Source organism: Rhizobium sp. Rhizsp42 (genome assembly GCF_047304155.1).
In the GTDB taxonomy this organism is placed as follows: domain Bacteria; phylum Pseudomonadota; class Alphaproteobacteria; order Rhizobiales; family Rhizobiaceae; genus Rhizobium.
This window is the reverse complement of record NZ_JBGLYS010000013.1, coordinates 1-53,920: the sequence shown is the minus strand read 5'-3', so window position 1 is coordinate 53,920 and position 53,920 is coordinate 1. Positions and strand designations below refer to the sequence as shown.

At 61.4% G+C, this 53,920-nt stretch carries 63 protein-coding genes and 1 pseudogene (1 of these 64 cut by a window edge); 25 read left to right on the top strand and 39 right to left on the bottom strand.

Annotation, left to right across the window (positions count from 1 at the left end; genetic code table 11):
• A protein-coding gene (gene dapA / locus ACCD05_RS14610) for a 4-hydroxy-tetrahydrodipicolinate synthase (RefSeq protein ID WP_413393543.1) crosses the window boundary here: on the top strand, positions 1-22 show its 3' portion. It extends 863 nt beyond the left edge of the window; 22 of the gene's 885 nt are visible here — the last part of the coding sequence; its start codon lies beyond the left edge, outside the window; the stop codon is at positions 20-22.
• A 112-nt stretch (positions 23-134) separates the two neighbouring features.
• The gene (gene smpB, locus ACCD05_RS14605; protein WP_018898818.1) at positions 135-614 is read left to right on the top strand and encodes an SsrA-binding protein SmpB; all 480 of its coding nucleotides are present in this window, start codon (positions 135-137) and stop codon (positions 612-614) included.
• Positions 615-683: 69 nt separating this feature from the next.
• Here the strand turns inward: smpB and ACCD05_RS14600 are convergent, their stop codons facing one another.
• Complete coding sequence (locus tag ACCD05_RS14600) at positions 684-1,265, bottom strand: NYN domain-containing protein (RefSeq protein ID WP_018898817.1); 582 nt, start codon at positions 1,263-1,265, stop codon at positions 684-686.
• Positions 1,266-1,546: 281 nt separating this feature from the next.
• Between ACCD05_RS14600 and rpoZ the strand changes: the two genes are divergently transcribed.
• The 11 genes from rpoZ to recO all read left to right on the top strand — a co-directional run bounded on the left by rpoZ (position 1,547) and on the right by recO (position 10,578).
• Positions 1,547-1,945, top strand: a complete 399-nt coding sequence (gene rpoZ / locus ACCD05_RS14595; protein ID WP_018898816.1) for a DNA-directed RNA polymerase subunit omega — start codon at positions 1,547-1,549, stop codon at positions 1,943-1,945.
• 100 nt (positions 1,946-2,045) lie between these two features.
• Complete coding sequence (locus tag ACCD05_RS14590) at positions 2,046-4,292, top strand: RelA/SpoT family protein (protein ID WP_018898815.1); 2,247 nt, start codon at positions 2,046-2,048, stop codon at positions 4,290-4,292.
• A gap of 181 nt (positions 4,293-4,473) precedes the next feature.
• Complete coding sequence (locus ACCD05_RS14585) at positions 4,474-4,623, top strand: DUF3563 family protein (protein WP_018898814.1); 150 nt, start codon at positions 4,474-4,476, stop codon at positions 4,621-4,623.
• Positions 4,624-4,759: 136 nt separating this feature from the next.
• On the top strand, positions 4,760-5,350 hold the full coding sequence (locus ACCD05_RS14580) for a DUF2062 domain-containing protein (RefSeq protein WP_026283062.1): 591 nt from the start codon (positions 4,760-4,762) through the stop codon (positions 5,348-5,350).
• Positions 5,347-5,751 carry a holo-ACP synthase gene (acpS, locus tag ACCD05_RS14575; protein ID WP_413393539.1) on the top strand — a complete coding sequence of 135 codons (405 nt, stop codon included), beginning with the start codon at positions 5,347-5,349 and terminating at the stop codon, positions 5,749-5,751. The genes ACCD05_RS14580 and acpS overlap by 4 nt, the downstream gene beginning before the upstream one ends.
• Before the next feature lie 128 nt (positions 5,752-5,879).
• On the top strand, positions 5,880-6,623 hold the full coding sequence (gene lepB / locus ACCD05_RS14570; protein WP_047513477.1) for a signal peptidase I: 744 nt from the start codon (positions 5,880-5,882) through the stop codon (positions 6,621-6,623).
• Positions 6,620-7,339: a ribonuclease III gene (gene rnc, locus ACCD05_RS14565; protein WP_018898810.1), complete on the top strand. Its 720-nt coding sequence runs from the start codon at positions 6,620-6,622 to the stop codon at positions 7,337-7,339. The genes lepB and rnc overlap by 4 nt, the downstream gene beginning before the upstream one ends.
• A gap of 8 nt (positions 7,340-7,347) precedes the next feature.
• Entirely contained in the window at positions 7,348-8,289 is a 942-nt protein-coding gene (gene era / locus ACCD05_RS14560; protein ID WP_018898809.1) for a GTPase Era, read from the top strand.
• Between the two features lie 137 nt (positions 8,290-8,426).
• The gene (locus ACCD05_RS14555; protein WP_413393536.1) at positions 8,427-9,179 is read left to right on the top strand and encodes a Crp/Fnr family transcriptional regulator; all 753 of its coding nucleotides are present in this window, start codon (positions 8,427-8,429) and stop codon (positions 9,177-9,179) included.
• A 232-nt stretch (positions 9,180-9,411) separates the two neighbouring features.
• Entirely contained in the window at positions 9,412-9,774 is a 363-nt protein-coding gene (locus ACCD05_RS14550) for a response regulator (RefSeq protein ID WP_018898807.1), read from the top strand.
• A 63-nt stretch (positions 9,775-9,837) separates the two neighbouring features.
• Complete coding sequence (gene recO, locus ACCD05_RS14545) at positions 9,838-10,578, top strand: DNA repair protein RecO (protein ID WP_413393534.1); 741 nt, start codon at positions 9,838-9,840, stop codon at positions 10,576-10,578.
• A gap of 8 nt (positions 10,579-10,586) precedes the next feature.
• Here recO and ACCD05_RS14540 read toward each other — a convergent pair whose 3' ends face one another.
• The 3 genes from ACCD05_RS14540 to ACCD05_RS14530 all read right to left on the bottom strand — a co-directional run bounded on the left by ACCD05_RS14540 (position 10,587) and on the right by ACCD05_RS14530 (position 14,036).
• Positions 10,587-11,441, bottom strand: coding sequence for an MOSC domain-containing protein (locus tag ACCD05_RS14540; protein ID WP_413393532.1), 855 nt, complete (start codon positions 11,439-11,441; stop codon positions 10,587-10,589).
• Between the two features lie 10 nt (positions 11,442-11,451).
• Positions 11,452-12,096, bottom strand: coding sequence for an HD domain-containing protein (locus ACCD05_RS14535; RefSeq protein ID WP_413393530.1), 645 nt, complete (start codon positions 12,094-12,096; stop codon positions 11,452-11,454).
• Positions 12,097-12,161: 65 nt separating this feature from the next.
• A complete protein-coding gene (locus ACCD05_RS14530; RefSeq protein ID WP_413393528.1) occupies positions 12,162-14,036 on the bottom strand; it encodes a putative bifunctional diguanylate cyclase/phosphodiesterase in 1,875 nt (624 codons plus the stop codon).
• A 441-nt stretch (positions 14,037-14,477) separates the two neighbouring features.
• Here ACCD05_RS14530 and ACCD05_RS14525 point away from each other — a divergent pair, with 441 nt between their 5' ends.
• Both ACCD05_RS14525 and ACCD05_RS14520 read left to right on the top strand, forming a co-directional pair.
• Positions 14,478-14,789 carry a hypothetical protein gene (locus ACCD05_RS14525; RefSeq protein WP_413393526.1) on the top strand — a complete coding sequence of 104 codons (312 nt, stop codon included), beginning with the start codon at positions 14,478-14,480 and terminating at the stop codon, positions 14,787-14,789.
• Between the two features lie 126 nt (positions 14,790-14,915).
• Positions 14,916-15,431: a superoxide dismutase family protein gene (locus tag ACCD05_RS14520; RefSeq protein ID WP_026283059.1), complete on the top strand. Its 516-nt coding sequence runs from the start codon at positions 14,916-14,918 to the stop codon at positions 15,429-15,431.
• 53 nt (positions 15,432-15,484) lie between these two features.
• On the opposite strand, the gene ACCD05_RS14515 is transcribed toward ACCD05_RS14520, so the two are convergent.
• The 8 genes from ACCD05_RS14515 to ACCD05_RS14480 form a co-directional block, all read right to left on the bottom strand.
• A complete protein-coding gene (locus ACCD05_RS14515) occupies positions 15,485-16,294 on the bottom strand; it encodes a mechanosensitive ion channel family protein (RefSeq protein WP_413393524.1) in 810 nt (269 codons plus the stop codon).
• An 82-nt stretch (positions 16,295-16,376) separates the two neighbouring features.
• Positions 16,377-16,898: a tyrosine phosphatase family protein gene (locus ACCD05_RS14510; RefSeq protein ID WP_413393522.1), complete on the bottom strand. Its 522-nt coding sequence runs from the start codon at positions 16,896-16,898 to the stop codon at positions 16,377-16,379.
• A complete protein-coding gene (locus tag ACCD05_RS14505) occupies positions 16,895-17,464 on the bottom strand; it encodes a YfbR-like 5'-deoxynucleotidase (RefSeq protein ID WP_413393657.1) in 570 nt (189 codons plus the stop codon). Before ACCD05_RS14505 ends, ACCD05_RS14510 begins: the two co-directional genes overlap by 4 nt.
• A gap of 29 nt (positions 17,465-17,493) precedes the next feature.
• The gene (locus tag ACCD05_RS14500) at positions 17,494-18,330 is read right to left on the bottom strand and encodes a YgfZ/GcvT domain-containing protein (RefSeq protein WP_413393520.1); all 837 of its coding nucleotides are present in this window, start codon (positions 18,328-18,330) and stop codon (positions 17,494-17,496) included.
• 61 nt (positions 18,331-18,391) lie between these two features.
• Entirely contained in the window at positions 18,392-19,129 is a 738-nt protein-coding gene (locus ACCD05_RS14495) for a hypothetical protein (protein ID WP_413393518.1), read from the bottom strand.
• Between the two features lie 13 nt (positions 19,130-19,142).
• Positions 19,143-19,400: a hypothetical protein gene (locus ACCD05_RS14490; protein WP_018898795.1), complete on the bottom strand. Its 258-nt coding sequence runs from the start codon at positions 19,398-19,400 to the stop codon at positions 19,143-19,145.
• Between the two features lie 100 nt (positions 19,401-19,500).
• Complete coding sequence (locus tag ACCD05_RS14485; RefSeq protein ID WP_413393655.1) at positions 19,501-19,956, bottom strand: TIGR02301 family protein; 456 nt, start codon at positions 19,954-19,956, stop codon at positions 19,501-19,503.
• 49 nt (positions 19,957-20,005) lie between these two features.
• Positions 20,006-20,425 (bottom strand): NUDIX hydrolase, encoded by a 420-nt coding sequence (locus ACCD05_RS14480; protein ID WP_413393516.1) that lies wholly within the window; start codon positions 20,423-20,425, stop codon positions 20,006-20,008.
• Positions 20,426-20,519: 94 nt separating this feature from the next.
• On the opposite strand from ACCD05_RS14480, the gene ACCD05_RS14475 reads away from it, so the two are divergent.
• From ACCD05_RS14475 to ACCD05_RS14465, 3 genes are all read left to right on the top strand, one after another.
• Positions 20,520-20,840: a YnfA family protein gene (locus ACCD05_RS14475; protein ID WP_018898792.1), complete on the top strand. Its 321-nt coding sequence runs from the start codon at positions 20,520-20,522 to the stop codon at positions 20,838-20,840.
• A 64-nt stretch (positions 20,841-20,904) separates the two neighbouring features.
• Positions 20,905-21,669 (top strand): SOS response-associated peptidase, encoded by a 765-nt coding sequence (locus tag ACCD05_RS14470; RefSeq protein ID WP_413393514.1) that lies wholly within the window; start codon positions 20,905-20,907, stop codon positions 21,667-21,669.
• 37 nt (positions 21,670-21,706) lie between these two features.
• A complete protein-coding gene (locus ACCD05_RS14465; protein ID WP_047513429.1) occupies positions 21,707-22,327 on the top strand; it encodes a LysE/ArgO family amino acid transporter in 621 nt (206 codons plus the stop codon).
• Here the strand turns inward: ACCD05_RS14465 and ACCD05_RS14460 are convergent, their stop codons facing one another.
• The 5 genes from ACCD05_RS14460 to ACCD05_RS14440 all read right to left on the bottom strand — a co-directional run bounded on the left by ACCD05_RS14460 (position 22,328) and on the right by ACCD05_RS14440 (position 28,384).
• Complete coding sequence (locus ACCD05_RS14460) at positions 22,328-22,465, bottom strand: hypothetical protein (RefSeq protein ID WP_183794685.1); 138 nt, start codon at positions 22,463-22,465, stop codon at positions 22,328-22,330.
• A 159-nt stretch (positions 22,466-22,624) separates the two neighbouring features.
• On the bottom strand, positions 22,625-23,473 hold the full coding sequence (pssA, locus tag ACCD05_RS14455) for a CDP-diacylglycerol--serine O-phosphatidyltransferase (protein ID WP_018898788.1): 849 nt from the start codon (positions 23,471-23,473) through the stop codon (positions 22,625-22,627).
• Positions 23,474-23,493: 20 nt separating this feature from the next.
• Positions 23,494-24,270 carry a phosphatidylserine decarboxylase gene (locus ACCD05_RS14450; protein WP_413393511.1) on the bottom strand — a complete coding sequence of 259 codons (777 nt, stop codon included), beginning with the start codon at positions 24,268-24,270 and terminating at the stop codon, positions 23,494-23,496.
• 41 nt (positions 24,271-24,311) lie between these two features.
• Positions 24,312-26,189 carry an ABCB family ABC transporter ATP-binding protein/permease gene (locus ACCD05_RS14445; protein WP_413393509.1) on the bottom strand — a complete coding sequence of 626 codons (1,878 nt, stop codon included), beginning with the start codon at positions 26,187-26,189 and terminating at the stop codon, positions 24,312-24,314.
• A 212-nt stretch (positions 26,190-26,401) separates the two neighbouring features.
• Entirely contained in the window at positions 26,402-28,384 is a 1,983-nt protein-coding gene (locus ACCD05_RS14440) for an Ig-like domain-containing protein (RefSeq protein WP_413393507.1), read from the bottom strand.
• Between the two features lie 155 nt (positions 28,385-28,539).
• On the opposite strand from ACCD05_RS14440, the gene ACCD05_RS14435 reads away from it, so the two are divergent.
• Positions 28,540-29,163 carry a TIGR00730 family Rossman fold protein gene (locus ACCD05_RS14435; RefSeq protein WP_026283057.1) on the top strand — a complete coding sequence of 208 codons (624 nt, stop codon included), beginning with the start codon at positions 28,540-28,542 and terminating at the stop codon, positions 29,161-29,163.
• Between the two features lie 11 nt (positions 29,164-29,174).
• Here the strand turns inward: ACCD05_RS14435 and rarD are convergent, their stop codons facing one another.
• A complete protein-coding gene (gene rarD / locus ACCD05_RS14430; protein ID WP_413393505.1) occupies positions 29,175-30,089 on the bottom strand; it encodes an EamA family transporter RarD in 915 nt (304 codons plus the stop codon).
• 114 nt (positions 30,090-30,203) lie between these two features.
• Between rarD and ACCD05_RS14425 the strand changes: the two genes are divergently transcribed.
• The gene (locus tag ACCD05_RS14425; RefSeq protein WP_413393503.1) at positions 30,204-31,079 is read left to right on the top strand and encodes a protein-L-isoaspartate O-methyltransferase family protein; all 876 of its coding nucleotides are present in this window, start codon (positions 30,204-30,206) and stop codon (positions 31,077-31,079) included.
• A 6-nt stretch (positions 31,080-31,085) separates the two neighbouring features.
• Here ACCD05_RS14425 and cimA read toward each other — a convergent pair whose 3' ends face one another.
• From cimA to cysS, 7 genes are all read right to left on the bottom strand, one after another.
• The gene (gene cimA / locus ACCD05_RS14420; RefSeq protein WP_413393501.1) at positions 31,086-32,699 is read right to left on the bottom strand and encodes a citramalate synthase; all 1,614 of its coding nucleotides are present in this window, start codon (positions 32,697-32,699) and stop codon (positions 31,086-31,088) included.
• 197 nt (positions 32,700-32,896) lie between these two features.
• Entirely contained in the window at positions 32,897-33,853 is a 957-nt protein-coding gene (gene pip, locus ACCD05_RS14415) for a prolyl aminopeptidase (protein ID WP_413393499.1), read from the bottom strand.
• Positions 33,850-34,326, bottom strand: a complete 477-nt coding sequence (locus ACCD05_RS14410) for a GFA family protein (RefSeq protein WP_018898779.1) — start codon at positions 34,324-34,326, stop codon at positions 33,850-33,852. The genes pip and ACCD05_RS14410 overlap by 4 nt, the downstream gene beginning before the upstream one ends.
• A complete protein-coding gene (locus tag ACCD05_RS14405) occupies positions 34,323-34,793 on the bottom strand; it encodes a GFA family protein (RefSeq protein ID WP_413393653.1) in 471 nt (156 codons plus the stop codon). The genes ACCD05_RS14410 and ACCD05_RS14405 overlap by 4 nt, the downstream gene beginning before the upstream one ends.
• 14 nt (positions 34,794-34,807) lie before the next feature.
• Positions 34,808-35,287, bottom strand: a complete 480-nt coding sequence (locus ACCD05_RS14400) for a GFA family protein (protein WP_413393497.1) — start codon at positions 35,285-35,287, stop codon at positions 34,808-34,810.
• Positions 35,284-35,652 (bottom strand): endonuclease domain-containing protein, encoded by a 369-nt coding sequence (locus tag ACCD05_RS14395; RefSeq protein WP_413393495.1) that lies wholly within the window; start codon positions 35,650-35,652, stop codon positions 35,284-35,286. Before ACCD05_RS14395 ends, ACCD05_RS14400 begins: the two co-directional genes overlap by 4 nt.
• A gap of 233 nt (positions 35,653-35,885) precedes the next feature.
• Positions 35,886-37,292 (bottom strand): cysteine--tRNA ligase, encoded by a 1,407-nt coding sequence (cysS, locus tag ACCD05_RS14390; protein ID WP_413393493.1) that lies wholly within the window; start codon positions 37,290-37,292, stop codon positions 35,886-35,888.
• Between the two features lie 432 nt (positions 37,293-37,724).
• Here cysS and ACCD05_RS14385 point away from each other — a divergent pair, with 432 nt between their 5' ends.
• Positions 37,725-38,396, top strand: coding sequence for a GH25 family lysozyme (locus ACCD05_RS14385; RefSeq protein ID WP_413393651.1), 672 nt, complete (start codon positions 37,725-37,727; stop codon positions 38,394-38,396).
• A 10-nt stretch (positions 38,397-38,406) separates the two neighbouring features.
• On the opposite strand, the gene ACCD05_RS14380 is transcribed toward ACCD05_RS14385, so the two are convergent.
• From ACCD05_RS14380 to ACCD05_RS14335, 10 genes are all read right to left on the bottom strand, one after another.
• On the bottom strand, positions 38,407-39,147 hold the full coding sequence (locus tag ACCD05_RS14380) for an SDR family NAD(P)-dependent oxidoreductase (protein ID WP_413393491.1): 741 nt from the start codon (positions 39,145-39,147) through the stop codon (positions 38,407-38,409).
• Between the two features lie 70 nt (positions 39,148-39,217).
• Entirely contained in the window at positions 39,218-40,708 is a 1,491-nt protein-coding gene (purF, locus tag ACCD05_RS14375; RefSeq protein ID WP_413393489.1) for an amidophosphoribosyltransferase, read from the bottom strand.
• 146 nt (positions 40,709-40,854) lie between these two features.
• Entirely contained in the window at positions 40,855-41,478 is a 624-nt protein-coding gene (locus ACCD05_RS14370; protein ID WP_047513382.1) for a CvpA family protein, read from the bottom strand.
• Positions 41,479-41,571: 93 nt separating this feature from the next.
• The gene (gene radA / locus ACCD05_RS14365) at positions 41,572-42,975 is read right to left on the bottom strand and encodes a DNA repair protein RadA (protein WP_018898771.1); all 1,404 of its coding nucleotides are present in this window, start codon (positions 42,973-42,975) and stop codon (positions 41,572-41,574) included.
• A 9-nt stretch (positions 42,976-42,984) separates the two neighbouring features.
• Positions 42,985-43,308 carry a type II toxin-antitoxin system RelE/ParE family toxin gene (locus ACCD05_RS14360; RefSeq protein ID WP_413393486.1) on the bottom strand — a complete coding sequence of 108 codons (324 nt, stop codon included), beginning with the start codon at positions 43,306-43,308 and terminating at the stop codon, positions 42,985-42,987.
• Positions 43,265-43,561, bottom strand: coding sequence for a type II toxin-antitoxin system ParD family antitoxin (locus ACCD05_RS14355; protein WP_413393484.1), 297 nt, complete (start codon positions 43,559-43,561; stop codon positions 43,265-43,267). The genes ACCD05_RS14360 and ACCD05_RS14355 overlap by 44 nt, the downstream gene beginning before the upstream one ends.
• 73 nt (positions 43,562-43,634) lie before the next feature.
• A complete protein-coding gene (gene alr, locus ACCD05_RS14350) occupies positions 43,635-44,804 on the bottom strand; it encodes an alanine racemase (RefSeq protein ID WP_413393482.1) in 1,170 nt (389 codons plus the stop codon).
• Positions 44,805-44,887: 83 nt separating this feature from the next.
• Positions 44,888-45,250: a transcriptional regulator gene (locus ACCD05_RS14345; RefSeq protein ID WP_413393480.1), complete on the bottom strand. Its 363-nt coding sequence runs from the start codon at positions 45,248-45,250 to the stop codon at positions 44,888-44,890.
• On the bottom strand, positions 45,247-45,537 hold the full coding sequence (locus tag ACCD05_RS14340; protein ID WP_413393478.1) for a DUF6516 family protein: 291 nt from the start codon (positions 45,535-45,537) through the stop codon (positions 45,247-45,249). The genes ACCD05_RS14345 and ACCD05_RS14340 overlap by 4 nt, the downstream gene beginning before the upstream one ends.
• A gap of 50 nt (positions 45,538-45,587) precedes the next feature.
• Positions 45,588-47,081 (bottom strand): replicative DNA helicase, encoded by a 1,494-nt coding sequence (locus ACCD05_RS14335; protein ID WP_018898765.1) that lies wholly within the window; start codon positions 47,079-47,081, stop codon positions 45,588-45,590.
• 329 nt (positions 47,082-47,410) lie between these two features.
• Here ACCD05_RS14335 and ACCD05_RS14330 point away from each other — a divergent pair, with 329 nt between their 5' ends.
• Genes ACCD05_RS14330 through ACCD05_RS14320 form a run of 3 tightly spaced genes read left to right on the top strand, consistent with a single transcriptional unit; the run spans position 47,411 to position 50,622 of the window.
• Complete coding sequence (locus tag ACCD05_RS14330; RefSeq protein WP_047513361.1) at positions 47,411-47,854, top strand: MarR family winged helix-turn-helix transcriptional regulator; 444 nt, start codon at positions 47,411-47,413, stop codon at positions 47,852-47,854.
• Between the two features lie 11 nt (positions 47,855-47,865).
• Positions 47,866-49,542 (top strand): MFS transporter, encoded by a 1,677-nt coding sequence (locus ACCD05_RS14325; RefSeq protein WP_413393475.1) that lies wholly within the window; start codon positions 47,866-47,868, stop codon positions 49,540-49,542.
• Between the two features lie 15 nt (positions 49,543-49,557).
• Positions 49,558-50,622, top strand: coding sequence for an HlyD family secretion protein (locus ACCD05_RS14320; protein WP_112980275.1), 1,065 nt, complete (start codon positions 49,558-49,560; stop codon positions 50,620-50,622).
• 77 nt (positions 50,623-50,699) lie between these two features.
• Here ACCD05_RS14320 and rplI read toward each other — a convergent pair whose 3' ends face one another.
• From rplI to rpsF, 4 genes are all read right to left on the bottom strand, one after another.
• Positions 50,700-51,275 (bottom strand): 50S ribosomal protein L9, encoded by a 576-nt coding sequence (gene rplI, locus ACCD05_RS14315; RefSeq protein WP_018898761.1) that lies wholly within the window; start codon positions 51,273-51,275, stop codon positions 50,700-50,702.
• 21 nt (positions 51,276-51,296) lie between these two features.
• The gene (locus tag ACCD05_RS14310; RefSeq protein WP_413393473.1) at positions 51,297-52,283 is read right to left on the bottom strand and encodes a DUF2232 domain-containing protein; all 987 of its coding nucleotides are present in this window, start codon (positions 52,281-52,283) and stop codon (positions 51,297-51,299) included.
• A gap of 156 nt (positions 52,284-52,439) precedes the next feature.
• Positions 52,440-52,688 carry a 30S ribosomal protein S18 gene (gene rpsR / locus ACCD05_RS14305; RefSeq protein ID WP_007531286.1) on the bottom strand — a complete coding sequence of 83 codons (249 nt, stop codon included), beginning with the start codon at positions 52,686-52,688 and terminating at the stop codon, positions 52,440-52,442.
• A 12-nt stretch (positions 52,689-52,700) separates the two neighbouring features.
• Positions 52,701-53,159, bottom strand: a complete 459-nt coding sequence (rpsF, locus tag ACCD05_RS14300; RefSeq protein WP_018898759.1) for a 30S ribosomal protein S6 — start codon at positions 53,157-53,159, stop codon at positions 52,701-52,703.
• A 388-nt stretch (positions 53,160-53,547) separates the two neighbouring features.
• Here rpsF and ACCD05_RS14295 point away from each other — a divergent pair.
• Positions 53,548-53,920, top strand: a pseudogene (locus tag ACCD05_RS14295) (hypothetical protein); the annotation flags it as partial.

The window sequence follows — 53,920 nt, the reverse complement described above, 5'->3', positions numbered from 1 at the left end:
CCACGCCGGCTTGCTGAACTGATAGCCTGCTGAACCGATGAAACGCGCGGCCTTCACAAAGATGGGCCGCGCCTCTACATAAAGCCGAGAAGTGCGGGCGCGGATATCGCGCCCCCGAGAAATTGGAATTTGTCATGGCCCCCAAAGGCAGCCAGCGCGTCGTCAAGAAGATCGTCGCCGAAAACCGCAAGGCGCGCTACAACTACGAGATCGTCGATACCTACGAGGCTGGCTTGGTGCTGATGGGCACCGAGGTTAAGTCGCTGCGCGAGGGCAAGGCCAATATCGCCGAATCCTACGCATCGGACGAGGGTGGCGAGATCTGGCTGATCAATTCCTATCTGCCGGAATATCTGCAGGCCAACCGCTTCAACCACGAGCCGCGCCGCCGCCGCAAGCTGCTGCTGTCGGGACGCGAGATCAACCGTCTGCGCGCCGGCATCAATCGCGAAGGCATGACGCTCATCCCGTTGAAGATCTATTTCAACGATCGCGGCCGCGCGAAGATGGAGCTGGCGCTCGCCAAGGGCAAGAAGCTACACGACAAGCGCGAGTCTGAAAAAGAGCGCGATTGGAACCGGCAGAAGAGCCGGCTTCTCAAGGACAATGGCTGATCAAATAGCCGCCTGAATCAAAACCGCGGCAATTGCCGCGGTTTTCTTTTTGAGCATTGTTTGCTCGCCTCAGCTTTCGAAGTCGCTGGATGCCGCAGGCTCGACCGGACGGGCAGGGCGCTCGGACGGGTCGCGGCCGATTTCGCTCTTCAGGGACAGGAGGTCGATGAAGTGATCCGCCTGGCGACGCAGGTCGTCGGCGATCATCGGCGGCTGGGTCGCCATCGTCGAGATGATCGACACCTTCCGGCCCTTGCGCTGCAGCGCCTCGACCAGCGTCGTGAAATCGCCGTCGCCGGAGAAGATCACCAGATGATCGACGGTTTCGGATTGCTCCATGGCATCGATTGCGAGCTCGATATCCATGTTGCCCTTGATCTTGCGGCGGCCCATGGAGTCGGTGAATTCCTTGGCCGGCTTGGTCACGACCTTGTAGCCGTTGTAATCCAGCCAGTCGATCAGCGGGCGGATCGAGGAGTATTCCTGATCCTCGATCAGGGCCGTGTAATAATAGGCGCGCAGCAGATAACCGCGCTTCTGGAAGGCTTTCAGAAGTTTTCTGTAGTCGATATCAAAGCCCAGACTCTTGGACGCCGCGTAGAGATTGGCGCCATCAATGAAAAGTGCAATTTTTTCTCGCGGGTCGAACATCGCGTACCAATCCACTTTGAGTAATCTAATATGCGGCTGCAGATAGCCCACGAAAACAATGGGTTATCTGAAAAATTCAGAACAATTCTTACTTTATGAACTATTCATATAAGTCAGATTTAGGGCAGGATTCGGCATATTCCAAGCAACTTTTAGTGGAAACCTCTAAAATTAGAAAGTTCCCACAGGCTCGAACGGCTCCTTCACTAAAAACTTGAATTCGCCTGCTTTTAATTGTATCGCCGTGCTAATCCCGAGATCCCGACCGTAAAGGACAGGCAATGGCCCGTGTCACAGTAGAAGATTGCATTGACAAAGTTGAGAACCGCTTCGAGCTGGTTCTGCTTGCCAGCCACCGTGCCCGGCTGATTTCCCAGGGCGCCTCGATCACCATCGATCGCGACAACGACAAGAACCCGGTCGTCGCCCTTCGCGAGATCGCCGACGAGATGCTTTCTCCCGACGACCTGAAGGAAGACCTGATCCATTCGCTGCAGAAGCATGTCGAAGTCGACGAGCCCGAGCCCGATCCGGCAAGCCTCATCACCACCGCGGCTGCTGCCGATGGCGAAGAGCAGGAAGACGCTCCGGAGACGATCACCTTCGACCAGATGTCGGAAGAAGAGCTTCTGGCCGGTATCGAAGGCCTCGTGCCGCCGGAAAAGAGCGACGATTACTAATCGTCAATCTTGCGCCATTATTGCTTCGGCATATGATTGAGTATCACGTGCGCCAATCTGTGATTGGCGCGCTTTTCTTTTGTGATGGAGTGGTTTCGGCATGATGCGGCAGTACGAGCTCGTGGAGCGGGTTCAGAAATACAAGCCCGACGCCAACGAAGCCCTGCTCAACAAAGCCTATGTCTATGCCATGCAGAAGCATGGGCAGCAGAAGCGGGCAAGCGGCGATCCCTATATCTCGCACCCGCTCGAAGTCGCCGCCATCCTCACCGACATGCATCTCGACGAGTCGACGATTGCCGTTGCGCTGCTGCACGACACGATCGAGGACACGACGGCCACCCGCGCCGAGATCGATGAGCTCTTCGGCGAAGACATCGGCCGCCTAGTCGAGGGTCTCACGAAGATCAAGAAGCTCGATCTCGTCACCAAGAAGGCCAAGCAGGCCGAAAACCTGCGCAAGCTGCTGCTTGCGATCTCCGACGACGTCCGCGTCCTGCTGGTCAAGCTGGCCGACCGTCTGCACAACATGCGCACCCTCGACCATATGTCGCCGGAAAAGCGCGCCCGCATTTCCGAAGAGACGATGGATATCTACGCGCCGCTTGCCGGCCGCATGGGTATGCAGGATATGCGCGAGGAGCTGGAGGACCTGTCCTTCCGGCACATCAATCCGGAGGCCTACGATACGGTCACCAAGCGGCTAGAGGAGCTGTCGCGGCGCAATGAAGGCCTGGTCAAGAAGATCGAGACCGAGTTGCGCGACCTGCTGGTCGCCAACGGCCTGACCAATGCCTACGTCAAGGGTCGCCAGAAGAAGCCTTACTCCGTTTTCCGCAAGATGCAGTCGAAGTCGCTCTCCTTCGAGCAGCTGTCGGATGTCTATGGCTTCCGCATCATCGTCGACGACATCCCGTCCTGCTATCGCGGCCTGGGTATCGTCCACACCCGCTGGCGCGTCGTCCCCGGCCGCTTCAAGGATTACATCTCTACGCCGAAGCAGAACGATTATCGTTCGCTGCACACCACCATCGTCGGCCCGTCGAGCCAGCGCATCGAGCTGCAGATCCGCACCAAGCGCATGCACGAGATCGCCGAGTTCGGTATCGCCGCCCATACGCTCTACAAGGACGGCGCCACCAATGCCGATGGCGACATCCTCTCGCGTGAATCCAACGCCTATTCCTGGCTTCGCCACACGATCGAGGCGCTGGCCGAAGGTGATAGCCCGGAAGAGTTTCTGGAGCACACCAAGCTCGAACTGTTCCAGGACCAGGTCTTCTGTTTCACGCCGAAGGGCAAGCTGATTGCGCTTCCGCGCGGCGCGACCCCGATCGACTTCGCCTATGCCGTTCACACCAACATCGGCGACACCACTGTTGGCGCCAAGATCAACGGCCGCATCATGCCGCTCGTCACCCGCCTTGCGAATGGCGACGAGGTCGAGATCATCCGCTCCGGCGTACAGGTGCCGCCGGCGGCCTGGGAAGAGATCGTCGTCACCGGCAAGGCCCGCGCCGCCATTCGCCGCGCCACCCGCATGGCCATCCGCAAGCAATATGCCGGCCTCGGCCACCGCATTCTCGAGCGCACCTTCGATCGCGCCGGCAAGGTCTTCTCCCGCGAGGCGATGAAGCCGGCGCTGCACCGTCTCGGCCAGAAGGATGTCGAGGACGCGATTGCTTCGGTCGGTCGCGGCGAGATGTCGTCGCTGGACGTCTTGCGCGCCGTCTATCCCGATCACCAGGAAGAGCGCATCACCTCGAAGCCCTCGGGTGATGATGGCTGGTTCAACGTACGCAGCGCCACCGGCATGATCTTCAAGATCCCGGATAAGGGCAAGGCAACCGAGCATGCGCCGAATGGACTTGAGGCGCTCGGCGATGCCGAGGCCGTGCCGATCCGTGGCATCTCGAGCAATATCGATGTGCAGTTCGCCCCGACCGGCGCTGTGCCCGGCGACCGCATCGTCGGTATCACCAACACGACCGAAAACGCCAAGGGCATCACGATCTATCCGATCCAGTCGCCCGTGCTGCAGCGCTTCGACGAACAGCCCGATCGCTGGATCGATGTGCGCTGGGATCTGGACGAGGCCAACAAGTCGCGCTTCATGGCCCGCATTCTGGTCAATGCGCTGAACGAGCCCGGTACGCTCGCCAAGCTTGCCCGCACCGTGGCCGATGTCGACGTCAACATCCGCGTCTTCAACACGGTTCGCGTCGCCACCGACTTCACGGAGATGGCGCTCGATGTGGAAGTTTGGGATCTTCGCCAGTTGAATCAATTGCTTGCGCAGCTGAATGAGCTGGATTGCGTTGCGACCGTGCGCCGGCTTTACGAGTAAAGCGGGCGCAACTGCACCCAGTTTGCACAATATGTGATCGTTTTATGGTCAAATTGTCGCAGATGAGAGGCTAGATATGCGTTTGGCGCATGGCTGACTGAGTATTAGAGCGTTGGTAAAAAGGCGCGGCCCCGCCTATCTTCTGGTCATCAACAAGTGACCGAAAGAAAGAAGCATCCAAATGTTTACACCGATCAAGAAGTTCGCTCGTGCCCTGCGCGCTCCGAGCGCTGAAGAACGCGAAACCGCATACCTGAACGGCTCGTTCGACCGTATAGATCTCGAATACCGCCAGCGTCAGGTCGACCGTGGTCTGTTCCGTAGCCGTTAATCGGTTACTGGATTTGCAAGTGGGAAGGGGCGTTTGAGTTACGCCCCGGTAGATACTCAGTCGGCGCACATCAAATAGCGACTGAGGAGGTCTGGCGCTCTTGTCAGGCCTGTGCGGCATGCACTACATACGCGCCATGTTATTTCGTCGTCGGAAACCCGCTGGATTTCGTGAAAAGCTGCGTGAGCTGCTTTGGCCACGAAAGGGATTCTTGAGGCCCCCGCGCTATCTCGTGATGCGCGTGCTTCGCCTGAGGGCATCGCCACATGCGGTTGCCGTTGGCGTCGCGGCCGGGATCTTCGTGTCCTGGACCCCGTTCATCGGCGTCCATTTCATCATGGCCTTCGTCATCACCTATCTGTTGTCAGGGAATATGGTGGCCGCCGCTCTCGGCTGCGCGGCCTTCGGCAATCCGCTGACCTATCCCTTCATCTGGGGAACGACCTGGGAAATCGGACATCTGCTTCTGAGCCGCAAGGATACGATGCAGGGCAATGCAGTCGATCTTCCCGCACTCTTCCACGAACTGCACTTCAGCGAACTTTGGCGCCCAGTCCTTGAGCCGATGCTGATCGGTTCGCTGCCGCCGGCAGCCGTCACCGCTGTGGCCATCTACTTCGCGACATTCTACACGGTGAGGGGCTTCCAGGGTCGCCGCCGTGCCCGCTTGCTGGAGCGTGCGCGCCTCCGCGTCGCTGAGCCCGTTTCGCTTGAGGAAACAGTATGATCATCGGTATCGGCAGCGATCTCATCGATATCAGGCGCGTGGAGAAGTCGCTGGAGCGATTTGGCGAGCGCTTCACCAATCGCTGTTTCACCGAGATCGAACAGCAGAAATCCGACCGCCGCGCCAACCGCGCCGCCTCCTATGCCAAGCGCTTCGCCGCCAAGGAGGCCTGCTCCAAGGCTTTGGGTACGGGTATCGCCCAGGGTGTCTTCTGGAAAGACATGGGCGTCGTCAATCTCCCGAGCGGCAAGCCGACGATGAAACTGACAGGCGGCGCCGGCGAGATTTTGCAGAAGATGTTGCCCTCAGGGCACCGCGCCGCCATCCATTTGACAATTACAGATGATTATCCCTTGGCCCAGGCCTTCGTCATCATCGAGGCCCTGCCGCCGAGCGACTGACTGCAGAGCAACAGACTGTTACATGTCCCGCTTTTAATGTTGGCGGCATTGCCGCAATCAGCCGAAGCCGCTACACAGAACCGATTAAAGACTTGCGCCGTTTTGGCGCTCTGAAGGAATAGAACTGCGTGTCCGAAAAAGTTCAAGCCAAGCCGAACGCCCTCTGGGAGAACATCAAGGTCATCGTCCAGGCACTGGTCTTGGCGATGGTCATCCGCACGGTTCTGTTCCAGCCATTCACCATTCCCTCGGGCTCGATGATGCCGACGCTTCTCGTCGGCGACTATATCTTCGTCAACAAGTTCGCTTACGGCTATTCGAAATACTCGCTGCCGTTCTCGCCGAACCTGTTCAGCGGCCGTATCTTCGCCAGCGAGCCGAAGCGCGGCGACGTCGTCGTCTTCCGTTTCCCGCCGAATCCTGAGGTCGATTACATCAAGCGTCTCGTCGGTCTCCCGGGCGACCACATCCAGGTGACCGATGGCGTGCTTTACGTGAACGGCAAGGCTGTTCCGAAGGTGCCGGACGGTACGTTCAACTCCGATTACGCGCAGGACCCGGGCCAGGACGTTCCGGTATTCCGCGAAACGCTGGATAACGGCGTAACCTACGACACGCTCGACCAGTCTCCGGTATCGCGCGGCGACAACACCCGCGAGTTCATCGTTCCCGAAGGTCACTACTTCATGATGGGCGACAACCGCGACAACTCGCTCGACAGCCGCTTCGACGTCGGTTTCGTCCCGGCCGAAAATCTGGTTGGCCGCGCCAGCGTCATCTTCTTCTCGCTCGGCAACGACACCTCCTTCCGCGAAATCTGGAAGTGGCCTTCCAACATGCGTTGGGATCGACTGTTCAAGGGCGTTGAATGACCAAGTCGCCGACGCTTTCGGCGGCTGACCGAACAAAGCTCGAGGCGCTGATCGGCCATGTCTTCGCCGAGAAGGAGCGCCTCGATCGTGCACTGACGCATGCGAGCGCCCGCACCCAGAAGGGTGCGAACTACGAACGGCTTGAGTTTCTTGGCGACCGGGTCCTTGGCCTGTGTGTCGCCGAGATGCTTTTCAGGACCTTCGGCACCGCCACGGAAGGCGAGCTGTCTGTCCGTCTGAACCAGCTGGTCAGCGCCGATACCTGCGCCGAAGTGGCCGACGAGCTCGGCCTGCATCTCTACATCCGCACCGGTGCCGATGTGAAAAAGCTCACCGGCAAGCGCATGATGAATGTTCGCGCCGACGTCGTCGAAAGCCTGATCGCCGCTATCTATCTCGACGCCGGCCTCGAGGTCGCGCGCCACTTCATCGTGAAGTATTGGGAAAAGCGGGCGGTTCGCGCCGATGGCGCGAGGCGCGACGCCAAGACGGAATTGCAGGAATGGTCGCATGCCAAATTCGGCGTGACGCCAAACTACCGGGTTGAAGAACGCACCGGACCGGATCATGATCCGCGCTTCACGGTGACGGTCGAAGTCGCCGGCGTGAAGCCGGAAACGGGCGTCGAGCGCTCCAAGCGTGCCGCCGAGCAGGTGGCAGCAACCAAGATGCTCGAACGCGAAGGCATTTGGCAGAAATCGTCTGCCGGAAATTGACGGGAACAATGACCGAAGAACACGACATCGCGGATAGCGCCGCTGAACCCGCTGGCCCGACGCATTCCGGCTTCGTCGCCCTGATCGGGCCGACCAATGCCGGCAAGTCGACCTTGCTGAACCGCCTGGTTGGCGCCAAGGTCTCGATCGTCAGCCACAAGGTGCAGACGACGCGCGCGGTCATCCGCGGCATCGCCACCCATGACAACGCCCAGATCGTCTTCATGGACACGCCAGGTATCTTCAAGCCGCGCCGCCGGCTCGATCGCGCCATGGTGACTTCCGCCTGGGGCGGCGCCAAGGATGCCGATATCATCATGCTCCTGATCGACAGCGAGCGTGGCCTGCGCGGCGATGCCGAGAAGATCCTTGAGAGCCTGAAGGACGTGCCGCAGCGCAAGATCCTCGCGCTCAACAAGATCGACCGCGTCAAGCGTGAAGATCTGCTGGCGCTGGCCTCGGCCGCCAACGAATACGTCGCTTTCGACCAGACCTTCATGATCTCGGCCGAAAACGGGTCGGGCTGCGACGACGTCATGGACTATCTCGCCAAGACGCTGCCCGAGGGGCCGTGGTATTATCCGGAAGACCAGATTTCCGATCTGCCGATGCGCCAGCTGGCGGCCGAAATCACCCGCGAGAAGCTGTTCCTGCGCCTGCATCAGGAGCTTCCCTATGCCTCGCATGTCGAGACGGAAAAGTGGGAAGAGCGCAAGGACGGATCCGTTCGCATCGAACAGGTGATCTACGTCGAGCGCGACAGCCAGAAGAAGATCGCTCTCGGCAAGAACGGCGAAGCGATCAAGGCGATTTCCACCGCGTCGCGCAAGGAGCTGTCTGAGATCCTCGAGCAGACCGTACACCTCTTCCTCTTTGTGAAGGTGCGCGAGAACTGGGGCGACGATCCCGAGCGTTTCCGCGAAATGGGCCTGGAATTCCCGCGCCAGTAAGCGACGCGACGACCCCGCAAGTCCCTTGTTTCCTTGGAAAAATTCAAGGGTCGATGGAACAAAGTTGCAAGTGATGAGTTCTTTAAAAGCGGCGTCTCGATTTCGGGGCGCCGCTTTTTCTGGATTATGGGGAGCGCATGGCGACATTACGGCCGACGCATTCGTTCAAGACACCATGCGAACAGTGTCCCTTGCGGCCGCTGCCGCATTTCCGCGAGTTCACCGGCGACGAGCTGGGCTTCATTTCCAAATTCAAGAAGGGCGAGCTGGCGGCCGATGCAGGTGCCACGATCCTGGTCGAAGGCGCCCATAGCGCCCACCTCTTCACCGTGCTGACCGGCTGGGGTTTTCGCTACAAGACGCTGGAAGACGGCCGGCGTCAGATCCTGAACTACATCATGCCCGGCGATCTGATCGGCCTCCAAGGCACCATCATGGGCGAGATGCAGCACTCGATCGAGGCGCTGTCGCCCGTCTCGCTCTGCGTCTTCGAGCGCGACAAGCTGATGACGCTCTACAACAAGCATCCGTCGCTCGCCTTCGACATCACCTGGATGGCGGCGCAGGAGGAGCGGATACTCGACGAACACCTCCTGAGCATCGGTCGCCGCACGGCGCTGGAGCGCGCCGCCTACCTGATCGCCTTCCTCTACCAGCGCGGCAAGCAGCTCAACCTCTTCAACGGACACAGCGCCATTCCCATCACCCAGCAGCACATAGCCGACACGCTCGGCCTCTCGATCGTGCACACCAACAAGACCTTGAAAAAGCTCGCTTCGCGCAATCTGATCCGCTGGCAGGAGCGCGCCTGCGAGGTGCTGGATGGCGAAACGCTCGCCAAAATTGCTGCCTGGGATGGGCTCGACGAAAGGGTGCGCCCCTTCCTCTAAGGCGTTCTATCTATGTCTTTTTTAAATGCAAATTCCAGGGCCGGACCCTAATGTCCAGCACGAGCCATTCTTGTGTCGAGATTCGCTAATATCGACCGGGACTGAAAAAGCGGCTATGCAAGCATAGGCGGCGTGAAATTCTCGGCTGAGGCCGTGGGTTGTCAGGGGTAGAAATGCGATTTTGGGATACATGGTGCGTCGAGAGCGGCGCCCGGAAGAGGGCTTTCTGATCATGGTCGCGAGACGTGTTCTGGTTCTCGAGGATAGCTTGATCATCGCGATGGAGGCGGAAGACATTCTGCGTGCCGTCGGTGTCGAGACCATCGATATTTGCAACAGTGTCGAGCAGGCCAACGAGGCGATCCAGGCCGACAGCTATGATTTCGCCCTGCTTGACGTCAATCTCGGCGAGGTCATGAGCTTCGATTTCGCCCGCCGGCTGGTCGCCGCCGAAATCCCCTTCGGCTTCGTCAGCGGCTACTCCGACACGCTGGATTTTCCCGAAGACCTGCAAAACAGGCCGCTCCTCGTCAAGCCGTTCGACGAAGACGCAATGCGGGATTTCCTGCGCCGGCTTTTCCCCTCCGAGGCCTGAGGCTTTCATGACAGGACTTACGCCATGCGCTAGGATATCGCGTGGTCGGAAGGTCGATTTGTAATGCAGTGGCAAGGTCGTGCAATCATTCTAGGCGTTCGGCGCCATGGCGAGACAAGTGTCATCACCGAGGTGATGACGCCGGATCGCGGCCGTCACTTAGGCATGGTGCGATCCGGGCGTTCGCGCGCCATGCAGCCGGTGCTACAGCCCGGCAATGAGGTCGAGGTCACCTGGCGCGCCCGTCTCGATGAGCATATGGGCGAGTTCAAGATCGAGCCCCTCACGCTGCGCGCCGCCCGGCTGATGGAAACGGCGACCGCGGTTTATGGCGTGCAGGCCATGGGCGCCTTGCTCAGGCTTCTGCCCGAGCGCGATCCGCATCCGCATCTCTTCGAGGCGCTGGAAGTCATTCTCGACAATCTCGACAATCCAGCCGATGCGGGCGAGTTGTTCGTTCGCTTCGAACTCGCCGTGCTCAATGATCTCGGTTTCGGTCTCGACCTCAACGAATGCGCCGCAACCGGCACCCGCGCCGATCTGGCCTACGTCTCCCCAAAGTCGGGTCGCGCTGTCAGCCGCACAGCCGGCGCGCCCTGGGCCGACAGGATGTTCGCCTTGCCGGCGTTTCTATCCGTGGAAAAGCGGCAGGCCGCCGATTTCGACAGCCTGTCCGAGGCTTTTCGCCTGACGGCCTTCTTCCTGCATCGCCACGTCTACGAACCGCGCGGCCTTGAACCGTCGACGGCCCGCGAGGGCTTCGTGCAGGCCGCGCTCAAAGCGCTGAAGCCCGCCGCTGCTTAGCCCACCGTTCAGGCGCGCTTGCGCACCTTGAACGCCCATCCATCAGGCCGTTCGTCGAGCACCTTCACCGTATCGCCGATCGAAATCGCACCCGCCGCGCGTGGCGTGACGTTCCAGCCGAACAGCGGCCCGGGGACACGACGGTCTGCCGACATGCGGATGCGTCCCATCGCCGGCATCGGGTTCGCAACCTCGCGTGATCCCGTCTGCTGGTCTTGCGTGGTCATGATACAGCGCGCGCAGGGCTTCACCAGGTCGAAGCGGATGCCGCCGATTTCGATGGCCGCCCAGCGATCCTCCGGCCAGGCTTCATCGGTATCGATGACGATGTTCGGCCGGAACCGCTCCATCCCGACGCTGCCTTCGCCATGCGCCTCGATATCAGCGTTGAGCGCCTTCAGCGACCCTGTCGTGGTCACCAGGATCTGGTAGCCGTCAGCAAACGTCACCGGCGTGTCGTCGCCCGCCCATTCCGGGCTCGCGATGCGATTGGCGTCGTCGTCGAAGAACACGAACTTGAGCTCGCGACCGAACCAGCGGGAGAGAACCTGGTTGGAATGGTCGTCGGCGATCGCGGCGTTGACGATCGACTTCCAGATCGAGACATCGATGCGCTTGTTACCATCGGGCAGGGGGACGAACAGCTCTTCGCCGTTCATGCCGAGATGAAAGCCGGTGGCTTCCTGTCGAACGTCGAGCCGCGCCAGATCCGTCATTTCGCGCTGGGTAATGAAGCTCCCGTCCGGATTGATCAGCATCGCGCGCCGGTCGCCGGGCAGGCCGAAGGCGTTGATCTCGGTGCTTTTAAGCGCGATGCCACGGGCGCTCTTGAGCGGATAGATGAAGAGATCGCTGACGCGCATGTAAGTCCTCCTAGATTTCGTCCATGAAGGCGTCGAGAAAATCCCGCAGCCTCTTGTCGCGCTCCGCCGCGAGCGCCCGGCCAGCGGCTGTCTTGAACCCATCGGCCAGCTTGAACAGTTTGGTCTGGAAATGGTCGATGACATAACGCCGGTCGTCAAGCGGTCGATCGTTTCCAGCCGGGTCGAGCGGGTCGTAAAGCGACGACGCCATGCGCCCGCCGATATAGAAGCAGCGGCCCGCGCCGACCATGCCGATCGCATCCAGCCGGTCTGCATCCTGCAGGATCTTCGCTTCCAGCGTCTCGGGCTCGATGTTGGCCGAGAAGCTGTGCGTCAGGATCGCATGGGCGACGGCGGCGATATCGTCCTTCGACCATCCAAGCCCGGCCAGCACCCCAGAGGCTTTGTCCGCCGCAAGCGCGGATGCCTGGGCTCTGAGCGGCGAGCTCTTCTCCACGGCCACACAATCATGCAGCAGGACCGCGGCGGCAAGAAGCCGGCCATCTCCGCCTTCGCTCGCCTGGATGCGCATGGCGTTCTTGAAGACGCGCAGGATATGCGCGAGATCGTGCGACCCGTCGTCGCCCTCGTGCGAATGCGAAATGAGCGCTTCAGCGAGCGTTTCGTAGGGACGGAAGGCCTGAGCCTCTTTCATGTGCGCACCAGGAGTAGACGGAGATCGCCTCTCTTAGAGCGGGCGGTGACGAGTCGCAATGCGGCTCAAACAGCCTGGGCTTTGCCACTGCGTTGCGACCCCGCGAGCAACTGCGGCACGTCAAAGGCTGGGCGGGGCGAACTGATATGATAGCCCTGTATCTCGTCGCAGGCTTCCTGCGCCAGCAGGTCGTGCTGCTGCGCCGTCTCCACGCCTTCGACGGTAACCCGCATGCCGAGCGCGTTGCCGAGCAGGATGATGGCGCGCATGATCGCGAAGGCTTCCTTGTTGTCGACGATGTCGTTGACGAAGGACTTGTCGATCTTGATCTTGTCGAAGGGGAAGCTGCTCAGATAGCTCAGCGACGAGTAGCCAGTGCCGAAATCGTCCATGGAGATACGGATGCCGCGCTGGCGAAGCGCATGCAGGATCGGCAGCGCCTCGTCGCGGTTCTCCATAAGGACGCTCTCGGTGATCTCGATTTCCAGACGCTCGGGCGCAAGCTCGGAGGCTGCAAGCGCGGCCGAGACATCCTCCTCCAGATCACTGGAGATAAACTGGATGGCCGAGACGTTGACGGCGACCTTGATATCGGCGGGCCAGGTGGCAGCGTCCGTGCAAGCGCGCTTGAGCACCCACCGTCCGATGTCGACGATAAGCCCAACTTCTTCGGCCAACGGAATGAACTCCATCGGCGCGATCCGGCCACGGGTCGGGTGGCTCCAGCGGAGCAGGGCTTCGAAACCGCAGATGCGGCGTTCGGTCATGTCATAGAGCGGTTGATAGTGAAGCTCGAATTCTTCGTTGTGAACGGCCCTGCGCAGATCCGCCTCAAGGGCGTGGCGCGCCTCGAGCTGCGCTTCCATCTCCGAGCTGAAGAAGCGCTCGCCGCGTCTGCCGCCGCTCTTTGCGTGCGAAAGCGCCACGCCGGCATGCTTCAGAAGCAGTTCGGTCTCCGTGCCGTCCTTAGGGCAGACGGCGATGCCCATGGAAACACTGAGCTCGACCGCCTTTTCTCCGCGGAAGAAAGGTTCGGAGAGTTCGCGTCTGATCTGATCGGCAAGCGCCATGACATTCCACGGCTGCTCTCGCCCGCATTGCAGAATGGCGAACTCATCGGATCCCAGACGCGCGAGAATGTTGCTCTTGCCGGCAAGGGCGCGCAAACGATCGGCAACCTGCCGCAGGATCTTGTCGCCCGCCGAAACGCCAAGCGTATTGTTGACGGACTTGAAGCGGTCGAGGTTGAGGTGGATAAGCGCGATCTGATCGTCCGGCTTGCGCGCACCCAGCGCCGCATCCAGCTGTTCACGGAACCGGATGCGGTTGGGCAGGCCGGTGAGGGGATCGTGGTGCGCCAGAAACGCAATGCGCTCTGCCGCCTTTCGGTCATCGGTGATATCGGCATGAATGGAGATGTTGCTGCCGTCGGGAAGCACGGTAACGACGCTTTGAATGATGCGGCCGTCATTCATCTCCCATTCGCGGCGGCGGATGCGTCCACCGTCGGCACGGCTCTCGCGGGTGGCGGCTTTCACCTCCGGCTTTTCCAGGCCGTCAATCTTGGCAATCAGCGAGCTGATCGATGTTCCCGCTCGCGTGTCGTCCGCCTCCAGCCCGAACAGTTGCTGGAAGCGAATGTTCGAGACGATGAGCCGTTGCTCCGAATCGAAAATACACAGGCCGAGCGGCAGGTGATTGAGGACGATCTCAAGAAGGTGGCTTTGCTCAGTCAGGCTTCGGTTCGCCTGATTGAGGAGGACTTGCAGCGCCTCGTTTTCTTCAAGGGTCAGGTTGGCTTGGCGCTCGAGGCTGCGGATGCTGCCGGCTTGCTCGCGGTAGGTATCGATAACGAGTCTTACGAGCCGTTGTCCGTCGGTGGTGCCGTCTTCATTGAGGGACGCGGCACACTGGCGCCTGAACAGCGCTTCAGCTTCCATAGCCGCTGCTCTCCTCTCCGGTGCCTACAAGCATGTTGGAGCGGCGGGTTGATTGTCCGGCGGTTCGGATCCCGTATGGCATGGGCAACATGCGAAGGCATTCCTGAAGCGTTTGAAGCAAAATAAATGTGCAATCTAAGATTGTTTTTATGCTCTAAATTTGGCCGGCATAATCTCCTAGTCGCATTAATATTTGGTTGTTTCACAAAAAGATATATGGTTCCCGCTATATTTATCCATGCGTCGCTCAGGTGGAGTGACCAAAGGATCCGACGGTTCTGGCCGCGATCAGAGTGTCAGAATTTGTCAATCATGGTTAATGCGGCATTAACAACTTATTGACCGGCCTCGCAAATCAGTTTATCCACCGGCTTAGTTCTGATTTTTCCCTATTCGTATTGCGTACAAACATCATCGGTAATGCGGTGAACGGAGGTTTGTATGAACCGTATTTCGTCTGCAGTTGATACGTCCTACGCGTATCTCGGCACTCTTTCGAGATTGGATTCCAACAGTGACGGCGTGTTGAGCCGTAGTGAGCGTGCGGCTGATGAGAAGCCGGGAATCCTGTCCGTTGCAAGCCAGTCCCAGAGCACCCAGGAAGCACCCAAGCTGTCGAACGGCGTCCTTGCATTCATGATGGGCGCGCGCCAGTCCGGTGCTTTGAGCTCGACTTATGAAAGCCAGGCAAACTCGGCCAATGTTCTCTATCAGAACACCTATGGCCAGTATGATCTCGACATCGCGTCCTGATCGCTCGCTCACGAATTCATCAAAGAAGAAGCCGGCCGGTTGGTCGGCTTTTTCTTTGCGCTCTATGCTGGGAACACCGGCACGCCGCACGCGTTTCTGAAAGAGGGCTCACAGGAGGGAAACAGCATGAAACGGCTTCTATCTCTAGCATTCGCGACCGTCGCGGCCTTGGCGACTGTTGCTGTCGCGCAGGACAAGCAGACCGCGCAGGCCAATTTCGTCGGCGCCGACGGCAAGGATGATGGCCGCGCCACATTGACGGCGGCCGCCGCCGGTGGCGTCTTGATCGAGCTTGAAGTGTCCGGCCTTCCGGCCAACAAGTGGGTCGCCTTTCACGTCCACGAAACAGGCAAATGCGATGCCGCCAGCCATCACGAATCGGCCGGCAAGCACTTCAACCCGACCAAGGCCGAGCACGGCCTGCTCGCCGCCAAGGGGCCGCATGCTGGCGATATGCCGAACCAATATGTCGGGCAGGACGGTGTGCTGAGAGCGCAGGTCTTCGATGGAATGGTGACGCTCGATGGCAAGGAGAACGGCATCCGCGGCCGCGCCCTGATGATCCACGAGAATTCCGATGACTACCGCAGCCAGCCGGCCGGTGATGCCGGCGCTAGGCTTGCATGCGCCGTCATCAAGTAGCATTCGCCTTGCAATAGTAGGGATAAAGTGGCCGCCAGCCTGGCGGCCGCCTTTTAAAGGATAGGCAGGCCCTTCTCGTCGAAGCTGGCCTTCACGCGGCCGAGAATTTCGCGGCGGGCATCGTCCCATTCGCCGGTCTTCGCCCAATAGCGCAGAGTCAGCGTGATCTTGTCCGACGTCATCGCATCGATATAGGTCTTCGGCTGCGGCGACTTCTCCACCCGCGAATCGGCCTCGGCGATATCCGTCAGCGTCTTCATCGCCAGATCGACATCGTCTCCCGCCCGCACATTGATGGTGAGATCGTTCTTGCGCGTCTTCTCGCGGCTATAATTGGTGATCGGCGTATTCCAGAGCGTCGAGTTCGGCGCCAGCAGATAGAGCCCGTCGGCGGTGCGGAACTCGGTCGCGAACAGCCCGATCTCACGGACCGTGCCGGCGACGCTGCCCGTCGCGATATACTCTCCCACCCGGAACGGCCGTAAAATCAAAAGCATGATGCCCGCGGCGATATTCTGCAGCGTACCCTGCAACGCCAGACCAATGGCCAAGCCTGCAGCACCGAGAGCCGCGATGATCGAGGCCGTCTGTACCCCGAACTGCCCGAGCACGGTGATAAACACCAGAATTAGCAGCGCGTAGTGCAGGACATTGGTGAAGAAACGCGCCAGCGTCTCGTCGATCCCACGAACCCGTGAGATGCCCTCGAACGCCCAGCGGCTGACGAAGCTCGCCATCAACCAGCCTAGCACCAGCAGGATGAGCGCGCCGAGGATGGAGAATGAATATTGGACCGCAAGCGCGCTCGCCTGGCTCAGAGCCGTTCGGGTTGCCACGATTACGTCGGTTGCCTGTTGTTCCATGATCTCGCCAAATATCTGAAATGATTATCGGTTGACCTGCGTAGATGGGACAGAAGGCAGGCGCGTCAACCGTTTAAAACCGTCACGCTTCGTCAAGCGCAAGCACGAACGGCGCGTTTCCATCGGCATCGGCGCCACGACCGATCGCCTTGATCGCCTTTACCAGCCGTCCATCACGGCCAAGCAGTTGGTCGCCAATCTCGATGATCCGCATGTTCGGCGTGGCATAGGGGGATGCCGCACGCAGACGCTGCGCCAGCGCCTCCTCGTTCTGGTCCGGCCTCAGCGACAGAGCCGCGATCACCGCCGCAGCCGGCGAGCGCGATACGCCCATCCAGCAGTGAACGATGAGCGGCGCCGTCTGATCCCACCCCGCCGCAAAGTCGATAATCTCGCGGACATGCGTCTCATCGGGCGCCACGAGATTGCCCGTGCCCTTGAAGGCGATGTCGTTCATGTGGAGCAGCAGATGCCGGTGCGCCTGAATGACCGCCGGACGATGGAAGCTCTGCTCCTTCGCCATCAGGCTGATCATTTCGCGGGCGCGGTGGCGCACGGCCATTTCGGCGATGCGCGCAAGCGGGGTCACGACGATCGAGGTCATGGCCTGCCCCGCAGGCCGTCGATCACAGCGAAGCGCTCGCAGAACAGCCGCTGCGCCTCGATCGCCGGCAGCGGCGTCAGCAAGAGCATCTCCTTGGTGATTCCGCGCGGCTGGCCGAAAAGCTTCTGCGCCTCGCTGGCGCTGAAGCCGGCAAGCTGCGACGCCTCGAAATAGGCCGCGATCGTATCGGCCTTCTTGATGTTGTCCTTGAGTTCGCGGGACGCATGCGGCGGCAAGCCGAACCGCAGGTGGATCGCCGCCTCAAGCCGCTTCTCGACGGTCTTATAGCCGCCGCCGACCACGGATTTGAAAGGCGAGATCATGTCACCGATGACGTACTCGGGCGCATCGTGAAGCAGTGCCATCAGGCACTGGTCCGGCGTCGCCTCGTTCAGCCGCCGGAAGATGTCCTCGACCACAAGACTGTGCTGCGCGACCGAGAAGGCGTGATCGCCTGATGTTTGCCCGTTCCAGCGGGCAACGCGCGCCAGGCCATGGGCGATATCGCTTACCTCGACATCGAGAGGCGAGGGGTCGAGCAGATCGAGCCTGCGCCCGGAAAGCATGCGCTGCCAGGCGCGGGGAGCCTTCGTCGTCAAACGCTGGCCTCATCGGACGCGGCCGGAAAGACGAGTGCGGACCATGCAGGCAGCGCCACCGTCACGGCGACGTCGCCGGCAAGCAGCGGCGTGCCAGACGACATGGCCTCACCGGCGCGGTCGATTCGGACGATAGCCAGCCCGCTATGTGCCGAGACCGAGCCAAGCGTACCGACAGGCTTGCCGTTGGCGGTAATTTCGGTGCCGGAGGCGGGGAGCGGCTCGGTGCTGCTCACGGTCACGACGCGACGACGCGCCGTTCCCCGGTGCTGCATGCGCGAAACCACTTCCTGGCCGACATAGCAGCCTTTCTTGAACGAGAGCCCGCCATTCAGATCCATCAGCACGTCATGCGGAAAGGCGTCCTGAAGCGCGTAATCGGAGCCGGATACGGCAACGCCGTGGGTTGCGCGCAGGGCGTTGTAAGGCGCGACATCGTCACTGCCATGCTCGCCCGGGCGGCGGAAAACGTCGATTCCCGCCTTGGCGAATCGGCTGTCCTTGAAGCCTTCGGTCGAAGCGTCATCCCACGAGACGGTAACGCCATTGCTCTCAGCGGCAAGAGCCACGGCGGCGCGCAGCTTGTACATCGTCAGCCGCTTCGTCAGCGCCTCGCGCTGGCTTTCATCGGTCTCGATGATGAAGTCGTCGCCATCGCGCCAGATCATGAAGTCGAACAGGATCTTGCCCTGCGGCGTCAGCAAAGCGCCTGGGCGCGTCTCGGCTGCGTCCAGCGACACGATATCGGTGGTGATCAGGTTCTGCAGAAAGGACTGAGCTTCAGTGCCGCTCACCCGGATGAGCGCGCGGTCTTTCAGAAATACGGCTGGCATGGGCGCACCTGTCGCGTTGTTATCGCTCAGAAGTATGTCGTCGGAGCGGGGATCGCAAGCATCAGTCGCCGGCGGTGAAGAACTTCCATTTTCCATCGGCGGTGATGCCGAGGCGATAGAAATTGTAGCCGCCGAATTCCTGCATGTCGGCAAGATCGCCGGCGGTGACGATGCGCAACAGCTCAACGCGCTCGGGCGGCGTCAGCTTCTTCAGGTCTTTCTCAGCGAAGTAGGGCCAGACATACATTTCATCGGCTGTACCCTGTCCGACATGGACGAAGCCCGTCGAAATGATGTCGAGAATGATCGCCAGGATCTCGTCGCCATCGGGATCGCCGGAGAGATCCTTCAGCGCGCCGATCGGATCGTCGGTTGCCTCGCCGACGCTGACCTGAGTCTGCGTGGCGCCGGTGCCGAACAGCGGCCGCAGCCGCTCCAGATCGCCGGAGGCGGCGGCTTCGACGATCTGCTCGCGCATGTGGCGAACCGGTTCCGGCACCTTGCTGAGGTCGTAGAGAACCTCGACCGGCTTGGAGCTATCCTGCGCGCCAGGCGTCGTATCCGGGCTTTGGCCCGCGGGCTTGCTGATGACGGGGCCGGGCGCGGGCACGCCTGACGATGCGTCGGGCGCGCTCGGTGGTTTGTCTGTGGATGTGCCGTCGGAAGCGGTGGGGGTCTTTTGCAGCTCTGACAGCGCAAACGCCGATGGGGCGCTCATCAGGCTGCTGGCACCGAGACTGATTGCAAGCAAAAGCGGCGCGATCGCGGGCCGCGAAGCATTGTTCATATCGGTGCGCATGGAACTCTCTGTGTTATTGCAGGGTGCGGGTCGGAGAAAACTCACCGGCCAGCATGCGTTCTCGCAACGATTCCAGCAAGGCTTCCGCGTTCTTTTCGCCGTGCAGGCGAATGGTTTCGCGAAGCGCGTGAATGATCGCCGTGTCGGCGATGATCTCGGGTTCGATACCGTCGGCCATGCCGTCGGCCCAGGCTTCGTTATGGTACTCCAGCGCCGCCTGCATCTTTTCGTGGACGATCATGTCGTCGATGTCGTTGAGGCTCGGTTCCATTAGCTTTTCCTCGAACTGCATGCCTTACTGTCTGGTTAACAACACTATCAGCCTTTTCCCAAAACGACACGTCCCCCTGTAAAAAGAGGTTAATTTATCGTTAATTTCCAAAGCGTGACGTAATTTCCGTGGCGAGTGTTGCGCCTTCGTTACGGTAGCGTTCTTCTGCCATGATCGCCGCCGGTGTGCAATCGGTATAAACGGAGGCAAAGGCGCGGTATCCGCGATTGAAGGCCGCCGTCAATTTCTCTTTCCGTGCGGGCTCATCATTCGCTTCAGAATCAAGCAGTTGCTGCATTCGCACCCGCCATTCCTCGCCGTTCTGAGCCTTGCAGAGCGTTCTCAGATAATGCACCGACCCGAGCACCTCGGCCAACCGGCCAAGCTTGTCGTCATAGGGAACGGTGACATCCTTCGGCGCAACCTGTTCATCGGGCGCAACCGCTGTCGGCCCCTGCGCCGAGACAAATGTCGGTATCGCCGTGGAGACGCCAAGAACAAAACACAACAAAACGCGGCGAAGGGGAATCATGTGCGTATTGGACACCCTGAAGATGACGGGGACAAGGTGCGGGGTTGCCTTTCCCCTTGCTTATTCCCCTCCCTCATTTCCGGGCTGCTGCCAGCCGTTCGGCACATTCGAGCACGCTTTGCGGCGTCGGCAGCCGGCGAATCTCATCCACCGTGAACCAGCCGAGTGCCGCCGCATCGTCTGCCGCCACTGCAACCGAATCGGCATCGGCCTCGACGCGGAAAACCGAGAGATAAAAGTGGCTGGTCAGCCCTCCGTCCGCGCCATGCTGCTTCAGATCATAGGTGGCGAAGATCTCGGGGTTGCGGGCACGGATACCCGTCTCCTCCTCGAACTCGCGCAATGCGGTCTGATCGGGCGTTTCCCCAGGCTCCGCCCTGCCGCCCGGAAAGGCATACATGTCCGCCGATGGCGGATTGCGCCGGAGCACCAGCAGGAACCGCCCGTCGCGCTCGAGAATCGCGGAAGATGCAGCTGTCGGATTGGAAGTCATCAGAAATGCCGTTTGTTGCTTGCCGGTGATCGCCGTCGCGTGCCTATCTCACTCAGGAAAACAATCTGATCCAAGCGATTCGAAGGCACGTGCCGTGACTTATATCATCTACGCCGCCGCGGCCCTCTTCGAGATTGCCGGTTGCTTCGCTTTCTGGGCGTGGCTGCGCATGGCAAAGCCGATCTGGTGGCTTGCGCCGGGCATGGTGTCGCTGGCGCTGTTCGCATGGCTCCTGACGCTGGTGCCGAGCGAAGCGGCGGGCCGCACTTTCGCGGCCTATGGCGGCATCTATATCGTGGCGTCGCTGATCTGGCTCTGGCTTGTCGAGCACCGTGTGCCTGACAGGTGGGACATCAGCGGCGCTATTGTCTGCCTCGCGGGCACCGCGATCATTCTCTTCGCGCCAAGAGGCTGAACCGACGGTCGCCATGCTTGGCCGGTCCCTTGACCCTGAAAGGGCAGGGTGCAAATAGATTGGCATGTGTGGACGCTACGCCCTGACCATATCCCCTGAGGAGCTGAAGGAAGTTCTGGGTATCCTCGACCTTGAGGATTTCCCCGCGCGCTTCAACATCGCACCGACCCAGCCGATCCTGGTGGTTGTTTCAGGCGAGGGACAGGAGAGGGGAAGCAACCTTCCGGACCGACGCGCGCTCCTCGTTCGCTGGGGCTTTACGCCGGGCTGGGTGAAAGACCCCAAGGCGTTTCCGCTTCTCATCAACGCCCGCTCGGAAACAGCGATCGGCAAGGCATCATTCCGCGCTGCCATGCGCCATCGCCGCGTGCTCATTCCCGCCTCCGGCTTCTATGAATGGCATCGCCCTTCGAAGACGAGCGGTGAGAAATCGCAGGCCTATTGGATCAAGCCGCGCCATGGTGGCGTGGTCGCCTTTGCCGGGCTGATGGAAACATGGTCCTCGGCCGATGGCTCGGAAGTCGATACCGGCGCGATCCTCACCACATCAGCCAACGCCGCGATCTCCCCGATCCACGACCGCATGCCTGTCGTCATCAAGCCGGAGGACTTCGCCCGCTGGCTGGATTGCAAGACGCAGGAGCCGCGCGAGGTGGCCGATCTCATGCGGCCGGTCGACGAGGATTTCTTCGAGGCGATCCCGGTCTCGGACAAGGTCAACAAGGTGGCCAACATGGGCGAGGACCTGCAGCCCCCCGTGCCGCTCGAAAAGCCGCTGCCGCCAGCTGACAAGAAAAAGCCGGATGACGGCCAACTCAGCTTCTTCTGATTCTGTATTCCCACCGCAGTCACATCCGGAAATTCACATGTTCTCCATTTCGGCCGCGCTCTCCGGTCTCTTCCTCGGCGCTTCCCTCATCATCGCCATCGGCGCCCAGAATGCCTTCATTCTCAGGCAGGGGCTGCTGCGCTCGCATGTCTTCATCCTGTGCCTGATCTGCGCGCTGTCGGATGCGTTGCTGATCGCAGCAGGCGTCGCGGGCCTCGGCACGCTCGTCTCGCAATCGCCGACGCTGATTACCGCCGTCAGCCTCGGCGGCATGCTGTTTCTCGGCACTTACTCGTTCATGGCATTCCGGCGCGCGCTTCATCCCGGCGCGATCGAGGCGGGAACGCCCGAGCCACTGGGGCTGAAGGCGGCTGTGGCCACGTGCCTCGCCTTCACCTTCCTCAATCCGCACGTCTATCTCGACACGGTCGTCCTGCTCGGTAGCCTGTCGGCCGCCTATCACGGCGCGGATCGCCTGGCTTATGGCCTCGGGGCCGCGGCTGCGTCATTCATCTGGTTTTTTGGTCTGGGCTACGGTGCGCGTCTGCTGCAACCGGTCTTTGCCAAACCCGCCGCATGGCGGGTTCTCGACGTGCTCATCGGCATCGTCATGGCGCTTCTGGCCATCAGCCTCGGCGCCCGTGTCCTGACGTCGTGATCAGGCGATCTTCTTGGCGAGCGTCGGCTTCTTCAGCATCAGCGCTGCAGCCAGAACAGCCTTCAGGCCGAGCGGGCGGTAGTGCGCGCTGAGATCGGTCTTTGCAGGCTGTTCCACATTCGTCTTCTTCGGGGTCACGTTACTCTCCTTAACTTCTGTCCCTAGACTCTTATATTTATTGCTCTTTTGCCCGAAATAGCGACAAAATGGAGGCAAGACACATCATGATTTGTGTCGCCAAACCATAATTCGCGAGCCTTGAGCGAAGCGGGACAGGTCAGGATTGTTGGGGGTACGTCAGATGTGACGGCCGATATCGTCTTCGCCGACACCCGGCTCTTCGATCGTCAGCGTCCCGTATTTACGCTTCCACTTGCGCGCGCCGAACGGCAGCGTGCAGAGATAGACAACGGCGGTGAGCGACATCACTTCCCATGTGAAACTGGACAGCATGGCGACGTAAAGCACCACGCCAAGCATCATCGGCAGCACCAGATCGCGCCGAAGCTTGGTGCCCTCGGATTTGCCGGACCAGACCGGCAGGCGGCTGATGAGCAGGAAGGCGATGAGTACGGTGTAGGCGGCCGAGAGATAGCCGAAGGTCTTGTCGGTGGTCATCCCGAGGAAGCCGAGATAGACGGGCAGAAGCACCAGCATGGCGCCGGCAGGCGCCGGCACGCCGACGAAATATTCCGACTGCCAGCTCGCCTTGTTCTCGCGCTCCGACATGACGTTGAAGCGCGCCAGGCGCAGGCCGGCAGCGATGGCGTAGATCAACGCCGCGATCCAGCCGAGCGAACGCGCCTGATCCAGCGCGAAGACATAGACGACCAGCGCCGGCGCCACACCGAAATTGACGATGTCGGCCAGCGAATCCATCTGCGCGCCGAATTTCGACGTCGCCTTCATCAGCCGCGCGACACGCCCGTCGATACCATCGAGGAAGGCGGCGACGAGCACCATGCCGACGGCAAGCTCGTACCGGTTTTCGAAGGCGAGCCGAATGCCGGTGAGGCCGGCGCAGATCGCCAGGATCGTGATCAGGTTGGGAACGACCAGCCGCAACGGAATCTCGCGAAGCCGTGGCCCGCGTCCCGAATCATCGGGCGGACCATTGGGTTCGAAAGGCGGGAAGGGCGTTTCCATGATCGCGCTCCTAGTGGTTCTCAGGCGCGGCGGCTGACGACAGGGCCCTTGGCGGAGCCGAATTCAGCCAACACCGTTTCACCCGCGATCGCCGTCTGGCCGAGCGTGACGCGCGGCTGCGCGCCCTCGGGAAGGAAGACGTCGAGGCGTGAGCCGAAGCGGATCAGGCCGAAGCGCTCGCCTGCGTCCAGCGGTTCGTTGGCATTGGCCCAGCAGAGAATGCGGCGCGCCACGAGGCCGGCGATCTGCACGACGCCGATCTGGCCATGGGCGGTCTCGATGACGAGGCCGTTGCGCTCATTGTCTTCGCTGGCCTTGTCGAGCTCGGCGTTGACGAAGCTTCCCGAGCGGTAATTGACGCTGACGATGCGGCCGCGCATCGGGGCGCGGTTCACATGGCAGTTGAAGACGTTCATGAAGACGGAGATGCGCAGCATCGGTGCCGAGCCGAGGTTCAACTCCGCCGGCGGCACGACCAACTGCACGGACGACACCTTGCCGTCGGCGGGCGAGATCACCAGATCGTCGTCCTGCGGCGTCATGCGCTCCGGATCACGGAAGAAATAGGCGCACCACAGCGTCAGGATCAGACCGATCCAGAACAGCGGCTTGAAGATCCAGCCGAGAATGAGGGAGGCCACGAAGAAGGCCGCGATGAAGGGATAACCTTCCTTGTGCACCGGAACGATCGTGTTGCGTACCGTATTGAACAAGCTCATGTATGCCGCTCTCCTAGCGTTTTCGTCTCCGCTGGTTACAGGGAAACACTGCTGGGGGCAATGCCGATGCCCTCTCATGCACATCTAAGCTTGCTGATGAACGGCAAGCGTCCGCGGGCTCAGGTGGCGGGTGCCAGCCGGTTGACCACGCCGAGATCGTCGTTCTCGCGCACCTGCTTCAGATGCTCCTCGGCCTGCGTTGCCTCGCGCTGGCGGCTCCACATGGAGGCGTAGAGGCCGTTCTTCAGCAATAGCTCCGCATGGGTGCCACGCTCGGCGATCTCGCCGGCCTTGAGCACGATGATCTCGTCGGCGCCGATCACGGTTGAAAGACGGTGAGCGATGACAAGCGTCGTGCGGTTCTTCGAGACGACGTCGAGCGCGGTCTGGATCTCGCGTTCCGTGGTCGTGTCGAGCGCCGATGTCGCCTCGTCGAGAATGAGGATCGGCGGGGCCTTCAGGATAGTGCGGGCAATTGCCACGCGCTGCTTCTCGCCGCCCGAGAGCTTCAGCCCGCGCTCGCCGACCATGGTGTTGAACCCTTCCGGCAGAAGGTCGATGAAGTGGGCGATCTGCGCGATCTCGGCCGCCGTCTTGACCTCAGCTTCGGTGGCCGAAGGCCGGCCGTAGCGGATGTTGTAGGCAACCGTGTCGTTGAAGAGCACGGTATCCTGCGGCACCATGCCGATCGCGGTGCGCAGGCTCTTCTGCGTGACCCCACGCACATCCTGACCATCCACGGTGATCGAGCCGCTCTGGATGTCATAGAAGCGATAGAGCAGCCGCGACATGGTCGACTTGCCGGCCCCCGACGGCCCGACGATCGCCACGGTCTTGCCGGCCGGCACGTCGAACGAAATCCCCTTCAGGATCGGGCGGGCCGGGTCGTAGGCGAAATGCACGTCCTTGAACGAGATGGCGCCCTGCTCGATGTTCAGCGGCTTGGCATCGGGTGCATCCTTCACCTCGGCCTGTACCTCAAGCAGGTCGAACATCTGCTCGATATCGGTCAGGCCCTGTCGGATTTCGCGGTAGACGAAACCGATGAAGTTGAGCGGCACCGAAAGCTGCAGCAGCATGGCGTTGACGAAGACGAAGTCGCCAACCGTCTGCTCGCCGCGCTGCACGGCCAGGGCTGAGAGGATGAGCATCACGGTCGTGCCGAGGCCGAAGATCACGCCCTGGCCGAAGTTCAGCCAGCCGAGCGACGTCCAGACGCTGGTCGCCGCCTTCTCGTAGCGCGCCATCGAGGCATCGAAGCGCTTGGCTTCCATGTCCTCGTTGCCGAAATATTTGACCGTCTCGAAGTTCAGGAGCGAATCGATCGCCTTGGTATTGGCGTCCGTATCGCTGTCGTTCATCGTCTTGCGGATGGAGATGCGCCAGTCGCTGGCCCGGATGGTGAACCAGATATAGGCCCAGACGGTGAAGGCCGTGACCGCCAGATAGGAGAACCCGTAGCCCCACCAGAAGATGATCGCGGTGAGCAGGAACTCGATCAGCGTCGGCACCGAGTTCAGGATCGTGAAGCGAACGATCGTCTCGATGCCCTTCGTGCCGCGCTCGATGATCCGCGACAGGCCGCCCGTCTTGCGCTCCAGGTGAAAGCGCAGCGACAGTTCATGCATGTGCACGAAGGTCTTGTAGGCAAGCTGGCGCACTGCGTACTGGCCGACGCTGGCAAACAGCGCGTCGCGCAGCTGGTTCAGGCCGAGCTGGATCAGCCGGGTGAGGTTATAGGCGATGACGAGCGCGATGGCGCCGACGAGGAGATCCGGCGCTTTGCCTGCAAGGTCGGACTTGCCGTTCAGCGCATCCGTCGACCACTTGAAGAAGTAAGGCACGAGCAGCAGCACGAACTTCGATATGAGCAGGTAGACCGATGCCCAGACGACCCGCATCTTCAGATCGCCGCGCCCCGTCGGCCACATGTAGGGCCAGAGGTTGAAGAGGGTCCGCAACAGATTGGAGTCTGAAACTGTCTTGCCGTTTGCCATGCATGTCTCCGGCCTGCGTCAGGCTCTGGAAGTGTCGCGTTGTCGGCAAAGAGGGGAAGGGCGCAGCGTAAGGGCCGCCGCCTGACATGATCGCCGTCAACGCCAAATAGGGTTGCGGGCGGAGCAATACAACATAAGAAGATCAAAGGAAAAGAGAGGCCGGCAGTCATATCGACGCCGGCCCCCGGTAATCTTCAGTAATCCTGTCTGTCCTAGAGATGCTCGCCTGAAAGGCGCTTGCGGTGCATCTCTTCGGCGTTCGGCAGGGCGTCCTTCGGAAGACCGAAGACCTGGCCCGGCAGGATGCGGTCCGGATTGACGATCTTGTCCTCGTTGGCGACGTAGATCGTCGTGTAGCGCACGCCCGCGCCATAGATGCGGCGCGAGATCTGCCACAGCGTATCGCCACGGCGGATGATCACGGTTTCCTTGCTCTCCTGCAGCGGCGCCTGCTCGATGGTCGCGGGACCGGCGTCGCCGCTCGCAACTTCGTTTGCAGGGGCAGCCGGTGCCGCGGGTGCAGCCGGCGGTGCTGTCAGATCGGCCACCATCTGGCCGAGCTTGGCGAGTGCGGCGCCGACCGAGCTGGCATCGCGCGGCAGCGATTGCAGCAGCTTAAGTGCGTCGCTTGCTTTCATCGAAGCGGTGGTAACACGCTCCTTGAAGTCGGCGGTCGCATCGGCGGCGGCACGGAAATCGACGATCGACTTCAGCGCGAACTCGTTGGCCGAGCGGGCGGCCGCGAGCTGCTCGTTGCCAGGCACCTTGCCGTCGCTGAACAGGCCGCTCAGCAGCGCGAACGCCTTGGCCGCATCGTTCTTCAGCTTGCCGAGCGCGCCTTCGTCGAGCGAGACCATCGGCGTCGTCGCGTTGCCCGTGGGCGTGCCGGACTGCGCTGCCACCGTGACCTGGTTGCCTTCGGGGCGGTTGAAGTTGACCGAAGCGCGAACCAGCACCTTGCCGGCCGCATCGACGACGTCGACGCGAATCTTGTGGTCGCCGACGGCAAGCGGCATCACGCCATCGATGACGAAGTGGCCATCCGCGCCGGCCTTGGCCTTGCCGATCAGCTTGTCGTCGGCATAGCCGAAGACGTTGGCCTGAGGCTTCGCGGTGCCGGCGACGAAGATCTTGTCGCCTTCGATTTCGACGGCATTGACCCGGACGTCAGCAGGGGCGGCTGCGACAGCCGGTGCGGTTGCCGTCTCCGATGTTGCGGGAGCCTGTGCCTGCGGCGCTGCCGATGCCTGGTCGGTCGGGGCGGCGTTGTTGGCTGCTGCCGGAGGCGTTACACCGGGAGCGGTGATGATGCGGCTGGCGGCGCCCGGCTTGGAGACCATGGCGAGCAGCTGCGATGCATTGCCGTCCTTGGGGATCGAGATCGTGGCGATCTCTTCCGAGGTCGTGACCTTGCCGTCCTTGGCAGTCGCGCGCAGCTGCAGCTGGTGGTCGCCGGCAGCAAGCGGATTGTCGAGAACCGCGACGAAATCGCCATTGTCGCCGACATCCGTACCCATCAGCACCTTGTCGCCATCGAGGATTTCAAGCTTGCTGTTCGGCTCGGCGGAACCGGCGATGACGGTGGAGCCGTCGGGCTCGACACGCAATACATCGAATGTCGGCAGCTTCGGGCCTTCGGCAACCGGTGCGGCGTTGTCCTGCGTCTGGGGTGCGGCTGGTTCCGGCGCGCCCGTAAGGGCCGCTTCGGCACGCGCAATCGCGGTTGCCGCGTCGGCGATGTTTTCGGGCAGCGCCTGGATGATGGAGAGCGCCTTGGCGGCGCCGGCCTTGGCCTTGTCGATCGCGGCCGTGGTGATCGGGTTGGTACCCTCGGGGGTCGCAAAGTCGGCAAGTGCCTGAAGCGCTCCGATCGTCTTCGTCTTGGCGCTTGCGAAAACGTCGTCCGTCGGGCCCTTGCCGTCGGCAAACAGCGCCTTAAGTTCGCCAAGTGCCTGTCCGGCTGCCGTCGTCAGGCCGCCTAGCTTCTGCGCGGTCGCGGCATCGTTGGGCGCCGACGGACGCGACGTCTTGGCGGATTCGGTTACGGTTTTCTTGACCTCGGAGCTTGCCTGATTGATTGCGTCACCAACCTTGCCGGCATCGCCACCGATACGCGGCATGACGACAAAGACCATCAACAGAATTGCGATTACAAGCACTGCAAGGGCCAGCAAGCCGGCACGGTTTTTCATCATCAGGTCTCCCCAAGCGGCAATCTTGCCAGACTTCCTGAAATTGCTAGCGATTCCCGTTGCTTTGCACAAGCAGTCAAAGTAGCCGGGCAAATGTAAGATGTATGTTTTCCGTCATTTTTCTTGACTGGACCCAGAGAGAATAGTTGTTTGCTCCCATGACAGATCAATCTCATTCCATTCGCTCCATCTGTGTCTATTGCGGTTCGCGCCCCGGTAGCGACCCGAGCCACATGGCCGCCGGCCGCGCGCTGGGCAAGGAGATCGCCGATTACGGCCTGCGCCTGATCTATGGCGGCGGCACCAAGGGGATCATGGGGGCGGTTGCGAGCGGGACGCTCTCGAACGGCGGTCAGGTGACCGGCATCATTCCCGAATTCCTGATCGACATGGAGGCGACCCGCCACTCCCTCGGCCAGCTCAACGAACTGATTGTAACGCCTGACATGCATGCGCGCAAACACACGATGTTCGAGCGCTCGGATGCCTTCGTGGCGCTTCCGGGTGGTATCGGCACGCTGGAGGAAATCATCGAGATCATGACCTGGGCGCAGCTCGGTCGTCACGAAAAGCCGATGATCTTCGCCAACATCAACGGCTTCTGGGATCCGATGATGGAGCTCCTGCGCCATATGACGGACGAGGGCTTCATCCACACCGCCCACCGAGTGCAGCCGCTGGTCATCGACTCTATCGAAGAGATCATCCCGGCGATCATGGCGCAGGCCGCCGAAGTCGCGAGCGACCGCGATGGCGAGGAAGCCGTTATCTCGAAATTGTAATAAGCGGGGGCTTATCGCCCCCGACTGCCTCTCAGCATCGACCACGTATAGAGGAAAAGCCCCGCCCAGATCAGCGGGAAGGCAATCATGCGCGCGGCGCCAAGCGGTTCCTTGAAGATGAAGACGGCGATCAGGAAGATCATCGTCGGCGCGATATACTGCATGATGCCTATCGTCGACAGCTTCAGGAGCTTGGCGCCGTTGGCGTAGATCATCAACGGTACCGCCGTCACCACGCCGCAGCCGAGCAGAAGCGCGGTATCCGCCCAGCCCGTGCGATAGAGATGGCCCGTGCCGCTGCCGAGCTCCAGGTAGAGAATGTAGAAGAAGGCCGGGACGCTGAGGATCAGAACCTCAAGGAAGAATCCCTGGTTCGGTCCGAGCGGCAGGGTCTTGCGAAACAGCGCGTAGAGGCCCCAGGAGATCGTCAGCGTCAGCGAAACCCACGGAACGCCGCCGCTATCGACTGCGAGCACCACGACGGCCAAGCCCGCCAGCACGATCGCGCCGATCTGCGCCGGACGCAGCTTTTCTTTCAGAACCACCGCACCGAGGAAGATGCTGAAGAGCGGATTGATGAAATAGCCAAGTGCGGCATCCAGCGAATGCCCGGCGCCGATCGCCCAGACATAGGTTCCCCAGTTAACCGTTATCAGCGATGCCGTGAGTGCGGCCATAGCGAGCATGCGCGGAGAGCGCAGCGCAGTGCGGATGTCCTGCGTGCGGCCGAGCACGATGAGCACGATGCCGGCCAGCGGCAGCGACCAGAGGATGCGATGCGCGATGACCTCAGCCGGCGAAATATGCGCGACCGCCTTCATGTAGATCGGCAGGAAGCCCCAGAGCAGATAGGCCGTAAGCGCGAAGGCGAATCCACGCGGACTGTCCTCGTTTTTCACGAGGGGAATGCTTGCATCGGCAGACATTGGGTGTTTCCATTGGTTCTTATGATTGGCACCCGATTAGCGCAAAGGCCGTGAATAGGCCAATTCATTTCATTGAAGCGATATTCGCTATTGCTGAATTATCAGGATCAGACCGTGGATGAAGCCGAGCTGAAAATCTGCCGCCGTGCTTACGCCCTGCAAATGCTGGCCAAAGCCGGTGTCGATCGGGATGATGCGCTGCTGAACGCGTTCTCAACAGTGCCGCGCGAGGATTTCCTGGGGGCGCCGCCGTGGAAGATGCGGGACTGGAAGCGCTACGTCGAGGTGCCATCAGGCGATCCGGTCGTTCTCTACCAGGACCTGCTCTTCGCGCTCCAAGCCGATCGCCAGGTCAACAATGGCAGCCCCAGCCTGCATGCGGGCGCCTTGCACCGGCTGGCGCTTCGCAAGGGCGAGACCGTCTGCCACATCGGCGCCGGCAGCGGCTATTACACCGCCATCATCGCCGAAATCGTCGGCGAGACCGGCCGTGTCGTGGCCGTCGAGTTCGATGCGGAGTTGGCGCAACAGGCCAGGCGCAATCTCGAGCGATACGCCAATGTCGAAGTGGTCCACGGAGACGGTCTCGAATGGCCCCGCGAGCCGGCGGCTGCCGTCTATGTGAACTTCGCGCTGCACCACCCGGCCGAACCCTGGATCGACAAGCTCGCGACCGGCGGACGCTTGCTGTTTCCGCTCGGCACGCCCGCCATGGGCGCCGAAGGCCGGCTGCTCGGCGTGACCGCACAAGCCGCCTTCTTCCTCATCGGTAGGGAGGGGGATGAGTTAGGCGCGCGTTTCCTGCAGCCGGTCAATTTCGTATGGGGCGAGGGGATCTCGGGCGATCTCTCCACCTACGCCGCGCTTGATCGCGCCTTCCATGCAGGCGGGCTCAACCGCATTCACGCGCTACGCTGGAATGCGGTCAAGACGGAACAGGAGTGGTACTCGCAGGAGCGCTGGGGGCTCGTCATGGCAGCGCTGCATTGAGCGTTGCTATTCGGCGGCGATCTTGCCCGCCAGCTGCCGGTTCTTCATCAGCTTGTAGATGACGGAATCCATCAGTGCCTGGAACGACGCGTCGATGATGTTTTCCGACACGCCGACCGTCCACCAGCGCACGCCGTCGCTGTCGGTGGATTCGATCAGGACGCGGGTGATGGCTTCCGTGCCGCCATTGAGGATACGCACCTTGAAGTCGGCCAGAACCAGATCGTCGATCTCGTGCTGGTACTTGCCGAAGTCCTTGCGCAGCGCGAGGTCGAGCGCGTTGACCGGACCATCGCCTTCGGCCACCGACATGATGGTCTGGCCATCGACGCTTAGCTTCACGACCGCCTCGGAAACGATCTTCACCTTCCCATGCGAATCGAAGCGCCGCTCGACCATCACCCTGAAGCCCTCGACCGAGAAGAACTCGGGGATCGTGCCGAGCGTGCGCCGTGCCAACAACTCGAAGCTGGCATCCGCACCCTCATAGGCATAGCCGGATGCTTCGCGCTCCTTGACCAGCGAGATCAGCCGGTCGAGCTTTGGATCGTCCTTGCCGACCTCAATGCCGCGCCGCTTAAGCGCGTTGATGAAGTTCGCCTTGCCGCCCTGGTCCGACACCATGACCTTGCGGAAGTTGCCGACGCTCTCCGGCGTCACATGCTCGTAGGTGCGCGGATCCTTCAGAAGCGCCGAGGCATGGATGCCGGCCTTGGTCGCGAAGGCGGATGCGCCGACATAAGGCATCTGGTGATCGGGCGAGCGGTTCAGGAGTTCGTCGAAAGCATGCGACAGCCGCGTCAGGTTGAGGAGACGCTCGGGGTCGATGGCTGTCGTGAAGCGCGAAGAGTAAGTCTCCTTCAGCGCCAGCGTCGGGATCAGCGTCACCAGATTGGCGTTGCCGCAGCGCTCGCCGATGCCATTGAGCGTGCCCTGGATCTGCCGCACGCCGGCCTCGACGGCGGCAAGCGAATTGGCGACCGCCTGGCCGGTATCATTGTGCGCATGGATGCCAAGACAGTGCCCGGGAACGCCCGACGCAATCACCGCCTCGACAATCTCGCGGACCTCCGGCGGCTGCGTGCCGCCATTTGTGTCGCAGAGCACGACCCACCGCGCCCCGCCATCATGGGCAGCCCTCGCGCAGGCGAGCGCATACTCAGGATTGGCCTTATAGCCGTCGAAGAAATGCTCGCAATCAACCATCGCCTCCTTGCCCGCCGCGACCACGGCCTTGACGCTCTCGGAGATGCTCTCAAGGTTCTCCTCGTTGGAACAGCCGAGCGCGACCTTGACGTGATAGTCCCAGCTCTTGGCGACCAGACAGACCGCGTCGCTCTTCGCCTGCAACAGGCTGGTCAGCCCCGGATCGTTGGAAGCCGAAACGCCGGCGCGCTTGGTCATCCCGAAGGCGACGAAGGAGGCGCTGCGGGTGCGCTTTTCGTTGAAGAAAGCCGTATCCGTCGGGTTCGCACCCGGGTAGCCGCCCTCGATATAATCCAGCCCGAACTCGTCGAGCATGGTGGCGATGGCGATCTTGTCCTCGACGGAAAAATCGATGCCCGGCGTCTGCTGTCCGTCGCGCAGCGTGGTGTCGAAGAGATAGATACGGTCTTTCATCGCGAAGCCTCCCAGGCCTTGAATGCTTTCATGTGGGGCACCCCCCTCTGTCCTGCCGGACATCTCCCCCACAAGGGGGGAGATCGATTTGTGGCGAGCGGGTGCGCCCAGCCAATCTCCCCACCTGTGGAGGAGATGCCCGGCAGGGCAGAGGGGGGCGTACACCCACCAGCGTCAGCTCATTTGCTCCGGAGAACTTACTTCCCCGCAAACATATCCGTCGCCCGGATCAGCCTGTCGAGAATCCCCGGCTCCGAATAGGCATGTCCCGCCCCCTCGATCAGGTGGAAATCCGCCTTCGGCCAGGCCTTGTGCAGCGCCCAGGCATATTTCGCCGGGCAGGGCATGTCGTAGCGGCCGTGGACGATGAGGCCGGGAATGTCCTTCAGCTTGTGGGCGTCGCGCAGAAGCTGACCATCCTCCATCCAGCCGGCATTGACGAAGAAGTGGTTTTCGATGCGCGCGAAGGCATAGGCGAACTCGGCCTCCTCGAACTTGTCGCTGGTCGAAGGCTCCGGCATCAGCGTGATCGTCTCGCCTTCCCAGATGCTCCAGGCCTTGGCGGCTTCCAGCCGCACCGCCTTGTCCTCATGCGTCAGACGGCGGTGATAGGCGTGCATCATCTCATGCCGCTCGTTCTCAGGGATCGGCGCGATGAAGCGCTCCCACTTGTCCGGAAACATCTCGGAGACGCCGAACTGATAGTACCAGTCGAGCTCGGCCTTCGTCAGCGTGTAGATCCCGCGCACGATCAGCTCCGATACGCGCTCGGGGTATTTCTCGGCATAGGCGAGCGCCAGTGTCGAGCCCCAGGAGCCGCCGAAGACCTGCCATTTTTCGGCGCCCGCCATCTCGCGCAGCCGCTCGATGTCTGAAACGAGGTGCCAGGTGGTGTTGGCGTTGAGATCGGCATGCGGCGTCGAGCGGCCGCAGCCGCGCTGGTCGAATAGCGTCACGTCGTAGAGCGCGGGATCGAACAGCCGGCGATGGCTCGGCGCGATGCCGCCGCCGGGGCCGCCGTGCAGGAAGACGGCCGGCTTTGCGCCCGGCGTGCCCGAGCGTTCCCAATAGATCACATGCCCGTCGCCGACATCGAGATGGCCCGATGCATAGGGTTCGATTTCGGGATAAAGCGTTCTCAGAACTTCGGTCATATTTTCACGCCTTGAGCTGGCCAGATATTGGTATCGTGATCGGGATGCTGGAAGGAGATGATCGCCTCCTGCCGCGCGTAGAAATCGGGGTCGGTATGAACCGGCTGGTCGAAGATCGTCTCGACCCAGGGGATGCGCGCCTCGTAGTTTACCTGGACCTGCGGTGCGAGATCGCTGCGATCGTCGAAGGTGCCGATCGCAAGCTCGAGCCCGCCGGGATGCCGGTAGATCATCGGCGTGCCGCAATCCTTGCAAAACCCGCGCTCGATATTGACGGATGACTGGAAATAGCTCGGCGCGCCCCGCGTCCACTCCATGCCTTCCTCCGGCGTCGTCACCAGCGCCGAGAAGAACCCGCCGAACTGCTTTTGGCACATGCGGCAATGGCAGATCGACGGTCGCCCGAGCTTGCCCGAGATACGAAAACGCACTGCGCCGCATTGGCATCCGCCGGTTCGGATGGGTTCGCTCATGATGATGCTCCAGAAGGCCATTCGGCCGTGTCGTGGTCGGGGTGTTGATGATTGCTCGCGGCAATCGCATTTTCGCGATCGGGCGTCTCTTCGTCTGGTTCGATGGGCAAATTGTCGAGTTCATGAAACCAGCGCATCTTCCGCCCGGTATTCGATTGCGCCACCGGCTTGACCGCTTGCGGATCGTCGAGCGTGCCGAGAACGAGATTGATGAAGTCTGCCTCGGGTATGTCGTAGAACAGCGGCGTCCCGCAGGCCGCGCAAAAGCCGCGACGGACGAGGTCGGAGGATTGAAACCACGCCGGCTCGCCACGCGTGAGCGTAAACTCGGATCGTCTCGCGGCCGCAAGTGGCATGAAGTAGTTGCCGGAAGCCTTCTGGCACATGCGGCAGTGGCACAGATGCGGATAGCCGAGTTCGCCCGCCGCGCGATAACGAACCGCGCCGCACTGGCATCCTCCACTCATCGCCGCTGTTGTCGTCACGAGCGCGTTCCCTCGGGCCACGTTGCAGTGTCGTGGTCAGGATGCTGGTAGGAAACGAGATCGAGCACGAAAGGTGCTGCCTCGGCATCGTCTTCGGTCACGCGCGCCGGCAGTTCGTGCAGGTGGTCGACGAAATCGATCTTGCGCTCGGTGCCGAACTGGATAACGGGCGGCAGCGCCGAGGGATCGTCGAAGGCACCGGCGGCAATCGCGATCCCATCCGGTGCCTCGTAGGTCAGCGGCGTACCGCAGTCGACGCAAAAGCCGCGCTCCACGACGTTCGACGATTGAAACCGCTTCCGCTCGCCCCGCGTCCATTCAAGTTCGGCGCCACGCACCGACACCAGCGGCGCATAATAGGCACCGAACGCCTTCTGGCACATGCGGCAATGACAGATCGAGGAGTCCTTGAGCGTTCCCTGGACCCGGAAACGGATCGCGCCGCACTGGCAGCCGCCGGTGTAGGTTGAGGTCATGAGCTGTGCCTTCCTATGATCGTGAGGATGTGCAGGCAGACATTGTCGATATCGCGCAGCACGTCGTCGTTCCAGAAGCGCAGGACGGTCCAGTGATCGGCCTCAAGGCGACGCGTCCTTCCTTCGTCATAGACAGCGTTCGATTCGCGCGCGTGCTGCGAGCCATCGATCTCGACGATAAGCCGATGCTGGGGGCAGGCGAAATCGACGATGAAGCCGGCGACGGGAACCTGTCTGCGAAAGCCGAGGCCCATCAGCCTGTGGGCCTGTAGTTCGTTCCAGAGTTTGATTTCGGCGTCTGTGAGCGCCTTGCGCATGCGCTTGGCGTTGGCGCGGCGCTGCGGGGGAACGGGGGCATGGGTCATGGCATGCTCCTTCGTTAGCGCAGCGGGCGTGTTACCCCCCTCTGTCCTGCCGGACATCTCCCCCACAAGGGGGGAGATCGGATAGTAGCGACGGCGCTGCCCAACGCAACGTTGCATGGATTCGAAACGCTGGTAAGGCAGCGATGCGGCCACACCCAGCCGATCTCCCCCCTTGTGGGGGAGATGCCCGGCAGGGCAGAGGGGGGTATCACAGGCCGCAGCACTCAACATGACTACCGCTTCACCTCCCACGTCGTCACCCGCTCGCCGGTTGCCGCATCCTTGCCGTCCTTGAGCTGCACGCCCTCGGCAAGCAGCGTGTCGCGGATTTTGTCTGCCTCGGCGAAGTTCTTGGCCTTAAGCAGTTCCAGTCGCGCCTTCACGCGCCGGTCGATCTCGATCGCCACCGCCTCGTCGATCTCCGCCATCTCAGGCAACAGGCCGAGCAGGGCGGCACTTGCGGCGTAGGTTGGCAGCAGCGATTTGTCGGCGTTGGCTTCCTGCGCCAGCGCATGCAGCGCCTGCACGGCAGCCACCGTGTTGAGATCGTCGCGGAGCGCGCCGAGGACCGCCTCAGACGGAGCGGCGTCGCCGGCGTCGGCCGCCGGCCACTTTGCCAGCAGGCGTTCGGCCTCTTCCAGCCGCTTGACCGAGAAATCGATTGGCTCGCGGTAATGCGTCATCAGCATAGCAAGCCGCAGCACGGCGCCCGGCCACTTGCGACCGCCGAATTTCTCCGTTGCCAGAAGCTCGTTGATGGTGATGAAGTTGCCTTCCGACTTAGACATCTTGCGGCCTTCGACCTGAACGAAGCCGTTGTGCATCCACACATTCGCCATCACCTCGGTGCCGTGCGCGCAGCGCGACTGGGCGATCTCGTTTTCGTGGTGCGGGAAGATCAGGTCGAGCCCGCCGCCATGGATATCGAAGACGTCGCCGAGATAGCGCTGGCTCATCGCCGAGCACTCGATATGCCAGCCCGGACGGCCACGGCCCCAGGGGCTTTCCCAGCCGGGTTCGCTATCGCTGGAGGCCTTCCAGAGAACGAAGTCGCCGGGGTTCTTCTTGTGCGCGTCGACGGCGATGCGGGCGCCTGCCTGCTGCTCGTCGAGCGGGCGTTTGGAAAGCTGTCCGTAGTCGGCCATCGACTTGGTGTCGAACAACACCTCGCCCTCGGCCTCATAGGCGTGGCCACGCGCAATCAGCCGCCCGATGATCTCGATCATCTGGGCGATATTGTCTGTCGCGCGCGGCTCCACCGATGGCTCGAGGCAGCCGAGTGCGGCCACGTCTTCATGAAACTGCCGCGCCGTCTTTTCGGTCACGGCATGGATCGCGTCGTTCAAAGAGAGGCTCGGGTGATCGCGCAGCGCCCGGGCGTTGATCTTGTCGTCGACGTCGGTGATGTTGCGCGCATAGGTGACGTGGTCGTCGCCATAGACGTGCTTCAAGAGCCGGAAGAGCACGTCGAAGACGATGACGGGGCGGGCGTTGCCGATATGGGCGAAGTCATAGACGGTCGGACCGCAGACATACATGCGCACATTGTCGGCGTCGATCGGCTGAAAGACCGTCCTTTCGCGCGTCAGCGTGTTGTACAGCTTGAGTTCCGGCGTCTTCGATCCCGACTGGCCGTCCATGTCTATTCTCCCAAAATGCCATAATCCGAAAAACAACGTATCGCCGCCGGCGGGCCGGGGCGTTTGTCATCTTGGCGTATTGGGAGACGAAAACGGCCAGGCCAGCGAGCGCGCTAGCGAATAATCTTCCGGCAGATGATGCAGGTAACCGTCTTCATGGCGGGTTTTATGGCCCGGCTTCGGGCGTTGGTCAAGGGGGGTGAGACGCGGTCGGGCGTAGCCCGAGCAATCAATCCAGCGAATCGATTGCAGCGTCGAACGCCCGGAGCGCAAGCGAAGGGCCGGGCGGTCCAGACATCTCTCAAGCCCGCCCTATATCAGACAACAACGCCGGGCAAAGCGGAGCCACCATTGAAGCGAATAAATCAGGCATTGCTTGCCGTCATCCTTCTGGCTGTCGCCTCAGCCGCCTATCTGGCATACGATCGCGCCATGGCCCCTTTCTCACCTCCCGCGCTCACCGATTATCCGATCCAGGGCATCGACATCAGCCATCATCAGGGCGCGATCGATTGGAATGCGCTGGCGACGCAGCCGAATGTCCGTTTCGCCATCATGAAGGCGACGGAAGGTGGGGATCACCGCGACACCAGCTTTGCCGAGAACTGGCAGGCGGCGAAGAATGCGGGCATCGTCAGGGGCGCCTACCACTTCTTCACCTTCTGCCGTCCCGGTCGAGAGCAGGCGCAGAACGTGCTGGCGACGGTTCCCTCGGAACCAGGAACGCTTCCGCTTGCCATCGACCTCGAATTTACCGGCAACTGCGGCAAGGTGCCGACCCGCGAGGAACTGAGCGCCGAGCTCAAGGCTTTCTTCGCAGAACTGAAGGGCGCCTATCCCGGCAAGCCGATCTTCTACCTCGATCAGCCCTTCTTCGATCAATATCTGAAGGGGCACGAGGAGATGTTTCCAGCGCACCATCTCTGGCTGCGAAGCATCGCCGAGGAGCGGTCGGTGGGCGATTGCTCAATATGGTCGATCTGGCAGTTCGCCGATACCGGCAGCGTTGCCGGCATCCAAGGCCCTGTCGATCTCAATGCGCTCTGCCCGACCGAACCCGACCTATCGGGCCCCTTCGAGGCAGCAGCGCAAACGTCGCGCTAGCCGAAGCGGCTTAGCCGGGCATCTGATAGCCGACGAGCTTGTTCTCGCGCACGATGAACAGCTTGCCTGTTTCGGTGTAGTCGGGAGCGAGAAGCGGCATCATCGCCTTGGCAACCTCGGAAGGGTGCGGCAGCGTTTCCGGATCTTCGCCCGGCACGGCCTGTGCGCGCATCGCCGTGCGCGTGGCGCCCGGATCGACGCTGGTGACGCGAAGAGGCGTGCTCTGCGTTTCGCCAGCCCAGGTGCGCGCCAGGGCCTCGACCGCAGCCTTGGAAGCCGAATAGGCGCCCCAGAACGGGCGGCAGCGATGGGCGGCGGCGGAAGAGAGGATAACGGCGCGTCCGGCTTCGGAGCGCGTCAGCAGCGGGTCGACCGAGCGGATCAGCCGCCATGTCGCCGTCACGTTGATGGTCATCACCTTCTCGAACACCTTCGCCTCGATATGGCCGATCGGCGAGATCACGCCCAGCACGCCGGCATTGGCGACGAGAATGTCGAGCTTGCCCCAGCGTTCGAAGATCGAGGCGCCGAGCGCGTCGATGGCGTTCATGTCGGCAAGGTCGAAGGGCACGAGCGTCGCCGAGCCGCCGATGGCCTTGATCGCGTCATCGAGATCCTCGAGGCCGCCGACGGTGCGGGCGCAGGCGACGACATGGGCGCCGGCCTTGGCCAATTCGAGTGCGGTGAAATAGCCGATCCCGCGCGATGCGCCGGTGACGAGTGCGACCTTGCCGGTGAGATTGACGCTCATTGTAGCCTTATCCGTATGCGCGGGGAGGCGAGGGGCGCGGAGGGCCCCTCGTTCGAAAGGTCGGTCGAGATCAGCCGTTGCTGGCCATAACGGCCAGCTTGCGGACATTGCTCGTGCTATCGTTGTCGAGCAGGCGGGTCGGGTAATCACCGGTGAAGTAGTGGTCGGTGAACTGCGGATTGCTCGCATCGCGGTTCTCGCCGCCGACGGCGCGGTAGAGACCGTCGATCGACAGGAACTCGAGCGAGTCGGCGCCGATATAGTCGCACATCGCCTGCAGGCTCGAATACTGGTTGGCGAGCAGCTTGTCGGCATCGGGCGTATCGATGCCATAGAAATCGGGGAAGTAGATCATCGGGCTGGCGACGCGGATATGCACTTCCTTGGCGCCGGCATCGCGGATCATCTGCACGATCTTCAGCGAGGTCGTGCCGCGCACGATCGAATCGTCGACGAGGACAACGCGCTTGCCTTCGATCATCGCGCGGTTGGCAGAATGCTTAAGCTTCACGCCGAAGGCGCGGATCTGCTGCGTCGGCTCGATGAACGTGCGGCCGACATAATGGTTGCGGATGATGCCGTATTCAAACGGAATGCCACTCGCTTGGGCAAAGCCGAGGGCTGCCGGCGTGCCGCCATCCGGTACCGGCACCACCACATCCGCCTCGACGGGAGCTTCCTTGGCAAGGTTGATGCCCATGTTCTTGCGCGCGGTGTAAACGCTGCGGCCGCCGACGACGGAATCGGGACGGGCGAAGTAGACATATTCGAACAGGCAGAGGCGTTCCGGCTTCGACTGATCGGCCTTGCGGCTGTCGATGGTGATCGAGCCGTCGGGCTGGATTTCGCAGATGATGACTTCGCCGTTCTCGACGTCGCGAATATATTTCGCGCCGATGATGTCGAGCGCGCAGGTCTCGGAACAGAAGATCGGCTTGCCGTCGAGCTCGCCCATCACGAGAGGGCGAATGCCGATCGGGTCGCGTGCGGCGATCAGCTTGGTGCGGGTCATTGCCAGCATCGAGTAGCCGCCTTCCATCTGGCGGATGGCGTCGATGAAGCGGTCGGAGGAGGAGGTCTGCTTGGAGCGGGCGATCAGGTGCAGCACCACCTCGGTGTCCGACGTCGCCTGGAAGATGGCGCCATCCGCGATCAGCATGCGCCGCATCGTCAGGCCGTTGGTGAAGTTGCCGTTATGGGCAACCGCAATGCCGCCGACTTCGAGTTCGGCAAACAGCGGCTGCACGTTGCGCAGCGCCACTTCGCCCGTCGTGGAATAGCGCGTGTGGCCGATAGAGATGAAGCCCGGAAGCTGCGCCAGCGTTGCCGGATCGGTGTAGTGGTCGCCGACGAGGCCCATGCGCTTTTCGGTATGGAACTGCTTGCCGTCGAAAGTGACGATACCGGCCGCCTCCTGTCCACGATGCTGCAGGGCATGCAGCCCGAGCGCTGTCAGCGTTGCGCCATCGGGGTGACCGAGAACGCCGAAGACACCGCATTCCTCATGCAGCGTATCGCCATCGAGTTCGTCGTTGAGCGTGGAGGAATGGGACTGGTTCATTGATGCGGGCCTTTGCTCTCACAAGAATGGAATGGCACTTCCGAAAACGGCGTAAGCCCGGCGGAGCGTGTGCCCGGCCGGACCTTTAGTCGCGTCCCCCTCAAATGGCAACTGCCATAGGCTGGGTCAAGCTGTTGAACACTGCGTCAATTAGACGGCTGCTGTGCACCATTGGCAGGGGCGGGGGCGGCATCTTCGGCCGGCGCCTGATCGGAAGCCGGCGCATTGTCGCCTTCCGCATTGCCGCCCTGCGGCTGTAACATCTTCTCTGCGCTTGCGCGGAGTACCTGCGCGAATTCTGCAGGCAGAACCGACTGCATCTTTACGACCATCGAATCCAGAAATGGCTTCGACTTGGCATTGTTGACCCAGGCCGCGCCATGATCGGCGACCAGCCAGTTCCAGAAGGCGGTGGCGACGACGAGCAGAAGTATGCCTCTTGCCGCGCCAAACAGGAAGCCCAAAGTACGGTCGAGCGCGCCGATGCGGCTGTCGATGATGAAATCGGCGATCTTCATGGTGATGAAGGAAATGACGATCAGCGCGACCAGAAATACGACTGCGGCCGAGCCGACCAGCGCGATGCGGTCATCGTCGGTGTACTTCTTGGCGTAGGGCACGAGATAGGGGTAGAAATAGTAGGCCGCGGCAGCCGAGCCGCCCCAGCTTGCGATCGAGAGCACTTCGCGGGAGAAGCCGCGCACCATGGCGAGCACGGCGGAAAAAAGCACGACGCCGATGACAATACCGTCGAAAATCGTAATGGGCATATAAATCCAACTCCAGGACGGCCGCCAATTCGCAGCTCAGTCGCGCCTCATTGCGTGCATCCTATATCATCACCTGTTGCGGCGATGAAAGGATCAAACCTCTTCTTCCACACGTCTCAAAGCGCCCTTCGAGCCGGCGATCCGGGCGACCAGATCCGGCAGGCTTTCGATCTCGCTCCAGCGCCCGCCCGTGCCCTTTGGCAGTTCGGCGGACCCTGATGGAAGCAGCGCTGCAGAAAATCCGAGCTTCTCGGCTTCTTTGAGGCGCTGGTTCGTGTGCGCAACCGGCCGGACGGCGCCCGACAGGCTGACTTCGCCGAAATAGACACAATCGGCGGGAAGGGCAATACCGGCAAGCGACGAAACCAGCGCCGATGCGACCGCCACATCGGCTGCCGGCTCTGAAATCCTGTAACCGCCGGCGATGTTGAGGTAGACGTCGTGCTGCCCGAGCTTCACCCCGCAATGGGCCTCGAGCACGGCGAGGATCATCGACAGCCGCGCCGAATCCCACCCGACGATCGCCCGCCGCGGCGTACCCAGCGATGTCGGCGCCACCAGCGCCTGCACTTCGACGAGGATCGGCCGCGTGCCCTCGATGCCGGCGAAGACGGCGGCTCCCGGCGATTTCTCGTTGCGCTCGCCAAGGAAGAGCTCGGAAGGGTTCGCCACTTCGCGCAAGCCCTTGTCCGACATCTCGAACACGCCGATCTCGTCGGTCGGCCCGAAGCGGTTCTTCACCGTGCGTAGGATACGGTAGTGGTGACCCCGGTCGCCCTCGAAATAGAGAACGGCATCGACCATGTGCTCGACCACGCGCGGACCGGCGATCTGCCCGTCCTTGGTCACATGGCCGACCAGCACCATGGCGGCACCCGTCTGCTTGGCGAACTTGATCATTGCCTGTACGCCGGTGCGCACCTGCGTCACCGTGCCGGGCGCGGATTCGGCAAGATCGCTCCACAGCGTCTGAATGGAATCGATGATGACGAGGTCTGGTCGCTTACCCTCGGCCAGCGTCGCCAGGATATCCTCGACATTGGTCTCGGCCGCGAGCAGCACATCCGTATCCGCTGCACCAAGGCGCTGCGCCCTAAGCCGCACCTGCGCGACCGCCTCTTCGCCCGAGACATAGATGATCCGGTGCCCGCGCCGCGAAAGCGCCGCCGCCCCCTGCATGAGAAGGGTCGACTTGCCGATGCCGGGATCGCCGCCGATCAGCACCGCCGAACCGCGCACGAAACCGCCGCCCAGCGCCCGGTCAAGCTCCGAAATGCCGGTGTGGATGCGCGGCGCTTCCTCGATCTCGCCCGACAGTGCGGTCAGTGCCACCGGGCGGCCTTTCTTCGGCGTCTTCGCCGGCCCACCGCCGATCCCGCCCATCGGGTCTTCCTCGACGATGGTGTTCCACGCGCCGCAACCCTCGCATTTGCCGGCCCAGCGGCTGTGGATGGTGCCGCAGCCCTGGCAGATGAATTGTGTTCTTGCTTTTGCCATGTGGAAGGATCAGTCTTCTTGTTCTGTCTGATAAAAACGCAGGAAATGTGAGAGCTCGATCTCCTGCCGTCCATGCAGTACGCGCAGGACGGAAAGCCTCTCATCATCAATGAAGAAATAGATACAGCGATTGCGATAAGGGAAAGCCTGCAACCCGGGAATGAACTCGCGCGGACTTCCGGCTATGCCGAGCTTTGCTATCCATTCGATCTTGCCGTTGATGTCATCGAGAAAACGCCGCGCAGCAAGCGCATCGAAGGCTGCAATATGATCATACATGCCGAGAAGATCATCCAGCGCCTCGAACGACATTTTCAGCTGACGCGGTCGCATTCTTCCGTTCCTCCGCCATCATGAGAATGTGCTTTGTCAGATCTTCGGCGCTTTCGAATGTGATGGAGCGTCCGGCATCGATGTCATCAATGCCCTGTTGGATCAGGTGGCGCAGTTCCTGTATCTCGCCTTCTTCGCTGCCAAGCAGTCTCAGCCCGGCCGCAATAACGTCTTCGGCGTTTCGGTATCGTCCGTCTGCTATCTGCTCCTCAATGAAGGTGAGGTCTTGCTCGCTGAGATGGATCTCGGTCATTTCGATCTCCTTTTGTTCTCTTTTAGCACGAAGATTTCCGGCTTCCAAGAGGCGCAGGCAGGGATTCCAAGCCCTAGCCGTCGTCCTCGCTCAGATACCGCCGCTCGTGGCGCAACCCCATGCTGGTCAGCACTTCGTAGCCGATCGTACCGGCCGCGCGCGCGACGTCGTCGACCGAGATGTTCTTCCCGAAGAGCTCGACATAGTCGCCGGCGCTCACCGCATTCTCGGGCAGATCGGTGATGTCGAAGATGGTCATATCCATGGTCACCCGCCCAGCAATGGGGACCCTGCGTCCGGCGATGAAGCCGTGGCCACCCTCTGGCGCCACCTGCCGCAACGGTACGCCGCCGCCGGACTGGCTGCGCAGATAGCCGTCGGCGTAGCCGGCAGAGACGATGGCGAGCCGGCTGTCGCGGGTAAGTTCCAGCGCGCGGCCATAGCCGACGCCTTGGCCGGCCTTGGCATCACGCACCTGAATAACGCGTGCCTCCGCCGTCACGACCGGGCGCATCGGATTGGCCATGCCGTTGACTGCCGCGCCGCCATAAAGCGCGATCCCGGGGCGGGTCAGGTCGAAGTGATAATCGTTGCCGAGGAAGATGCCTGCTGAGGCCGAAAGGCTTGAATCGATACCTTCATAGGCGGCGCTAACCTTGCGGAATGATTCAAGCTGTTGCCGGTTCATCGCCGAGCTCGGATCGTCGCCGCAGGCAAGGTGACTCATGACCAGCACGGGCGCGAAACTCGCCGGACGCGACACGTCGTCGGCGAGCGCGATTGCCTCGTTCATGTCGAGACCCAGCCGGTTGAAGCCGGTGTCGACATGCAGCGCGCAAGGATAGTCGCCGTAATCGGCCAGCACCGCCATCCAGAAGGCAAGCTGCTCCTCCGACGATATGACCGGCACGAGATCGTTCTCGAAAAAGCGCCGCTCGGTCCCCGGCCAGATGCCTGCGAGCACGAAGATACGGGCATCAGGCGCATAGAGCCTAAGCGTCACACCTTCATCGACAGTCGCCACGAAGAAATCCCGCGCGCCCGCCAGATAAAGCGCCTCTCCGGCGTCCTCCATCCCGGTGCCGTAAGCGTCGGCCTTGACCACGGCCGCCGTGCGCGCCTTGCCGGAACGCCGCGCCATGTCACGCCAATTATCGGTCAGCGCGGCCAGATCCACCGTCAGGCGCAAACCCGCGGAGGCAAAACGGTCTTCTTCTTCGTAGTCGTCGGTAAAATCGGTCATGATTCATATCTGCGGTGGAGGCGGAGGGAGGTCTCCGCTCATTGTAAGGGTCGGATGATTACAGGGAAGAGACGGAGCTTTGTTCACGCAACGCTTCGAAGATCGAAATCGGCATGAATAACCTCGTAGGGCACATGGATACGGCCTTCTTTGTTGACCTCGATCAGTCCCCATTCGATCAGCGCGGCCGCATCCTCGTGCACTCGCTTGACGTCACGCGACAGCGCGGTTGCCAAGCCGCGGTAGGTTGAGGGACCAATCGCTTGCAGGCGTTCGATCAATGTCCAGCGTTTAGGCGTGAGCACCGAGAAGAGCTGTTCGGGCGATGAGAAGGTAAACAGGTGAGGTTGCGCTTCGCCGCTGTTCCAGGCTCTGGCGAACCCATCGATCGCGTTGCCGATCGCGGCGTCATCGTCTCTTTGAATTCGGATGGTTGCGGTTGTCATCTGCGCCGGCTCCTTCTGATGTCGACGTCTCTGCGAAAATCTTCGAGAAGTTTTTCGACGGTCGAGAACGCATATGCCTCTTCACCGCCGTCGACGTGCTTGTGGTCGCCCTTGCCTCGCTCGTTGTCATATCCGACGACGCGTTGTCCGGGATAGCCATAGAAGAGGCTGTATTTGTAGTCATGGGCGCTACCCGGCACCGGCCGTGCGACTTTCCAGATGACCAACTCCTGGATGGCTCCGTCGGACAACACGGATTTCGAGCGATAAAGCAGTTGCGCCCTCATGTTGGCGATAATGCCAACGCGAGGGCGCGGTGTCAAATAAGGTCAGGCCCTTACTGCTCTTCGTAATGCGTAAAGCTCGGCTCGGCCAGATCGGCGAAGCGGGTGAACTCGGACTGGAAGGCGAGTTTGACGGTGCCGGTCGGTCCGTGGCGCTGCTTGGCGATGATGACGTCTGCCGTGCCCTTCACCTTGTCAAACAGCGCTTCCCACTCCGGATATTTCGGATCGTGGATGTCGCGCGGCTCGAGGTTCTTCACATAATATTCCTCGCGGAACACGAAGAGCACGACGTCGGCGTCCTGTTCGATCGAGCCCGATTCACGGAGGTCGGAGAGCTGCGGGCGCTTGTCCTCGCGGCTTTCGACCTGACGCGACAGCTGCGACAGCGCGATGATCGGCACGTTCAGTTCCTTGCCGAGCGCCTTGAGGCCGGTCGTGATCTGGGTGATTTCCTGCACGCGGTTGTCGCCCTTGCCGGCGCCCGTCATCAGCTGGATGTAGTCCACCACGAGGCAATCGAGGCCGCGCTGGCGCTTCAGGCGGCGCGCGCGTGCCGATAGCTGGGCGATCGAGATACCGCCGGTTTGGTCGATATAGAGCGGCACCTTCTGCATCATCATCGAGCAGGCAACGAGCTTTTCGAAGTCGGCATCGTTGATGTCACCGCGGCGGATCTTCGACGAGGAGACCTCGGTCTGCTCGGAGATGATACGGGTGGCCAGCTGTTCGGACGACATTTCGAGCGAGTAGAAGCCGACGACGCCGCCCTGTTTCGCCTTCATGCTGCCGTCGGACTGCACTTCGCCTTCATAGGCGGCGGCGATGTTATAGGCGATGTTGGTCGCAAGCGAGGTCTTGCCCATGCCCGGGCGTCCGGCAAGCACGATCAAGTCGGACCGCTGCAGGCCGCCCATCTTGCCGTCGAGCGACATGATGCCGGTCGAGATACCGGAAAGACCGCCATCGCGCTCCTTGGCGACAGCCGCCATGTCGATCGCCAGCGCCACCGCGTCGTTGAACGCCTGGAAGCCACCGTCATAGCGACCGTTTTCGGCAAGCTCGAACAGGCGGCGCTCGGTGTCTTCGATCTGCGCCTGCGGCGGCATGTCGAGCGGCGCGTCGTATGCGATGTTGACGACGTCCTCGCCGATGGTGATCAGCGCCCGGCGCAGCGCCAGATCGTAGATCGCGCGGCCGTAGTCCTCGGCGTTGATGATGGTCACGGCTTCGCGCGCCAGGCGGGCGAGATATTCGGAGACCGTCATGTCGCCGACCTTCTCGTCGGCCTTCAGGAAGGTCTTGATCGTCACCGGATTGGCGATCTTGCCCATGCGGATGATATCGCCCGCGACTTCGAAGATCTTGCGGTGCAGCGGCTCGTAGAGATGCGGCGGCTTGAGGAAGTCCGACACCCGGTAATAGGCGTCGTTGTTCATCAGGATCGCGCCGAGAAGCGCCTGCTCGGCCTCGATGTTGTTGGGTGCTTCGCGGTAGTGCTGCTCCGGCTGGGCAACAGCGGCGATCTTTCGGGCGGCGTCGTTCATCTTGATCCGTTCTGTCTTATTCAGCTTCGGGTTTGCAGCCCACCAACGGCAAAATCAAGTGCTGAACATGGCGTGCGGCCAAAACGCTTTGGCTTTGGCACGTTGTTCGACTTCTCCACAGCGCATCTTGCCATTACGCGAAAATACCGGCGGTGTAGCCTTCCGGACACGGTACAAAGCGACTCACGCGAATCAACGCGTTCGTGGTATTTTAGGCGTTGATAGGGGAGTGTGCATCGAGACTCTCGTCATCACCGCTTGAAAAACGCGGGAAATGACTGTAGGCATAAAAGATATAATAAGCACACTAATTAAATGGACTGATAAATATGACAAATGCGCCTCTCGGACGAGAGCTGATTGAAGATTTGGCGGCTTTCAACCGGAAGCTTAGAGCGGTTTTCGACAAGATCGTCCGGGAACGGAACATGACGCTGCCGCGGGCGCGGGTGTTTTTCACGCTGAACAAGAAGGACGGCATCAATCAGCGCGAGCTTGCCGATCGGCTGGAACTGGAAACGCCGACATTGGTCCGCATTCTGGACGCGATGGAAGGGCAGGGCTTCGTCGAGCGCCGTGTCGCAGGTTCCGACCGCCGCGCCAAGGAGATCTACATCACCGAGACAGGCAAGGTCGTCGCCGGCGAGATCGACGACATCGCCGTCAGCGTGCGCGCCCAGGTGATATCAGGTATTCCCGAACGCGATCTGAGAACTACCTTGGATACGATACGGGCCATGCAGGCGAATTTGCAGGGCATTCGCGGAGTGTGAGGAAATAGCAAATGAGCCTCGTCCAGGCGTCCAGCGACAATGTTGCGCCAAAGGCCGCGGACGAGGCGGCATCACCAGTGCCGCAGCCTGCGCCGCCGCCCGCGGTGCCGATGGCCGGCTGGAAGAAGCCTTTCTACATGGCCGCGTCGGTCCTGCTCTTCGTTACGCAGGGTCTCGGCATGAACCTTGTGAATGCCAATATCTATCAGCTCCAGGGATCGTTTTCGGCGACGGCCGCCGAGGTCTCGTGGCTGTCGGCGGCCTATATGGCGCCATATGCCAGCCTGTCGATCGCGCTCTTCAAGATCCGCACGCAATATGGCCTGAGACGCTTCGCCGAGTTCAGTATCGTCTGCTTCGTCTTCGCCGCGGTGCTGAACCTGCTGGTGACCGACCTACACTCCGCCATCGTCGTCAGGGCGCTGAGCGGCATTGCTGCGGCGCCGATCTCCACGCTCGGCTTTCTCTACATGCTCGAGCTCTTCCCGCCGGAGCGCAAGCTCACGACAGGCATCAGCCTGGCGTTGATGTGCACGCTATTCGCCGCGCCGATCGCCCGCATCATCTCGCCGCCTCTGCTTGATCTCGGCGGTTACCACGCGCTCTATACGCTGGAGATGGGACTGGCGCTGCTGGTCTTCGCCATAATCTATACCATGCCTTTGACCTCGCCGCCGCGCGCCGTCGTCATCCAGCGCCTGGATTTCCTGAGTTATCTCCTGCTTGCCGTCGGTTTCGGCTGCCTCGCGGTCGTTCTGACGCTGGGGCGTCTCTATTGGTGGTTCGAAGCGCCGTGGATTGGTGTTCTCCTTGCTGTCGCCGCCGGTTGTCTGGCGCTAGTGGTGGCGATTGAGCTGCCACGCGAAAATCCGATGCTGGATATCCGCTGGGTGCTCTCTGGCCCCAATCTCAGGATGGCAGGCGTGCTTCTGATGTTCCGCTTCGTTTCGTCCGAGCAATCGTCGACGGCCGCGAACTTCTACCAGCAGCTTGGCCTGCTCAACGATCAGACGACCAAGCTCTACGCCATCGTGCTGGTCGCATCGGTGCTCGGCGGATTGTTCTGCACGCTCTTGATGACCACGCGCTACGTCAGCACCGCGCACCTGATATCGCTGGTGCTCATCGCGGCGGGCGCCTATCTCGACAGCCAGTCCACAAGCCTCACAAGGCCGGAGCAGATGTATCTCAGCCAAGCCCTGGTCTCGGCGGGAGCGGCGATGTTCCTGCCGCCGGTGATGGCGAGCGGCTTCAAGGCGGCCATGGCCCGTGGCTATCCCTTCATCGTCAATTTCCTGGCGATCTTCCTCTTCACCCAGAGTATCGGCTCGCTCTTCGGCTCGGCCATGCTCGGCACCTTCGTGACCATCCGCGAGAAGTTCCACTCGAACGTGCTGGTCGAGCACATCCTGCTCCAGGATCCGCTGGTGGCGCAACGCGTCTCGCAGCTTTCCGCGGGATACGGCAAGGTCATCACCGACCAGACATTGCTCAACGCCGAAGGGCTGGCATTGCTGTCGCAGCAGGTCACGCGCGAAGCCTATACGCTTGCCTATAACGACACCTTCCTCGCAATTTGCGTGGCGTCTCTTCTCGGTCTTTTGGTCATGCTTCTTCATCAGGCATGGCTGCGCTTCTCCGAGCGCCGGACCGCCGAGCCGAATGCTTCCGCAGCCGTTCAATCCTGATCACGAGTTCACCACATGTCGAAATTCTTCCGGTCGCCTGCCAGCCTCATCGCCATTATCGCCGGTATCGCGGGCATCCTGCTCGTGCTTTACGCCTGGCGGCTGCCGCCCTTCGTGACGTCGGTCGAGACCACCGACAACGCCTATATCAGGGGCTACGTGACGATCATGAGCCCGCAGGTGAATGGTTACATCGTCGATGTTCCGGTGAAGGACTACCAGCAGGTCAAGCAGGGAGACGTGCTGGCCAAGATCGACGACCGCATCTACGCGCAGAAGCTGGCCCAGGCCCGCTCGGCGCTTGAGGGGCAGAAGGCATCGCTTGAGAACTCCCGCCAGTCGGAGCTGTCGGCGAAAGCGACCATCGCCTCCAGCCAGGCGCAGATCGATAGCGCCAATGCCTCGCTGAAGCGCGCGCAGCTTGCCTGGGATCGCATCAGCAACCTCAACGACAGGGGCATTGCCTCGGCAAGCGAATCCGAGCAGGCGCAGGCGACGCTCGAGGAAGCGAAGGCCGCGTTGAACCAGGCGCAGTCGGCGCTTGAAGTGTCGAAGCAGAACCTGGCGACCATCATCGTCAATCGCTCCCTGTTGGAGGCCAACGTGGCAAGCGCGGAAGCGACGGTGCATCTGGCTGAGATCGATCTCCAGAACACGTCGATCCTCGCGCCACGCGACGGCCATCTCGGGGAGATCGGCGTTCGCCTCGGCCAGTACGTGGCGGTCGGAACGCAATTGATGGCGGTGGTGCCTGAGGAGGTCTGGGTCGTCGCCAATTTCAAGGAGACGCAGCTTGAGGGCATGCAGGTCGGTCAGCCCGTCTCGATCGTGGTCGATGCCCTGGGGCGTCAGCGGCTCACCGGCCGCATCGAGCGCTTCTCGCCCGCTGCCGGTTCTGAATTCGCGGTGATCAAGGCGGATAACGCCACCGGCAACTTCGTCAAGATCGCCCAGCGCGTCGGCGTTCGCATCAGCATCGATCCGGATCAGCCGGCCGCGAAGGGCCTCGGGCCGGGCCTGTCTGTTGTCGTCAGCGTCGACAAGAGCGCTGAGCCCGAGCAGAAGACGGCGGCAAACTAATTTCCGTTGAATAGCGGACAACAAAAAGCCGGGCGCTGGGCCCGGCTTTCGCATTCGGGAGATTGCTCTCCAGAACCTTATTCGTCTTCGGCGTTGCCGTCGGCTTCCGGATCGAAGAAGTCTTCCGGACGCAGAGCGTCTTCGTCGACGCCGTAGATGGCGTCAACCGACGTCAGGGTTTCGCCCTTGGCCTGGCGCTCAGCTTCGTCAGCCGAACGAGCAACGTTGAGCTCGATCTTGATTTCGACTTCAGCATGCAGCTGCAGTTCGACCTGATGCAGACCGATCGTCTTGATCGGGGTGTTCAGGTGAACCTGGTTGCGGCCGATGTTGAAGCCTTCGGCAGCCAGGATTTCAACGACGTCGCGAGCGGCGACCGAGCCGTACATCTGGCCGGTTTCGCCAGCCGAACGAACGACGATGAAGGACTTGCCTTCGAGAGCGTCGGCAACGGTCTGTGCTTCCGACTTGCGCTCGAGGTTGCGGGCTTCGAGCGTTGCGCGCTCGGATTCGAAGCGCTTCTTGTTGGCGTCGTTGGCGCGCAGAGCCTTGCCGAGCGGCAGCAGGTAGTTACGGGCAAAGCCGTCCTTGACCTTTACCACTTCGCCCATCTGGCCGAGCTTGGAGATGCGTTCGAGAAGAATGACGTCCATGTCAGTTTTCCTTTCGTGTTCCTAGAGTTTCGAATCTGTCTGTTTGGGGGCATCAGCATCCTTGTTCGGGGTGAGCGCGATCGCCTTGCGGGTATCGCTGAGCCCAAGAACGAGGATGAAAAAGGCTGGCAGCATCAACATGAGAGATGCCAGGTAGCAGAGGATAAGCGCCGGCAGGCGCCATTCCTTGCCGCGCGTGCGAAAATGCAGCGCGGCGAAACCGGAGAGAAGGAAGCCGGCACCGAACGTGCCGACGACGGTTGCTCCGACCATCGCCGGTATGCCGCCCAGAAAGGTTGCGGCAAGGCCGAGAAGGAAGATGAAGATCGTGTTGCGGTTCATCCGGAGCGAGGAGGGGATATCCTCGCGCGGACGAAGGCCGCCGCCGGATGCAGCAACGATGCGCGTCGCGATGTAATAGGCGGCAAACAGCATCACTACCCACATGCCGCCCTGAATGGCCGGCAGGAGCAGGAGAACGAGCGACTTGGTCTGCGCGATCACGGCCGCGTCTGGCGCGAAATCGGATTGCTGCTGCGCCACCGAGGTGAACAGCACGTCGACCAGACGGTCGATCAGTTCGGGGCCATAGCCGATCATCACGCCGACGACGATGACGGCGAACGTCACGAGGCCGCAGAGATGCAGCAGGATATCCGACAGCGGATACCACGCCATCAGGTGATCGGGGCCGCCGAGTTCGGAAGCGGGGCGCGCGAGATTGGCGAGGTGGCTGATCCAGCCTGCCGGCAAAAGCGTGACCAGCGTCATCATCAGCGCGAAGGACGGCGAGATGGCGATCGCGCCGAGGACGGCGGCAGTAACGACGGCCGAAATCGCCGCCATGTTGCCCCAGCCGAGGCCGACAAGAAGAATGGGAAGCGCGGAAGCCGCGTAGAGAACAGCACTGAAAGACGACGGCTGCCGGCCAGCGCCCAGCACCAGAAGTGCGGCGACGAACCCGGCGAGGGCTCCAACGCCCAGTATTTTTGCATTCAGTGGTTTCACGGTCGCTGTCCTGCTTCATCAAGCAGTTAGAGGGCGTTTCCTGAATCAGTTTCAGAAAGGCCTCAACATGGGTTTTAAGGGTTCCGATCCGCGCCCATCGCGAAAGGGAGAAGGGAAGGCATTGCTGCCTTCCCTCGATTTGGTCTCGTCAGCTGATTAAGCGACGACGTACGGCAGCAGGCCGAGGAAACGAGCGCGCTTGATCGCCTGAGCGAGTTCGCGCTGCTTCTTCTGCGAAACAGCCGTGATACGGGAAGGAACGATCTTGCCGCGCTCGGAAATGTAGCGCTGCAGGAGACGAACGTCCTTGTAGTCGATGCGCGGAGCGTTTGCGCCGGAGAACGGGCAAGTCTTGCGACGACGGTGGAACGGACGACGTACCGGTGCGGAGGAAGATTCAGACATTCTCAGTTCTCCTTATGCACGGTCTTCGCGCGGGGCGCGATCAGGACGCGGGCCACGCTGGAAATCGCCATCACGACGCGGCGGACGATCGCCGAATTCGCGACGCGGGCCACGGTCGGCGCCATCACGCGGGCCGCGGTCGTCGCGGTCGCGCTTCTGCATCATGGCAGACGGGCCTTCTTCGTGAGCTTCAACAGCGATGGTCATGTAGCGAAGGACGTCTTCGCTGATGCGCATCTGACGTTCCATTTCCTGCACGGCAGCAGCCGGGGCGTCGATGTCGACGAGAACGTAGTGAGCCTTGCGGTTCTTCTTGATGCGGTAGGTCAGGGACTTGAGGCCCCAGTTTTCTACGCGCCCGACCTTGCCGCCGTTAGCTTCGAGTACGCCCTTGTACTGTTCTACGAGGGCTTCTACCTGCTGAGCGGAAATATCCTGTCGGGCAAGGAATACATGTTCATAAAGAGCCATGACAGCTTTGCCTTTCTTGCGTTTATTCAACCCGATATTCGGCGGCTAAGCCTCAACGACTGCTCCTGATTGGGTGAACCCAGGCAAGAAAAGCGTTCCGAGACGGTCGAGAGCGGAGACACGGGAGGCTGGAACGCTTCCGTTCCGAACGATTTCCCGTGGGAAACCGGCCCTCCGTTCAGCCACCAGCCAGAAGACCGGGTTTTGCGAACAGGGCGGCTTATACGGATTTTTCAGGAGAACGCAAGGGGCGGGAGCAGCAAGCTCTGCGCTGACGCGATTTTGGTGTGCCTGTGTTGTCGTTTCTATTAGTGGGTGTATAACGTATTGCGTGTATAAAATATACAATACAACCAAATGCAACCGCGATACGTTAACGGAGGAAGTTATGGCGACAGTTCAGGCTATTCTTGATCGTGCGGTAGAGTGGAAGACGTGGGTGTCAGACGCCGGGATGCTGGCATTCCTGAGTGATCTGCAATCCAATATTCTGAAGGGACACGGCCGGGATTATACGGCGAATATTTTCCTGAGCTTTGAAGAGATGAAGAAAGAGCAGATCTGGGAACTGCTTCAGACGTTATCATACCTCACCACATCCGCGCTTGATCAACTTCGATCCGCCGCCGCCTACGGCGCCACGAAAGTCAGCGGCGGACGGGTGCTGTGCGTCTTTCTGACCGCCAGCGGTTATAAGAGGCTCGACGTTGCGCCGGCCGACATGCCGACAGATGCGGCTTTTCTCGCCGGCATGCGGACGC

Excerpts from the sequence above, each read along its gene's own strand:
- ACCD05_RS14320 (WP_112980275.1), top strand. The coding sequence starts at position 49,558 with ATGTCGAAATTCTTCCGGTCGCCTGCCAGCCTCATCGCCATTATCGCC.
- ACCD05_RS14445 (WP_413393509.1), bottom strand. The coding sequence starts at position 26,189 with ATGGCAAACGGCAAGACAGTTTCAGACTCCAATCTGTTGCGGACCCTC.
- rpsR (WP_007531286.1), bottom strand. The coding sequence starts at position 52,688 with ATGTCTGAATCTTCCTCCGCACCGGTACGTCGTCCGTTCCACCGTCGT.
- rarD (WP_413393505.1), bottom strand. The coding sequence starts at position 30,089 with ATGTCTGCCGATGCAAGCATTCCCCTCGTGAAAAACGAGGACAGTCCG.
- ACCD05_RS14510 (WP_413393522.1), bottom strand. The coding sequence starts at position 16,898 with ATGACCTCGATCGTCGTGACCCCGCTTGCGCGCATCGCCGAAATGGCC.
- ACCD05_RS14585 (WP_018898814.1), top strand. The coding sequence starts at position 4,474 with ATGTTTACACCGATCAAGAAGTTCGCTCGTGCCCTGCGCGCTCCGAGC.
- ACCD05_RS14580 (WP_026283062.1), top strand. The coding sequence starts at position 4,760 with ATGTTATTTCGTCGTCGGAAACCCGCTGGATTTCGTGAAAAGCTGCGT.
- ACCD05_RS14335 (WP_018898765.1), bottom strand. The coding sequence starts at position 47,081 with ATGAACGACGCCGCCCGAAAGATCGCCGCTGTTGCCCAGCCGGAGCAG.
- cimA (WP_413393501.1), bottom strand. The coding sequence starts at position 32,699 with ATGAAAGACCGTATCTATCTCTTCGACACCACGCTGCGCGACGGACAG.
- ACCD05_RS14520 (WP_026283059.1), top strand. The coding sequence starts at position 14,916 with ATGAAACGGCTTCTATCTCTAGCATTCGCGACCGTCGCGGCCTTGGCG.
- ACCD05_RS14590 (WP_018898815.1), top strand. The coding sequence starts at position 2,046 with ATGATGCGGCAGTACGAGCTCGTGGAGCGGGTTCAGAAATACAAGCCC.
- era (WP_018898809.1), top strand. The coding sequence starts at position 7,348 with ATGACCGAAGAACACGACATCGCGGATAGCGCCGCTGAACCCGCTGGC.
- purF (WP_413393489.1), bottom strand. The coding sequence starts at position 40,708 with ATGAACCAGTCCCATTCCTCCACGCTCAACGACGAACTCGATGGCGAT.
- rnc (WP_018898810.1), top strand. The coding sequence starts at position 6,620 with ATGACCAAGTCGCCGACGCTTTCGGCGGCTGACCGAACAAAGCTCGAG.
- ACCD05_RS14535 (WP_413393530.1), bottom strand. The coding sequence starts at position 12,096 with ATGAAAGAGGCTCAGGCCTTCCGTCCCTACGAAACGCTCGCTGAAGCG.
- ACCD05_RS14345 (WP_413393480.1), bottom strand. The coding sequence starts at position 45,250 with ATGACAACCGCAACCATCCGAATTCAAAGAGACGATGACGCCGCGATC.
- ACCD05_RS14440 (WP_413393507.1), bottom strand. The coding sequence starts at position 28,384 with ATGATGAAAAACCGTGCCGGCTTGCTGGCCCTTGCAGTGCTTGTAATC.
- ACCD05_RS14385 (WP_413393651.1), top strand. The coding sequence starts at position 37,725 with ATGGCCCCTTTCTCACCTCCCGCGCTCACCGATTATCCGATCCAGGGC.
- acpS (WP_413393539.1), top strand. The coding sequence starts at position 5,347 with ATGATCATCGGTATCGGCAGCGATCTCATCGATATCAGGCGCGTGGAG.
- rpsF (WP_018898759.1), bottom strand. The coding sequence starts at position 53,159 with ATGGCTCTTTATGAACATGTATTCCTTGCCCGACAGGATATTTCCGCT.
- ACCD05_RS14340 (WP_413393478.1), bottom strand. The coding sequence starts at position 45,537 with ATGAGGGCGCAACTGCTTTATCGCTCGAAATCCGTGTTGTCCGACGGA.
- rplI (WP_018898761.1), bottom strand. The coding sequence starts at position 51,275 with ATGGACGTCATTCTTCTCGAACGCATCTCCAAGCTCGGCCAGATGGGC.
- ACCD05_RS14395 (WP_413393495.1), bottom strand. The coding sequence starts at position 35,652 with ATGACCCATGCCCCCGTTCCCCCGCAGCGCCGCGCCAACGCCAAGCGC.
- smpB (WP_018898818.1), top strand. The coding sequence starts at position 135 with ATGGCCCCCAAAGGCAGCCAGCGCGTCGTCAAGAAGATCGTCGCCGAA.
- ACCD05_RS14525 (WP_413393526.1), top strand. The coding sequence starts at position 14,478 with ATGAACCGTATTTCGTCTGCAGTTGATACGTCCTACGCGTATCTCGGC.
- ACCD05_RS14540 (WP_413393532.1), bottom strand. The coding sequence starts at position 11,441 with ATGCGCGTCAGCGATCTCTTCATCTATCCGCTCAAGAGCGCCCGTGGC.
- pssA (WP_018898788.1), bottom strand. The coding sequence starts at position 23,473 with ATGGAAACGCCCTTCCCGCCTTTCGAACCCAATGGTCCGCCCGATGAT.
- alr (WP_413393482.1), bottom strand. The coding sequence starts at position 44,804 with ATGACCGATTTTACCGACGACTACGAAGAAGAAGACCGTTTTGCCTCC.
- ACCD05_RS14600 (WP_018898817.1), bottom strand. The coding sequence starts at position 1,265 with ATGTTCGACCCGCGAGAAAAAATTGCACTTTTCATTGATGGCGCCAAT.
- rpoZ (WP_018898816.1), top strand. The coding sequence starts at position 1,547 with ATGGCCCGTGTCACAGTAGAAGATTGCATTGACAAAGTTGAGAACCGC.
- ACCD05_RS14370 (WP_047513382.1), bottom strand. The coding sequence starts at position 41,478 with ATGCCCATTACGATTTTCGACGGTATTGTCATCGGCGTCGTGCTTTTT.
- ACCD05_RS14450 (WP_413393511.1), bottom strand. The coding sequence starts at position 24,270 with ATGAGAGGGCATCGGCATTGCCCCCAGCAGTGTTTCCCTGTAACCAGC.
- cysS (WP_413393493.1), bottom strand. The coding sequence starts at position 37,292 with ATGGACGGCCAGTCGGGATCGAAGACGCCGGAACTCAAGCTGTACAAC.
- ACCD05_RS14405 (WP_413393653.1), bottom strand. The coding sequence starts at position 34,793 with ATGAGTGGAGGATGCCAGTGCGGCGCGGTTCGTTATCGCGCGGCGGGC.
- ACCD05_RS14400 (WP_413393497.1), bottom strand. The coding sequence starts at position 35,287 with ATGACCTCAACCTACACCGGCGGCTGCCAGTGCGGCGCGATCCGTTTC.
- ACCD05_RS14330 (WP_047513361.1), top strand. The coding sequence starts at position 47,411 with ATGACAAATGCGCCTCTCGGACGAGAGCTGATTGAAGATTTGGCGGCT.
- ACCD05_RS14550 (WP_018898807.1), top strand. The coding sequence starts at position 9,412 with ATGGTCGCGAGACGTGTTCTGGTTCTCGAGGATAGCTTGATCATCGCG.
- ACCD05_RS14410 (WP_018898779.1), bottom strand. The coding sequence starts at position 34,326 with ATGAGCGAACCCATCCGAACCGGCGGATGCCAATGCGGCGCAGTGCGT.
- ACCD05_RS14360 (WP_413393486.1), bottom strand. The coding sequence starts at position 43,308 with ATGCGACCGCGTCAGCTGAAAATGTCGTTCGAGGCGCTGGATGATCTT.
- ACCD05_RS14555 (WP_413393536.1), top strand. The coding sequence starts at position 8,427 with ATGGCGACATTACGGCCGACGCATTCGTTCAAGACACCATGCGAACAG.
- pip (WP_413393499.1), bottom strand. The coding sequence starts at position 33,853 with ATGACCGAAGTTCTGAGAACGCTTTATCCCGAAATCGAACCCTATGCA.
- ACCD05_RS14380 (WP_413393491.1), bottom strand. The coding sequence starts at position 39,147 with ATGAGCGTCAATCTCACCGGCAAGGTCGCACTCGTCACCGGCGCATCG.
- ACCD05_RS14490 (WP_018898795.1), bottom strand. The coding sequence starts at position 19,400 with ATGGAACCGAGCCTCAACGACATCGACGACATGATCGTCCACGAAAAG.
- recO (WP_413393534.1), top strand. The coding sequence starts at position 9,838 with ATGCAGTGGCAAGGTCGTGCAATCATTCTAGGCGTTCGGCGCCATGGC.
- ACCD05_RS14325 (WP_413393475.1), top strand. The coding sequence starts at position 47,866 with ATGAGCCTCGTCCAGGCGTCCAGCGACAATGTTGCGCCAAAGGCCGCG.
- ACCD05_RS14515 (WP_413393524.1), bottom strand. The coding sequence starts at position 16,294 with ATGGAACAACAGGCAACCGACGTAATCGTGGCAACCCGAACGGCTCTG.
- ACCD05_RS14495 (WP_413393518.1), bottom strand. The coding sequence starts at position 19,129 with ATGCGCACCGATATGAACAATGCTTCGCGGCCCGCGATCGCGCCGCTT.
- ACCD05_RS14505 (WP_413393657.1), bottom strand. The coding sequence starts at position 17,464 with ATGCTTTCCGGGCGCAGGCTCGATCTGCTCGACCCCTCGCCTCTCGAT.
- ACCD05_RS14500 (WP_413393520.1), bottom strand. The coding sequence starts at position 18,330 with ATGCCAGCCGTATTTCTGAAAGACCGCGCGCTCATCCGGGTGAGCGGC.
- ACCD05_RS14355 (WP_413393484.1), bottom strand. The coding sequence starts at position 43,561 with ATGACCGAGATCCATCTCAGCGAGCAAGACCTCACCTTCATTGAGGAG.
- radA (WP_018898771.1), bottom strand. The coding sequence starts at position 42,975 with ATGGCAAAAGCAAGAACACAATTCATCTGCCAGGGCTGCGGCACCATC.
- ACCD05_RS14465 (WP_047513429.1), top strand. The coding sequence starts at position 21,707 with ATGTTCTCCATTTCGGCCGCGCTCTCCGGTCTCTTCCTCGGCGCTTCC.
- ACCD05_RS14530 (WP_413393528.1), bottom strand. The coding sequence starts at position 14,036 with ATGGAAGCTGAAGCGCTGTTCAGGCGCCAGTGTGCCGCGTCCCTCAAT.
- ACCD05_RS14470 (WP_413393514.1), top strand. The coding sequence starts at position 20,905 with ATGTGTGGACGCTACGCCCTGACCATATCCCCTGAGGAGCTGAAGGAA.
- ACCD05_RS14435 (WP_026283057.1), top strand. The coding sequence starts at position 28,540 with ATGACAGATCAATCTCATTCCATTCGCTCCATCTGTGTCTATTGCGGT.
- ACCD05_RS14480 (WP_413393516.1), bottom strand. The coding sequence starts at position 20,425 with ATGACTTCCAATCCGACAGCTGCATCTTCCGCGATTCTCGAGCGCGAC.